Here is a 56,306-nt window from a genome sequence, read left to right on the forward strand (position 1 = left end):
ATGACTTACGAATTCCATGCCGGCGACAGCATCGCCAACGACGTACCCAACCCATTCAAGGTTGAAAACCTGTTCCTCGCCTTGTCGTCGATTGCGCTGGTAGCCGGCGCGATTTCCGTACTCCTGGCTGCGCGAGCATACTTCCAATCCAACGAAGTGAAACTGGCGGGCGTTACGGTCATGCTGGCCGTCGTGCTTTTCGGTGCTGCGACGAAGTTCTTGATCCAGGCCCTGTCACACATCCGCTTCTACATGGGCATCAAGCAGCCCCGCGGCCTCGCCCAGGAGCTTAAGCCCACCACGTTCGGGCTCGGCAACGGCGCGCGGGGACTTATCTCGACGCTCCGTGACGGCGCGATCGAGTTTCCGGAACCGAAGGGTGCATTGAACGGGCTGCTTTACACCCTAATCAAGCCGCTGATTACATCCCCACCTCCAATTCAGGTCGCGGCCGTACAGCACTTCCATTCGCTGGTTGCCATGTCCGCGATCCTGATTTCGATGATTGTGTCGTATGTGTGTGTCGCGGGCTCCTCTTACGAGGGTGTCGTGTCCTGGTTCTACCTGCCAATGACCGGGCTGTCGATCCTAACCCCCTTTCTGAAACAGGATGTTGAAGACGTCAGTGCGAGCAAGGTTGGAGACTCCAACAAGATGGTGGTCACCCTTTTCGGCCTAGTGGTCTTCTCGGTGATTGGGCCAGTGGCGATCCCACACTACATGCCGGCGTACCCAATCCCGCCTATGTGGATTGCGCCGACATTGATGCTGGTGGCTTCGATGGTCGCATCCGCCATGTTCCTTGCGTCGTTGTTCTCCCAGCTGGACAATGTCGAGCAGACCAGCGTGTCTTGCGAGCAGACGACCATTTCTATGAACTGCCATCCTGCGCAACTTTGGACCAAGGTGAGCCGTGACTTCCAAAGCCAGTGGGTTCGCAACACGCCAAATCGTGCTTACGCCAATGTCCCACCGGGCGCAACAGAAAGTGATCGCGGTAGCTTCCAGGGCTACATTCTGGAAGAAACTCAGCCGACACCCTTTAACAATATGGCGATCGGCAGCCTCTCAGAAGCTTTCGGAGCGCGCCACGTCCGATGGCTCACTGCCCTTAACGTGTGGGGGCTGCTGGTGAGCGTGGCCAGCGCTCTCACCGCGGCGGCGTACGCTCCGCAGCTGGGATCGATGGCGAAGATGGATATCACGCGGGCGGTGCTGGTCACCGTTGCCTTGACTGCCGCAGCGGCGCTCGCTTTCCGCATCAGCCATCTGCTTTGGTCCCGCATGTACTTCAAGTCTCGCCTGGTGTGCATCGTGGTCGACGGCACATTCCAGGATGCAGAGCTGAGCATCGGCAACCAGTTCACCGGCAGCGTTCAGTCCCGCTCCACTCTCACCCGTGTCGAAGACGCGACGCTTCGGGTATGGGTGACAGACATCGTCTCTGTCGCATTCGGTAAGGAGGCAAAGCGCTTCATCATGGCCATGGCGCCGGCAGATAGCGTAGCCAAGTCGACAACCGACGGCCTCAAAGAATTTGCTCTGTCGCAAAGCTCGGTAACAGTGCCGACGAATCATAGGGACATCGAGCGAGCTAAGGCGGTGGTCGCGTTGGACAAGGCGATCAGCGGCGCTGATGCGTCCGCGCTGGATGCTTTCGCCATAAAGCAGTCTATCTCTATGCAGCGGGGCTGAGCATGACTGCTCCGATCGACAAGAAGTTGGCGCCGAAGCTGACGGGAACGTGCAAGTTCTACGACCCAGGAAAGCAGTTTGGCTTTATCGCCGGCGATGATGGTCACGATCGCTTTTTCAACGCCAACCACATTCTTCCGGAACAAGTGCTTTGTTCAGGGGCCCGGGTTGAGTTTATAGCTGGGTCAAACCGGCGAGGGCTGCTGGCAGATCGGGTGGCGGCCGTACAGGTGCGGCAATGAAAAATGGCGCCCGAGGGCGCCATTTGGTTTGAAGGAGGTTGTCGAGCGGTCTCCTCTCGACGGTTAGATACTGCACATTGGACACGGTGTTGACCGAACGGCTTCTTCGAGGTCTAGCTCCTTGACGCGCTCAATTGCCCTGTACCACATCGATGCGACAACGCGGCCGGTGGCATGCTGAACGCGCTTGAGCGCGTTCTTGGATTCTTCTGCCCATTCGTACTCTACCGACAACGGTGAGGCCTCGATGCTTGCGACCTGCTGCATACCTTCGGCCTGAAGGGCGCGCGTCGCCCATTGGATAATGTGTCGAAGCTGCCGGTATGATTCTCCTTTCTGCCAAGTGTAGCTTTCACCGGTTGGTGGGTCTGGATCGAACACGTCGGCAGGCAGCTCCACGTACCAAATGGCGAATCGCACGTCATGGCGAACCTGATCGGGCGTCATATCGTGGACTTCGCTTGTGGCGAGTAGGTGCTGAAAGCGCTCGTTCAGCTGGTCCTTGATTCCGGCAAGGGTCGGCGAATAGGTGAGTATCCGCTTTGCCCAGACAAATTCATTAAGTCCTAAAAACGAGTCAAAGAAGAACTCGCCGCCGATGTAGATTCCCCGATCACCGAAAATAGACGTGCCCCTCTTAAGGCGGTTCTTGAACTTTCGGGCGTCCGACGTTGGTAAAGGCAACCGCTGCCAGTTCTCCGAAATTCCAGAATCGCGCCATAATGGTGGAGCCTCCTTGTGCCGCGCCGAATCTTCCAGTCCGAGTTTCTCGTACTTGGCGCCGCGGTTGAAGATAATTGGCTGCTCCTGCATGAGGCCTACCTTTTCAGTGCGACGTTGGTAGAAGCAATCGGAGCAACCGGACCTGGTACGCCTTGCGTAGTACCGAGGAATCCCGATGGTCTCGCGAAGCATTTGAAAAACATGCTCGCGCTTCAGTCCCATGTCGATGAACGGGAAGTGTGTTTCCACATCGTCGATCGCGAACGCTAACCGATCCTGCTCATCCGCTCGTATGCCAATGAACATGTGGCGTTGGCGGTACTGCCCTTGACTTTCTAGCCATGGCTTGAAGTTCTCAAGCTTGAGGATCCGGGTGCACCAGCGCGCGCTGTGACTTGGAAGGAAGCCGCCCTGCGCTTCGATCAGTTCGAACAGTCCCAATTCGGGAGTGAGACGAGTAATAGATCGGCCGAGAAAGGCCTCGAGATCATCCAAGGTTACATAGATACCAGGTTCCTCAGCTACGGTGTCGGTAAACACCAAGACGAACCGGACACCCGGATAGAGCAGGTGCATCAGGATGGCGATCAGTGAGGAATCAGCTCCACCGGACACTGGGATGATGTACTGATCCGTCTCCGGGTTGCCGGGCAGCTGGTAGTTGAGCTGAATTCCGACGAGCGTACGAAGGTACGCCAGCCAGTTGCTTGGGTCGGCGATGCGCGCCGGTACTTGTTGTGGAATGTTTGCGAGCATGTTGTCTCCAATTGAGGATGCCGGAAGCCGGCGGTCGAAAATCTGGAGGGGGCCAACGTGCGCACCGAAGACTGCGAGTGCGGATTACGACAGGCGCCATTCAGAGCGGCATTGATTCGCTCTGAATGTCGGGAGGTTGGTTCGGGATAGTTGGAGACGCCAGTTGGGACGTCAAGGCCTTCGAGTTGGAGACAAGGGCGTTTCGTCAACGGCGAGCCGTGACGATGATTACCGTACGAAGAATTTCTTGACCAGGCGAGCGATATACATCATGGGCGCCCAGAAGGTAGCCCAACCCTCGGCCAGACCTTGGTTAAAACTTGCGTGCAGACTTTTCATCATTTCTCCTTCGCTCAGCTGATGAACGCTTACAAGTTAGCAAGTTTCCGACCGTCTGTCAAACGACCAGGTTAAGCGTCGTGGGAGACTGCCCAGTCCAGAGTCTGGGCAGTCCTATTGCCTTACTATTGCGCGGCCTGTTCGGTGCGACGCATTGTTACGATACCTTTTGCCATCTTGAAAAAGCCTGAAAGTGGCGACCAGTACATCTGCCAGCCATCACTGCAGCCTTGTTTGAACTCGGCGATGATATCCATGTTGATGTCCTTTTTGTGGGATTACTTCTTCTTCTCGAACAATTTGGTCTCAGCGACCACCATTCGGATTGCACCGACTAAGAAGGAAACGAACCAAATCACAAAACCGGAGTAGAACATGATGGACTCACCCACTTCAAACAACTCGGCCTGGTGGTGCGAGCCGAACCTGAAAATGAAGGGTAAGAGCCGAGCGATGGCGACTTCGGCAGCGCACCAGACGCCATATGCCAGAGCGGAACTCAAGGTGTGTCCAAGCATGCGAGCGATTGGTTTAAGAACTTCTTCGGCGAACGATTCAGTTTCGATTTTTGGATGAGTGGATTTGAGTTCCTCCTGTTTGGGTGGGATGACTTTGAGGCGGGCGGCCTGGCGAGCTGCCAGCACGAGCTTTTGTTTCTTCTTCATTCGGATTCCATGTTGTAGTTGTTATGCGCGGAGTGCAGCCAGTGAACCGCGGCCACGCCGATCTGGTGTGGATTGGATTTGGAAGAGACTTGAATGCCCATCGCCGGCGGAGGCGTTGAACAGCAGGCCCCGAGGTTGATGGTGATGTTGTTGAACATTTTTTACTCCGATGACTTATGCCGAGAGATCGGCAGTTGAAAATTCGGAGTGGAGCTATGAGTCGATACCAGTCAAAGCGGTTTCGAGCACGCTTTGAATGGTGTGAAATCTGAAGTGAGAAGGTACTGCAGACATGCAGTCTTGATGCCGGTGACCGACAATGAATACTAGCATAGGCATTTGTTTGCAGTCGACAGCGATCTCGGCCCGTGGGCCGAGATCGTGTCTTCACTTCATGCTGCTTTAAGTGCTTGTACTTCCGTTGGCTGTGGCGCAACATATCCCATGCGGCGCCATACCTCGGTATCAAGTTTAATTGGCACAGCGGTCCCAGCTTCCAGATTGATGAACTTACCTGAGTAAGATAGCCGTCCGTTGCGGAACAGCATCCAAAGCAGATTGAACACTTCGTTGGCCATCGTGTTGTTGATGACCAGGCTCTGCTTCTGCAGGGCTTCGGCAACGGAGCAGCTCGGCTTGTCGTCTTTCGCATCCAGCTTAGCGTCGATCATGTCCGGGAACAGGTCAGCGACGTGTGGTAAGCGGACCGCCTTTCGAGGACCTTCGCACAATTCGCCTATTACTACCTGACCGGAGTTCTCTGCGTTTCCGCTGTCGATGTAGTAGCAGTGATAGCTGCTGATCGCTGAGATGATAGCCGCCCGGCCTTTCCGAGAGTCGACACACCCGATAACGATGTCTGCATTGATGCGATCAGACTTCTTTACCTTCTTCGGGACTGCAGTCCATTTTGTGCCCCAACATTGATTGAGTCGGTTGATGATCAACGTCGCCTTGTACTGGCCGACGTCTTGCGGGAAGAAGCATTGACGTCCAATGTTCGCCGGCGACACGATATCGTCGTCGTACAAGGTGACCTGCAATCCATAAGGATGCCCGAGTTCGAGCATGGCGAAATGCAGCTGCATGAGCCGCGGAAGAAGCGCCGAACCGGTCCCTCCGGCGCCGACGACTACTACTTTCACTGTCTCGCGCAGCAGCGGCGCATGGATGTTGTGCTCTACTTTCACTTTCAAATACTCCAGGTTTGATTTTTAAAAGCCCCGCGCACACAAAGCCGAGTTGCGAACGATGGATTGTTGGTATTGCAGTGGCCGACAACGAACGCGTACTTCACGGCGTGCATGTCGTCTTGATCGTCTACGCCCGAAAAGTACGCAGCGTGATGGCTATGGGAGTGGCAGTCCACGATGATGTGAACGCCCTCTTCCAAAGTGGGTAGCTCATACTCGAGCGAACCTGATGTCGCATGGTTCGACTTTGATCGCATAAGCGCGTATTCGCCAGTGTGCTCATTCCAGGTAATGATGCCGCCAATTTCGACTTCGCTATCACGCTGGGCCCACGCTACAAATTCCCTTAGCAGCGCCCGTGGAATCCGTCCGGCCGTCAATTCAAAAGACTCGTGAATGACACCGAAAGGAACCTTTGCGGTGAGCGCCGGACCGACCTGAGTAACGATGCGCGCCCAGGGGCGACGCACTTCGAGGAAGGTTCCGTTGGCCGCTAGGACGATGCGCTCGCCATTACGCTCCAATGGAGTGAACGGAGAGAACAAGGGCGTACTGATCACAGGGCAGGACGATTGCAGGGCTACATCACGCTTGTCCATTAGTTTGTCCCTTCCAAATTTTTGCGAATGTCCATCATGAGCGAACCAAGCGTTTGGTTTGCCTTCACCAGGTATTCCGACGGGAAGGTCTGATAAACACCGTCCAGAAGTTCCTTCCACAATGCGTATTCGCCTCGCGGATGACTGGCCTTCTTCTTTTGGCCATTGATGTGTGTGAACTCGCTCTCAAAGAACGCTGCTTCCCACTGCGGAATGGCGTTCGAAGCGATTCCTTTTGGGGTCGCTGCGGAGCCTGTGCAGATGGCACCGTTGTCGTAGACGTTGAAGTAGGGCGCGTGGTGCAGCGCTGTGTCCACTTTAGGCCGTTCGTTATCAGCGAGCGAGAATATGGACCATGACCCTTTCACGACCACGAACAGAAGTGGTGGATGGGGAACTTTAGCGGAGCGCGTGCCAAGCTCCTTATTCTTGAAAAACACACCGCGCTCACAGGCTGGCGTCCACCAAACCATGTGGTCGGCGGAGATGCTCAGTACGTTCTCCGGCAAGAGATCGACGGTCAAGGTCAGCTTCTTTGCCAGGTTTCCGAACATTTTGACCACAGCCTCCTTGGTAACAGCTCTACCCGCTGCGATTTGAAAACTTGGACGTGCTTCGGTACCAAAATTTTCGACATCATGCACGGTGGCGTATGTGATGTTCTGGTGTCCGCCGCCAAGATGGCCGCGCTTCTGAACTGCGTAAAGCAAGATGGCCTTCGCCAGCACGAGAGTGCTTTCTCCGGTTTGCATACTGAAATTGTTCATTGGTTTGTTCATTGTTTACTCCGTGTCATTGGAATACGAAATTGCTGGAATCAACGCGTCAATCTGAGCAATCAGATCAAACAGTGCGTCGAGCTTTTGAAAATATTTCTTGAGTTGCGTCGCCGTCTTTGGTAGTTGTTCTGCGGCGTGAAGATCAGTGCCCTCTCCGCTTTCGAATAGATACTGCCCCTCTTGATCTTGGAACTGAGAACAACGATCATCGGCGTTAAACAAGAGAATGCAGCCTACGTAGAGAGATCTGCCTTCGAAGCCTTCAGGCAACTTCAAGCGGGCCTTTAGGTCGACCACTCGTTTAAATGCTTGTCGGAGAGAGAGGAGTCTTGTTGCGACGGAAGCGACTTCATTGTCGCTTGATCGAGCAAGGTCACTCAGTTTTTGATCTGAGAACTCTGGCAGCTTTTTAGGACGTCTGCTTTCTCTGCAAATGTCGAAGCAGAAGCCGTTTCCGTATGCCTCGAGGATTGCATCGGGCATGAAGATTTCAATGTTGACGTCCTCCTCGTCGCCGTATCGCTCGATCAGCTGTTCACGGGCCTCTTCATCTGTTACCGACCAGATATCGTCTCCCCACAGCGAATAGCTCGTTTCGCCTTCCAGGATGCGCTCTGGATGTTGGATTTCTATGGACTTGTAACTGGCTGCGACGAGCTCGCTAAAAGCGGTCAGGAAGAGTCCAGGCACCTTTGCCTCCAATCTTCGAGCTATATCTTCGACATATCGGAGTTCTGCCCCAGAGCCTGTGATAGTGAGTACCGCGCTTTCGAACGTCAAGTCGCTCGAAACATGGCCGTCAAATAGGTTGCTGGCGCATTCGGCATCAAGAATTTCGATGTCGAAGCGCATGTGTTGAAGTCCATTGATTCGGCGATTGAACCAGGCACCTACTCCTTCGCCTACGATTTGTGCGGGGGTCGATGCGGTAGTTGGAATATCTTCGGGATCGATGACACCGGCTTTGAGAAGTTGCCGTGCTAGATCCGTGAAGTCAGTCTGATATCGCAACTGGGTTGCGTGACGCGGAACAGACGCGTGAATGCTCGGTACCTGAAAAAGAGTTGGGAGGGATTGTTGAGGAATTGCGCCTTGGAGCAGGCGCATTTCGGTTTCGTTGAGTTGCATTGCTACTCCTTGAAATTGTTCCGCATGGCGGCAAAAAAGGAGTGAGCCTTGAAGGGCTTTCTTTTGCGTTTCCGCAGAAGAAAGCCCCCAGTTGGGGGCTGAAGCGCCTAGAAGATAGGCGGAAGTTGCGATGGTTCCAAAGCCAATGGCCGTGTTGAAGAGACTTTGTCGCAGAGACGTGAAAGCACGCCAGCGCAATGCATCATTCGGTCGTCAGGAATTACTAGTGGCCTCGCGGCCACCGACTTTCCCTTCAACGTGACAGCCTGGCCGGAGAGAATTGCTTCTACGCGGGCCCGGTCCATTTTCAGCCCTTCGTCCCGACGTTGCGGGAGAAACTGTAGGTTGCAACGTCGCCGTCAATTGCCGGATCGTTGACGATCGCGGTGGCCAGATCAGGGTACTGGTTGCTGTAAATGTCACGTACTTCGTCCGGCGTGAAGCTTGCTCCTGGGTCGGGAAGGTCTACGCCATTGAAGTTAAATTTGCGGGACAGTTTGGATACTTCGATTGCCATGCAGTTCTCCTTTTAGCTCAACAGATCGAGCAGGTCGTCGTTGGTGTTTTTCGGTGCGGCTGTTGCGGCCGGCGAGCTTGACGAAGCTTTGTCTTTTACTTCGTCATCGTCTTCCAGAACACTGTCGCCATCCTCAGCCGCGGCTTCGCTTGGCGATGACGCGGAAGGGGACTGCTTCGACTTGGACTGGAGGGCCTTGGAAGCCTTGCCCGCTTCGGTTTGCTTTGCTGCCGCCATTATGGTGGTGGTCACCTGTACCTGTTCTTTCAGCGAGGTTCGTTCAACGCCGTAGGTTGCCAAGGACTCGATAAAGCCGGCCTCGAGTTCTTCCGGGGTTGCGACCAACGCGAGCGGTTGGGCCAGCGCGATGTTGCCACCCTTTGCCAACTGCGGCTTGATTACAACCTTCATTTGCCGGTCCTTTCCTACGCCCGTGATTTCGAGGCTGATCTTCTCTTGGTCCCCCAAAATGGACGCGATTGCTGTAAACATGTGAGTTCCTTAGTTGAAGTTTTATGTAAGAGCGCCGAACGGTCGGCGCATTGTCGAATGAGATTATTTGTACATGAGTACAGGCGGGATCACTGCTGAATAGTCGAAACCTGCTACACCGAGAAGACTCTCGATGAGAGGTTCTTTCTTGTCGTTGAAGAGCTTGGCGAAGCCATCACCAATTGCCTTGTCCAGTTTCACGGACTTGGCAATCACCTGGATCTCGCTTTTGGTGAAAAGATTCAGGAAGGTAGCGTCCATTTTCCAATGCTTGGTCAGGTCAAGCCCGATGTGCTTCGCCAGACACTTGAGTTCATGTTCCGGCAAATCTGTCATTGCCGAAACAGCCATCATTTTGATGGTCGTGTCGAGATGATCCGAAGTCAGCTTCTGTGCCTGGTCAGCGACCTTGTTCAGATCGGTCGCCTTCTTTTCGCCCAGAAGCCTTTCGAAGACCTGCGTCATACCAGTCGAACTGACGTGCCGGATATTCCCGCTCACTGCCAGCGCGATCAAGTATTGCGCCGATACCTGATAGTCCTTTGCGACTTCCTTCTTCATGGCTGAACGCCACAAGTCACGCCGGTATTCTTTGACTTTGTCGCCTTCGCTCACCGAAGTTTTCACTTCGTTGACCTTCGGCTTACTTGTGCTCGCGGACGAACCTTTCTGCGCGTCTTTGGCCTTGGTCTGGTCGGGCGTCGTCGCTTTCGCGGCTTCTGCCTTTTCCTGTTGCTTTGCCCGAATGTTCTCTGCGATTTTCTGCTGATTGCATACTGGGTTAAAGCATTGATTTTTGAATGTACGCCCCAGGTGTTCAGGGATCGCACTGATCGCGGCGCCGAAGTCGGAGCAACCTTGGCAGGCTTCGGCTTGCGCCGTTCCCACTCCAGTTGGCCCTTCAGCCTTGATGACTACCTGAGCAAAGTTGTCCCCCACTCGGACAATGCGGATCACTGGATACTCCTCTTTGAGCGATTCCTTCATCGTTTCCAGGTGAGCTTCGGTTTTTGCCGTGTAGCACGCGCGATTGGTACATCCGCCATCGGTGATGCAGGCTTCGAACATGGTGCCCTGGACACTGGAGTTGTACTGGCAGCCAGCGCAGTCAGTCTTGTCGAAGATTGCGGCCGACAACTTCGCGGCAGCCTTTTCGATCAGACGTTTGAGGTCGGCTATGTCGACTCCACGCTCGAGAACGGCCGCGAGCATCTTATCCTGATTTTCTTTGGACAGCGCCGCCAGCAACTCGGCATGTCCCAGTTTGATTTTGCGCTCGTTAAGGGCTGTTCGGACCAATTCCGAGCAGTTCATCAACGCGAGGCGCGAGTCCAGCGTAGAACGAGACCAGCTAAGCAGACGGGCTGCCTCGTCGCGGTCACCTTTGACGTCAGCCAGGGTCCGGGCGGCACTTGCGGCCTCTTCGGTTGGTGACATATCGGCGCGAATCGTATTCTCGATGTTCGCGAGAGCATGCGCTTCTTGGTCGCTGCACTCGCGGATCAAGACCGGCATGTCGTATTCATCGCCATGCGCGACTTTGGCTGCTCGGTAACGACGCTCGCCGGCGATGATCTGGAACGTGCCGTCTGTGAGTGGCCGTACCAGGATAGCTTGAGTGACCCCGTACATGCGTACGGACGCAATCAAGTCGTCCATTTCCTTCGGATCAAAATAGGTTCGCGGATTATTGCCAGGAACGATGCTTTTGAGCTTCAGGACGCTAGGGAAACCTTTCGGTACTAGCGCGGCGTTGCGCTGCTCCGCAGGGGCAGCAACTGGCTTCTCCGGTGCTTCATCGACCAGCTGAAAATTGCCGTTGACTACCGGGTCTGAAACTGACGTTGAATTGATTGGAACGTACGCGCGGTGCGCGTCATTGTGCGAAGAAGTGATTTGCACGATAGATCTCCGAATTATGCCGCAGGGCGGCGTTGAAAATTCGGGTAAGGGAGACAGCTTATTGGGGAGCGAAGCAAGCCAATAAGAGGGAAAGCGAGGGCAGTGATAGCCGGAGAAGGTGTGCCGACAGAAGCGACGTGGACAAGCTTAACAGATTTCCTTGCAAATTGGAAAGGGCTAACCACCCCAGATTACTGGGATGGTTTCGCGACTTAATGGTTTGCTGGGATCAGGTCCTCGTTTTGCCATTGAAGGCATTCGTCGCACTTGGCGTCTTCAACGTAGGCGACGAATCGGACGTTGTTTGAGCTGCATGCTTTGCACGCGCACTCCCCTGGCTTGAATTCGAGTTCGAATTCGCCGGAGCGCGCAGATAAGAATTGGTACGGTTGTTTCGATTTTGGCTTGTGATTGATTGCTGTGTACATTCGAAAACTGCTCCAGTTTGACCGCAGTGCGGGATAAAAAGAGATCTAGCTGGTTAGGCTTCCAGAATCGCGGATCTGGAAGCCCACGAATGGGCGGTTGCGGTGCTTAGGCCCAAGCCCACACACCACGTTCACTGGAGGTGTACTCTCCGGTGGAATTGAGGATCTGTCGTACCTTTGCTTTCCAGTTAGGGTTCTCTTTTACCTTCTCTGGGCAGCCCGATGCGACCTGGTCGTAGATGGCGTCCAGCCGCGCGGCGCCGCCGAGCGCGATCATCACGTTGCGAATGACTGCGCGCCAGGTGCCGCGCAAGCGCGCAGCTTGTTCGTTTGCCAGTACGCCGAGCAGGTGGAAGATCGGGCTGGCCTTCTTTCGCCACAGGAGGATATATTCGTGTAGGATGAATGGCATTTGCATCTTCGCGTACTGCTGCCGCCCCGACGTGGTGTTGTGCTGCTGCTTGATCAGAACTGCGAGCAGTTCATCACTTGGCATGCGAGTGATCGCCTCGGCCTGGTAAGAGGTGTAAATACCGTTTCGGCGGTAGTCACCGATTATGGTCCCGTACACGCCCCCGCCTTTGGTTGCTTCGCGTTGATTGATCAAAGCGATCTGCAGCTTCTCGTGGAAGTCTGCATCATCTTTGCAGCGTGAGAGATCGTCAGGATGTGGTTCACCGTAGACTTTTCCCGAATACTGAATCATATCGGCGTAAGGGGGGTGTGATACGACCAAGTCCGCTTGTTTTCCAACCCGACCGACGATGGAGTCGCGCAGGATGTTGAAACCCTGGTGAAGGTCGAGGCCGTACGCTTCGATACTCATTTCCTTTGCGACCTCGATGCTGGTGCCCGATCCCATCATCGGATCGATGAACACAGCAGGCTTGAGTCGGTTGAATAGTTCCACGTACACATGTCCAGTGCAATTGCCACGCCAGGAGCTCTGACCCCAGGGGCCGCGGTCAGGGAACGAAAAGATGCTCATAGAATTTTCCTTTCTTTTGCCGGAGGCCGGCGATGATGAAAGGTGTCGCACAAGGGCTTTCGCATCAAGGATGTGAAAGCCCCTCAATGAGGGACTGACAGCGATTAAGCTGATTGAGATGCCTGGGCAAGTTGCAAGCGGATTTCTGCTGCAGCCACTCCAGGGCCAAAGTCTTGCAGTTCGTCGAGGTGTTGGCGAAGTGCCAGCAGACAGTCTACTTTGCTGGTAAAGCCGCGGCCATATTTTGCAGCCGCATAATTGAGGAAGTCTGGTTGGGGAATACCAAGATCATGGACCTGGTTCGAGATCTGGATCAGGTGGCCGGCGCAAACGTTGCCGACCCTCGACAGATCGCATAGCAGTTTCACGCCGCTTAGAATTTTGGCTTCGGTATCGATCCAGTCCAAACCCAACTTCAGATCAAGGTAGCAGCCGACATCCTCTTCGTCCAACTCCATGAGTTCCATTGCCTGTTGGAGCTGATCGTGCGGATCGAGGCTGGCGTTGATTTGGACAACTCCAGGTAGTTGACGTGGGGATTCGGCGTTGGTCGTGCCAGGCAGAACCTGCGCCTCTGGCATTCCCTTTGGCGGGGAGAGCCAGGCTACCGGTGTCGTTGCCAAGCCCAATTGCGGGGAGACACCCTTCGTCAACAAAGTACCGATGTCGATGTCAGCTTGCAGCTTCGGAACCCACTGGAGTCCGACCTGTTTCTTGCCGTGCTCGTCAAAGAATGTACGCTGTTCGAGTAACTTCGTTATGTAGAAGATGAACGCACCGGGCTTGTTTGGATTGGACTTTGGCAAGTAGCCAAAAGCTCGATGAATTCTCTCCAAGTCAGCCCAGATCGTTTCCGCCGCATATTCCGATGTGGTCTCCATCGCGAGGAGGCCCGTCGTGGGGATCCCAGGAATGTAGAAGTGCAGCCGGCCGCGAAAGCGACATTGACCTTGAAGGTACTCATTGCAGCTACCAGGGTCGCATTTGCCGCGGATTACATGTTCTCGGCGCGGTGCCCGCTTGTGTCGCTTGGCTTTTTGCTCGGCCAACTGCTCCGATGTCACCGCCGGCAGATAGCGGCAATACCGTTCACCGTCTTCCCCGTAATGCGATTCGTACCCAGGATCACCGCCGAATCGCTTGAGGCGGTTCGGGTAGATGTCGTGCAGGTCGTCGGAATGGAAAACGACAGGAAAGCGGTAAAGCTGCTTCACGTCGGACTGTTCCGGGCGAATATCACCGTACATTTCTACGATCTTTGTCGCGATCTCTGGCATGCCGAAGTCGGATGCAGAAACATTGAAGAAGGCCGTATTTCGGGGATACATCGGATGTTCGATTCCGGTCGCATCCTGAATCTGCTTCTCGATTTCGCTGTACTTTAACCGGCGAGCAACGCCGTCGGAATAGAGCTGTACTGCTCTCGCATTCGCCTCTGCTTTGCGGGTCAGTACTTTGATGCCAGGGCGGATTTTTCCGCCAAGTGTGACTTGGTGATCTGCCTGCGCGGTGCGGGCGGATAAGATTGATATTTTCATGATTGCGGCTCCCTTGTCGGCGTTCGCCTTGGGTTCAATCGCCGGCGGCTGCCGGCGAATCTTCGTTTTGCCTTGTACAAGGCGCGTGTGAAGACCGCGTGCTCGGAAACAGCGCAGGTATTTTGAGTACCGGGGCAGTTGGGGCGAGACTTTCTCATGCGCATGCATAAGAAAACCCCGGGGGATTTTCTGGCTGCCTTTTCTCAGCCTATTGTTAAACCTCGGCGAGGATGTTGACTGCAATTTCTTTGAGGTTGGCACCTTCACCGAGCCAGGCTCGGGCCAGGCGGCTGTCCTGGTTCTTTGCCCTGACATGGAAGTCGGTGTATTCGGTAATCGCGTTGACGATACCCCATCCAGTTCCAGCCACGCCATCGAGACGGGATCCCTTGCCTACGCCATTAAAAAGCTGCATCACCGTGCGGAAGCCTTTGGTCTCGCGAATCGAGCCCTTTGCTCCGCCTTGAGCGAAGATCTCTTCAATGAGGCGTTCGGATTGGGCGCCGCTGACGGAAACGTTTGCGAAGCCTTTCATCTTCATGAGGAATTCGTCAAACACTTCGCCGGCATTCAGGCCCAGGTTGGCTTGAACAGTCTTGGCACAGAACTTCCTGCTGTGGTGAACCTTCACCAAGTTCGAATGCATGCCAGCGCGCGCAGAGAGCTGCAGCGTGTTATTGCACACAGTTCGAACGGAGGTGAAGTAGGACTTGGTTGCCAGGCCCTTGTCGCAGCTGGTGATGATGAGCAAGTACATGCGCACCGGGTCACGCTCTACCACTTCAGCGTCAAAGCCTGTTCGGGCGAGGGCCCAGATCTTCCGGCCGCCCTGCAGCGTGCCGGCGGTTTCGATCTTGAAGCCATTTTCGTTGACCAGGTTGTTGAAGAAATCGAGGCATTCCCGCGGTTGAACGATGTGGTAACTGTTCGAAACGATCGACAGCGGTTCGTTGGTATCGCTACGGTACAGCACCTCTTGCGCTTTCCACTGGTGCATTCTCCCGTTCATGAACTGGACGGGAGAACGCTCGATGCTCCAATCCATCCCTGCGGCTACACACCACTGATCGATCGATGCATCTTCCTGCAGTTGCTGGCCCAGGCCATGCCAAGGTGTTTGTCCGACGAAGGCCATTTCGGCCTGGCCGGACGTCCGGATCGTGAGTTCGTGCGCCATGCTTACTGCACCTTATGAGGGAACAGGATCATCGCGTGGCGAGCCACTTCTTTCTGGTTGCGGAGAACTTCCACAGGATACTTCTCGGCCACTTTCGCCAAGAAAATCGCCAGTGCATCGTCCTGGTTGAAGCCCTTCTTGCCTTTGATGACTTCTGGGACCGTGGTGTAGGGCTGCAGTTGCGCTTCCTCGAGGAAGTACACATCCGACTTGCCCTCGCGGGTGCCCACCAACAGGCGGACCTCGGTGGCGCCGGAAACCGCGCGCGCAATGGCGATTGGCTTCTTCATGTCGACCACGGTGAGATCTTCTGCCAGCTTGCGAGCCTTGAATGCCTTTGCTGCTTTCGGTGCTACTGGGGCCACTTCGTTCACACCTGGTTCATCGAAATCGAAGAACGAAGGAGGGATGTCGACGTGTTGTTCAATGATGGATTGATTGTTCATTTTCGTATCCTGAATTGATTAGTGAGAGAGCTTGATTGCCACGGAGCGTGGCGTGCAAATTGCGCGAATGAGCTTGAGCAGAATGGGTTTTCGCTTAGCATGCTGATTGGATTCAACACAGTAGTCGATCAGGTTGTGCTGGTCGTCAGTGATGAACATCCCGAAGACGAAAGGGCCGCCCGAGGTTGTCACGGTCTCGAACTGGTACACCCGGCATTCGCTGGAGTTGAACCGATCGGAGAACCGAGAGAAGGCCGTGGCCAGGAACTGCGGGTAGGCAAAAAGGCCCATCGCAGTCTTCATATCCAGCCGTTGAAGTTCGCCTTCCTGGTAGACCGCCCCGAGACCATCTTGCGTGCAACTGCGCGCGCGGATGAACTTGGAGATTTGCCCGGGCTTTTCGACGTCGCCCAGCGTGATTTCAGTGAGGGATTTTTCGAATAGTCGGTGCCCGACAGGCGGGCACGTGAGTACGAGTGAGTGCATGCCAGTTCCTTGCCGCGTAGCGGCTGTTAAAAACAGGCAGGACCGTTCAGGCGGCCACGTCAGTGAAAGTCACTGAAGAGGCGGGAATAAATGGAAGCGCGAAGGCTAATTGGGAACATCGAGGAATGCCGCAGGTGCGACAACTGAACTCTACCGAAAATCGAGCAGCTTGCCAACCATTTTATAGCCCGGCTTGCCATACACTTGCTTGGCGTTATATTCGGCCAAAGTGCATACTACCGTGCTGTGCGCTTCATTGATCAATCGCCCTACCAAGCCCATGAATACGAAGAAAGTTAAAAAGGCCACCTACGACGATGTCGGCATGTTGGCGACAAAAGTTCGGCAGCTCACACCGGCTGGAAAGCAGTCGCTCTCGACAGAAATGATCGTCTCGGCAAGCGAGCAGACGGGCTATACGGTGTCCGCCCAGTTAGTTTCGGCAATTCGCCGCGAGGTGAAGCGGCAGAAAGCCGCGTATGTAGTGGAACTCTCGACATCGCTCGCCTACATGCTGCGAAAAAATCCCTCTCTTCCCAAGGTGAAAGAAGCGCTGGTAAAACAGGGGATCCGGCTGAGCGACGTTGAGGCGAGGGAGCTCCACAAACTGCTGAAGGCGAATCCGGCCCTGCAGCAAGAGGAGGATTCAACGCGCATCACAGTCACCCTCTCCTCCTCCGTCGATTCAGATATTTTGAACCAGCTGATGGCGGCTACAGGGCTGAACGCCACCCAGAGCATCTGCTTGGCATTGCGCGCCTTCGTCCAGAGCTATTCGCTCTACAACGTAAATCTTCTCGACCTGGTTCGTTCCGCACACCAAATGGGGGACCTCGAGCTGGCACCTCATTTGAAGCTGCTGGAGCAGTTCAACCTTCGCGGTGCGATTCGCTGAAATTCAGGATTGGAACACGTTACCTCTCACATCGGATTGCGCGGATCGGTGGCAAATAATACGTATTTTTCACTCGAGGGAGCTCCGATGGCCAAACATAAAGTAATTCGTGCCCTGCAGTACTTGAACGACCACCATATGGCGCGGATCATCGTTCTAGCCGGTCCTGGCGTCGTGCTCAACAAGCTAACCCAATCGATTGGGGCTCCGCAGTCCGTGCAGCTGGTATCGTCGCTGATTCTGGGGATTGGGATTGTGTTGTACGTTGCATGGAACTTCTTCTACAAGCGCGCTGTTGGCGTGGAAGAAGTCAGTGAGGTTGACAGCGAGACCAGCCACGTTGAAGGTGAAGCGGTTCATATTCCCGGCCAGGTACATGTGGCGCTAATGCGCGAGCTGATTGAGATGTGCGGTGGCGATGCTGCAAAGGCCCTGCAACTGGTTGAAACCGAAGTCCGCGTGAATCCGAACGTTTCCTATTTGGCGGCGATTGAGTTGGCTCATCGCCGCCTAGAATTATCCGCTTAAGCGCCAGTCTGGAAGTTGGCGGCCGTCACCCACATTGCAGCGGCCATTGCGAGGATGATACCGAACAACGCAATGGCCGACAGCGTGACCGGAGCCAGAGGTAGGAAGAAGAACAATCCCAGCGCCATGGTTGCGATGTGCGCGGAAGAGTAGAAGAACACCGCATTCGAAGTCTCAAACAGATACTTTTTCTTTGCCCTCACCGCGAGTCCGTCGACCACCGCCGGCACGCACAGCGCGATGACCGGCACCACAAAGATCCACAGCAGCGCATTCCATCGCCAGATCATTTTGTAGACCATCAGCCAAACACCGCGGATCCACTTGGCAGCGAATGTGCCTTGAACCTTGCCCGCCGGCCCGGACACTTTGGGAGCGAAAAAGGACTCAGTCGTTCCCATAAATCCGGTCGCAATAAACATCGAGGAGAACGTATTGCTGGTCTTCTCCTGAAGCTGCCCCACGTCCACGTTGAAGGCCTGAACCATCTGCACTTCTTTTGGGTCGATGTCCTGCTCCGGTAATACCATGGGGAGCAGGATCAGCGACAGTAGCGGCAGGAATAGCACCCAGAACAGAAAGTGTCCGAAGTGACTATTGCTGACGCTGGAAGGATGGATAGCCATTAGCCAACTACCTTGTGTTCGCCCAGCAGCTCGGCCAGCGAATCGTTGTCCAGCATCTCCGACGGAATAATTTTGATCATCATAAAGGCGCTGGCGATCTCATTCGAGATTCTCGACGCTTCCCAGGTGCAGGTGACCTTAGCATCGTCTGGAAATTTCGCCAGAAACTCGTCGGCGCCGCAGACAAACTGCATCCAGCCGTGATCGCCTTTCGGTGTCTCGACTACAAGACGCTGGGAGAAGATTTCGACGCTGTACGAGATCAACGACTGCGCGAACGCACGAACTGCTGCCGTGTCGCCCTCCTCGTCCATAGCCTTTTTGTACTTTATGAAGGCGTCTTTCAAGCATTGCTGCACAAGCGACTTGCCTGCCTGAGTAACCGCGTAAGGGCCCGCGTAGCCAGCGAACTTGCAGGCCATCTCTTCCAGCAGCGGATGGACTACCCAAACCACTTTTGCTTGCGCCAACAGGCCTGCTGCTTTAATGGCGTCGACTAGAATTTTCTTATCGTTCATATATGAGGTCTTCGATTGGTGGAGCTTGATTCTTCATCCGCATATCTTTTAACACGATATACCAATGCCAACGTTGTTTCAATTCATTTAATTTAATAGCGGCAGCCTGCCCTTGTACAAAGTGCTGCCGGCGAGGAATGCAAAGAACTGCAATCCAGGTAATCGGGTCAGTAAGTGTGGTGAAACAAATGGTATGTCCTTCTCCTGCATCGACGTGGACGTAGACCCTCTGAATTCCGTGACGCTCTTAGAGGATTCTGACCCTGTTGTGTGCGACACGTTAATGCTGCGTGCGGAGGTTTCGCCAAACGATTCGGCAATCCAGTTTGCCGTATCCATATCTTTGACACGAAGGCAAATAACGTTGTTGAGGTTGCCAAGCGCCTGGTTCGTTTTCGCGCGTGAGCCAAACACTGCGTCGAAGTCTGAAATTGTTTGCGTCGCAATCATTGCGTTGAAGCCGGCGCCACCGCCCTTGTTCAGAATCTGGATTGTTTGCTCGTTCACTACCTCCGCGGCCTCGTCGATCATCAGGTAGATGGATTTCTTTTGGCCGAAATTATAGATGCGACCGGCTACAGATGCGATGTCAGCAAGAAGAATCGAACCGATCGCAGAGCCAATGATTTTGTTCGACAAAGAGTCTAGGCCGACGTACAGGACGGCGCCTTCTTCGATGATCTTGTTGGTGTCGTAGATTGGGCGCGTGTCAGTGAGATCGAGCGGATCCGGTGACAACATGGCGCCGATCTCATCAGAGCCCAGCATCTCCAGAATTGGCTCGAGCACCTGGATCATCTTCGAGTAGTGTTCCTTGGAATGGTTCACCATCGCGATGAGCGACTCCACCGCTTCGTCGCGCAAGTGCATGTCTTCGTATTTCTTGATCATGCAGCGCAGGCGTTCCGACTTCACCGCTGGTACTTTGCCCTTCTCTGGTTCGACTTTGAACGACATAAGGTTGGCGTCCCACTTCGCTCCTTCCAGCGCATACAGCTGCTTCTGTATGAGACGTTCCAGCAGCGGCTCAACGCCGTTCTGCACGTACTCTTTCGCAGTGCGGATGTTCGGCATAGAGCCGTCCGCCACCTGGGCGCGCATGATCCGGAACAGCGTCTTCCAGGCAAACGCAGCGAAGGTGCCTTCGGCATCGATCAACTGGCCGATGCGGGTGGCTGGCTCGGACGTCGTGTTCCAGTTTGCGAGCGGGTTGATACGAATCGACTTCGACGGGTGTGCAGGATGGAAGTAGAGGAACTTTCGACCCGCTCGTTTGCATTCTGCACGCACACGGTTTTCCCAGTCCTTATCGCCTTTCGGATCGATGATGATGAGAATATCGCCTTTGTGTACGACCTGACTGGATATCAGCTCGTACAGGCGCGTCTTGCCCGCCCTAGTGGTGCCAGCGATCAGGGTGTGACCTACCAACGCTTCGATCGGCAGGCCAAGTTCATATTCGTCCGGATTGAGGCCATGGATCCACGGTACGCCGATTGCATCCTCCTTCAGCGGGACGAAGTCAGGCGGTTGGATTGCCTTCAATAAGGGTTTGGGCAGCCAGCTGGGAGGGCCTTCGATTTCGTCGACGTCGCGCTTGACCAGGTTCGTCGCCAGCTCGGCGTGCTTCTGCGTCCACTTGAAGCCCTTCCCAAGCCAAAGCCGATTTTTCTTCCAATGCTCGCGCGAGACCGCAATCGCGGTTGCGATCGGGATCTTCTCCACGCGAAGCGCAGAAATGGATGCTCTGAAGCGGTACAAATCGAATGCTTGCTTGCCACGATAGTAGGCGAGCCCGAGGGCGCCGACAGACAGTACTGGCCACAGCGGCGCCTGCAGGGCGGCCATGGCCAGGCCGGAGGCGCCCCAGGTGAGCGATGCCGGTGCTTCGTGCGCCGGCCGGAACATGTCTTGGTAGGTGCGGGTCATTGAGGCACGCTGTCAAAGAAGAGAGGCGCGAGGCCAGGCTGCAAAATGATGCCTCGACTGTCTTCGGTTCGGTCCACAATTAGCTCAGCATCTTGGAGCATCTTGCGCACGATTGCGCCATTAACACCGAACTTGCCAAGGATGTTGATGGGCAGTTCAATGCCACGTTCATTCTTTGTGATGTGCTGTTTGAGGTCATCGAACTTGTCGTGCGCCTTCACGGCTTTGAACCATTCCACGAGAGCCGGGTGTGCTTTGTCGAGCATCTGGTTTGCGCTTTCCGCGCTGGTGCCGATGTTGGTTTCAGACCCATGCGCTTGGCCTTCGGCGCCCACAGGTGCTAGTGCCGTCACCGGCGCGCCTGGCGCGGGTTGTGCAGTCGGGATGGCACTTACGGTTGGCCCGGTCGTTGCCGGTCGTTGCATTCCATGGCTGGAACCGAGGTAGGTCTTGCGATCGAGGTCCTGCTGGTGCTCGATCACCCTGGTCACGGTTAGCCGAACCACACGGCTTAAAGTCGACTCAAGACCATTCGATGCCAGCTGCGGAGCGATCGAGCCGAATATCATGAGCGAAACGCGGAGGTCGAAGTTGTTCAGCAACCCGGCAGGTATGAATCGCGCGGCAATGGCGGCGGCCTCAGGGCTGGTCAATGGCGCTGCGGTGGTGCGCCATTCGATTGTGGAGTCCGGATTGTAGGTCAGCCACTTCTGCAGTGTGACCGGCGTCACCAACGGGTGGTAATCGCTATTGCCGTCACTGGAGCGAACACTTACGTTTTGCGCGACCATGGCCACTGCCGTTGAAAGCGAAGCTGCAAATGCAGCAAAGTGGCACTGTGGTTCGAGCACGCGACGTTCTTCCGACTTAGCCTCTGGACTGAAAACCTGCGTGCTGGCGAGTTGTAAGGCAACCCTCGCGCATACCAGGCCGAAATCCAGGGCGCCGTTCTCAGAAGCGAAGACCTCCGGCGATAGCGGCAAGCGCTGAACGTTTTCGGCGAATGCCGTCAGCAGCGGCATGAAGAATGCGCTCCAAATTTCGGGGCGCGCTCCAGATGCCTGCTTAATCAGATCGACTTTTTCATCCGCGAGCGAAAGAAGCATCTCTGCGGGGGTAGGGATGAGAACTTTTTGCATTCTCGAATTATGGCGACGGCTTGTCCATGACTCTCCGCCGAGTTCAAACGAGATTGCAGAACCTTTTGTCTTGCCAGAAACATTAGTTAGCGCTATTGCAGTGTCACTGATGTTCAGGCCTGCTTAGCCCTAAGTCTTTGAACTAACTGGTGAAATTTATATCCTTCATCTGGCTTTTGTGCGCTGAATCCGCGCGAATTAGGGGAATGCGTTAAATTGGGAGCCGAACCGGATGACGGAGGTTCCCAAAATATCGGCATCCATGCAAAGGTTCGCTGCGGTCAACAGCCCCATCCGATATGCCAGGACGGCCGTCGCGAGGATGCTTCTTTTTTCGAATTTCTCGCAGAGTGTTCGTTGCATATGGCGGGTGGCGTAAACGGTAAGGTCCAAGATATCGGCGATCTCCCCGGCCGTTTTCCCATCCAGCACCCACTGAAGACACTGGGTTTCGGTTGGGGTGATCTCGAGCAATGATTGCGGCATGTGCTTAGGAACAAGACACCCTGTCATCGACATCGCCAGATAATCTGCCAGGACGCGAATGTTGTATTGCGTTTCGGTCGAAGGGAACTCGTCTCCTTCTGCAAGGCCAACAAAGGAGGTAGTGCCTGCAAGTCCAGGTATAGCTTCGAGCCATACGAACTTGTGCCCGTGCTCTTGCGCCTCACGAACGAAATCCTCCTTTCGCCAATGCGGTGAATCGTCTTCGAACAGGCCTGGCGTGCGCTTTCCTAACGCGGATTTAGCTCCCAGTTTCAGAGTTTCGACTGCGCTAAATCGAGACCTCCAATCTGGCTGGAAATTTGCGAAGTAGCAGAAATCGGGTCTTGCAATTGAGTTGGGAAATTCGAGACCGTACGCCACCTTTGTGTAACCAAGTTCGGCAGCCAGGTCCACAAACTTGGCGAACATTTCGAACTCGCTTTTTTGCTGGAGGCCGTATAAGCATCGAGATCGCCACTCGCCTATCCCGGCGAATTGCTTGTTTTTTTCGCTAGGCACGGATGCTTCCTCTATGAATTGTTCAATTTTTTCGGCACTTATCATAGAACCAAATCATCGTCTACTCAAACTTTAGAGTTGCCGGACGGAAAATTGCAGCGTAAAGTTATCAAAAGGTAAGGTTAGTTGATTTGGTTGCATTGACATCTAGGAACTATCCATTGCATTCCAAGCATCTGGATAGTGATTGGTCGCGGACCATCTTAGCGCGTATCCGTGACTATTGTCACGGAACACCGCGTTTTGGATTGTTCTGAGCGTTCGCTCCCGCTTCGCATTCCTCGACGTTTGATGACCGATTCTCCGTAGAGAATTCGGTCTTTTCACCTATTCACGCACTTCCTGATGCGGTCCTGGCCGAAGCGACTTTGCGCGCTGTCGGAGATCGGCTTGACAGCAAATTGCTCAACTTGCGGCGGAGAATTCGCATGTGACAATTTGAATCCGCTTGAAATTTATTGATTTTTTGCAGGATTTCCATTGGGCAAATCGCGCATACTTTTTTGCGAGATTAGCATTTTTGTTGATAAAGGCATAACTATGATGCATGCGCTTCAAACGACCAGTTTCCCGTTTCAGTCCTTTCCGAAGCCTTCGCTCGAAGGGCTGAACCTCACGCCGGAGCAGCAAGGGGAGCTCCAGTTCCTGATTTCTGAATTCCGTTCGTCGCAAAACCGGCTCGCCAACGAATTTGTGATCATGAGCGCCAAACTGGCGATGATGAAGGGCATCCTTGGCGACAAGTTCATGCCCTTCGTTGAACGCGAGTTCCAGCTTTCGGCGCGAAGCGTTAAGCGCTACCTGCAACTGCACGAGGTGATGGTCAAGCGCCTGTCCACCGACGGTCGTATCGACGTTGAGGAAGTCAAGCAGTTCACCCAAGGTGCGCTGCGTATGTTGGCGCCGGAGACTGACGAAGACATCATTAATGAAGTGCGAAGCATCGCGCAGGCGGGGAAGCCGGTCAACGAAGAAGTGATCAACCAGATTATTGCAGCCCGCAATACAGAGTACGAAGGCAGGCTCCAACTGGCTGAGTCGGAAGCCGCAGAAGCCGTCCGCAAATTGGAAGCCGAGCGCCAGCGAAGTCAGATCGACTATGCGCAAAGCAAAGAAAAGATGGACCGGCTCGAGGAAATCAATCGTCGCGCGCAGGCCCAAATCGCTGCGCTCGAGGAAGATATCCAAACCATGGAGAAGAAGGCCAACCAGGTAGTTGAGATTGACAAGGTCGTCCCTCCGGAAGGCTTTGCTACCATCGAAGAAGCCATCGCCGACGCAAAGGCCCGGCTGATCGAGGCGGAGGCGCGCCAGCGCGAAGCTGAAGGCCAGGCGGAGGCGGCGGAAAAGATTGCTGAAGGACTGCAACAGAAACTCACCTCATTCCACGAGGAGACTCGTGACTTCATCCGCGTCAAGGATATGGTCGAGGAGGTTATGAAATCCCTTCCACAAGCACAACTGCAATCGCTAGCCACCAAAGACCCGGCTGTGAAGAAGGCGTTGACCACCATGGGCGATGCGTTGCAACAGTTCGGAAAATCGTTGCTGACTACTGCGGCAGCTGCCTAAACCTAACGCCCCCTCTTCCACTATGATGCATACGTTCTCTCAAGAATTGCCTGAGTCCCAGTTGACCATGGACTTGGGGTTGTCGGTGCGCTCCAAGTTTGAGCACGCAAACCGCGCGGTCTTTGAAGCGGTGATGGTCCTGGCAGAATTTGACGACCCGATGGGCCCGTATCTGTTCGGTACCGACCGTGAGTCGCTTCGCCTCTTAGTACAGCACTCAAAGAACAAAAAGATGCCTGTCCTCACCACTGGCATCCCGATCTTTACGCTGCGCTTGGCCACCGCTGAATTCAAGTCCGTCATCGAGAACAATGCCGGCAGTGATGCTAGGGTAAAAAGCCTCCTGAACACTTTCGAAGGGCCAATTCCGTTGAGCTCGCTGACCGGAATGCCTGCTACGCAGGACGTGCCGGCGTCGCAGCTGACCTTGGACATGGGCCTATCGGTTCGTTCGAAGTTTGAACAAGCAAACCGAGCGGTGTTCGACGTGGTCACTGCCCTGGCTGAATACGATGACCCTATGGCCCCAAATCTGTTCGGCGCTGAACGTGAGACGCTGCGCCTTCTCGCCCGCCAGTCAAAAGGCAAAATGATGCCGATTCTGACTACTGGGATCCCAATTTTCAAGCTCCGCGTGAACGCATCGGACTTCTACTCGGGGGCCGAGGAAGTCGAAGGCAGTAGCGCCGGCGTGGCTGCCCTCCTGCGCAGCTTCAACTCGCAGATTCAACCGAGCGTTTTCGCTTAAACGGAACGTCAACATGACACACATAAGCAAAAGCTACGCGAACAAGCTTGCCATCGCCGGCGAGTTGGCGCGATTAGGTGCAAGAGCCGTCACCATCTCTTCCGTGGCGCGCACGAAGCCAGCAGACTCAAGGGCGAAATACCAGCAGCTGCAGGGCAAGCAATCGCGCTCAGGCCAAACCCCCACGGATCATCAGTGGTTCCTGTTCAACCAAGAACGCCGGCAGCACGGCGCCCTCCTTCTGCTCATATATCACAAGTATAGGGACTGGCTCGATTCCAACCCAGATGCGCACGGCTTGGCCTTCCTTCTGACGTACCGAGTGTATTTGGACGCCGTGAAAGTAGACTCGGCCGGCGCTGAAGCGCTCGTAAGCCTGGAGCGGTTTAATCTGCTCGTATCCAAGGGATTTCCACAGGGCTGGCGTGGGATTATCAAAGAAGGTCATACCAAGTTCTTCTCCGATAATGTCAAGGTCACGATCTGCAAGAAATGCCGTGTACACCATTTGGCAGAATGCCACTACGTGAACTACATCTGCCCTTCCTGCCAATCGAAATGAACATTGACACCGCCCAAATTGCGGATCCACACGGTGTAATCAATTCGCTCCAGGCGCGAATCCGGCAGCTGGAGGCGCAGGTGGACCGGGAACGAGCACACCACATTGAAGACGTCACGCTGATCATCGGCGAGGTCATTAAGAGCCTGCGCGCACACGGGATCATCCTCCTACACGTCGGGCGTCAGGGAATGGAGGTGCTCAATAACGAACTCGCGACCCGACCAATCCTGGGTGACCTGGTCGACCAGGTGTGGCCACTATCGCAAGCGCCGGTCTCCCCTTCGGTTAAGGATGCCCTGCGGGCAGCTTCGAACTTCGGTAACGATCGATGGATCTAAATGCCGGCGAAGTCCCATTGCTCTCCCACTTTACGACAAGAGTAGATTAGCGATGGCAGTCTATAGAATCCCGGCGGTTCCCGGGAAGTTCAAAAAAGGGCAGAGCGCTGAGCGAAAGAAGCTGGCTGGTGTTACCGAACGGATCAATGCGATCAAAGCCCGCCGCGCTGCGACCGCACAGGACAATAATGAGCAAGGAAAGGGGAAGCGGTGAGCAAGAAGATAGCCCAAGAAGTACTTAAACATCAGACTGGCGCCGTCAATGACTCGGTTGCCGAGGTCATTCGATTGGCCGGGTTGTCGGACATGGTTGCTCAGCTCAACGAGAAGGCAATTTCCGCTGCGCTCGAAGCGAGCATAACGGAAGAACGCTCCGCAACAAAGTTTCCAACTACGGTGCGTGTGCCACTCGACGTACACACCTTCTACCGCGTTTGGGGCGAGGCGATGGGAGTTTCGTCGCAGCAGATCGTCGAGACTGTTCTGCGAGGTTACTACGACAATCTATTAGCGAATCGAAACAGGTAAATCGAGAAGACCAGGTCATGTATGTCCCATCGATCGCCGAGATCGTCCGGATGAACGACGAGTACTTCCACGCAATGCGACCCGCTTGACGGGGCAATGATATGGTCAATATTTTGACATCGCGTCAGCAGTTCTTGCCGTCTTCTCCGCGGCAACGTTCCCCAAACAGGATGGCAAACTGATTGGCGGCCATCTTCCAGGTCCGCTGTGGTGTGGCATCTTCCAATCTTTTTCGATATTGCGCAAGGCCAGGTAAGGTCCCGCATATGGATGCGGGCCAATCCGCACCGCAGCTGATCTGGCAGCGTCTGTCAGATCAAGTTTGAGCTACTACAGGTAAGGCAACCTGCAAAGGCGTTCCATTGGCCACACCGCTGGTTTTGTCGAACTATGTTGTCCAGCGCTAGCAAGTCCTGATGTTGTGCAAATCGTTCGCCTTCTTGCGTAGTGGTCATAGAAATGAAAAAAGCGCCCAGGCCGGTTAACCGGCTGGGCGCTTCGTTTTTTGTTCGAGCAGTTTATGTAGCGCTCATTTAGAAGGTAAGGTCGCGTGCACGTGCAAGGTTCGGACTGCCCTTGAAGATATCTGGTGTCGGAAGGCCGTTCCCTTGGAAGAGAGATTCAAACTCGGGCTCTGTTTCGTTGTCTACTTCCTGCACGGTCTTTCCTTTACCACGCAGTTTGTCCCATGCTTTCTTGGCCACCCATTTGAGCATTGGCCACAGCACTTTAGTCAGCAGAAGTCCCCCAGTCACCAGGATCGCTGCAATCAGCAGGCCTGCAACAAAAGTAAAGAGGTCGCTGTTTTGGTTCTTCTTCATGATGAATGCTCCTGGTTGTTGTTGGCCAGATGGCCGGATTGATGAGTGTGTGCAGAACTGTTGCCGCGAAAGCGACTTACGGAAATTTGGCGTTCGGATCGTCCATTTGGGATGGGAGATCGGGAAGCACGCCCTAACGGGCGTGCGGAGTCTTACAGAATGTCGACTTTGTACTCGTTGCGAGTCCGGTCTTGTGGTTTGCCATTCACCATCACCTGAAAATGCCGCTTGCCAAGCTGATGGAGGCGAATTGCTTGGCCGATCTGGAGTTGGTGCGTGTCAACGAGTTCTGCGAGCTGCTCGCCGATGAATTCGCGGTCACCGATACGCGAGTGCCGGACTGTCATGAAGTACGTTTCAAAGTCAGGCTCGCCCTTGCGCCCAGGTCGCGTAGTTGTGCCAAACCCTACGATCTCTCCTTCATACGGTTGCCGCGACGGTGCTTTTGTCGCCTGCACGGAGGGTTGAGTGCGAGACACGTTCACTGCCGGCTGTGTGTGCCGAGGTTGCGGGACGGTCGACTTTGGTGCTGCCGCAGTTGTGATGGGCTTGATTTGCTCAGCGACTGACTTCTTTTCAAAGCCATGTCGATGAATCCATACAACAGCACTCTCGATGACAAAGGGAAGTGACATGCTGTTCGCATCCTCGCGAGTGAAAATGACTTCTTTGAGGAAGCCGTTCACACGAGTAGTTGCCTTGATCTGACCGGCGGTTCGGTACTCGTAGAAGCAAACCTTATTTCCTCGAATAGATTCGCTATGGACGCGATTCGCGGCTTCGAAACGTTGATTGTGAATCACCTTCGGTTCAGGCGCCGCAGGCAGCGGAGCTGCTTTTGGCGTAGCGTTCGGCTTGACCTGCGGTTCCTTAGGTCGATTGAGAAAGGACTGCGCCAAATTCCCTCCCTGTGCGAGGGCGAGATATGGCAGCGTGATGAGGAATGCGCCGAACTTGGTCATTCCAGATTGGTGGGGCTGATTGTTTGCGTTCATGATCTCTCCTGGTTCGTGCCGGGTGCCGGCGATGAAAAATGAGAGGAGCGCAGAGCTTACCGATTGCGCCAATGGGTAAGCGGGGACAACGAACGACCAGCGCACCCTTTCGGGATGCGACTGGTCGTCGTTAGGTGATCCGCCGGCAATGACCGGTGGATCAGCGTGGATTTACCGAAACCGATACCGTCACGCGCAGCTCGGTGTTGCCACCTTCGCTGGGATCGTATGGCAGCATGCTTTGGTATTTACGACCGCCGAATTCGTAGGTCACCAAGTAACCGACTGTGCGCGGCACAATGGTGGACACCAGACGGCAGCTTTGTTGTTGGACAGAAGCGATGTTTGGCTGGCGATTGTCGATGCGGTCGCCGGCAACGGCGCCGATGATGGCGCCTACAGCGGTTGCGGCCAGACGACCGTTACCGTTGCCTGCATGGCTACCGACAACAGCACCAGTGATGCCGCCGAGGATCGAGCCGGCAGTGCTACGGTCCTGTTCAACTTGGCCAACAAAGCCGGTTGGGCTGCAGACCTGTTGTTGCTGGATTTGTTCGCCCTGGACAGGGTTAACTTTGGTGATAGTTGCGATGTCAGCCATAGCTGCGGTGGACATCATCATCATGATTGCTGCGAACACGGTTGCGATGGACTTCTTCATTTTTTGATCTCCTGCGCGAATGCACAAAGTGTTGGATAACCAGGCGCTTTAGTCGCCTGGTAAGTTTCGGATTGACTGCGGGCCGAACGGTTCTTAGTGCATGGTTGCTGGGGCTGGTTGGTCGTCGGCGAACGTACCGGTGACTTCACCGTTCACTTCGAAGTAAGCGCCGTCGAAGGGGCTCAGATCGTAGTCGTTGACCATTGCGAGAAAGTCTTGCATTTCCATTTTGAGGCTCCTGATTTTTGCCGCGAAAGCGACGTTGAAAAAAAGGAGTTGCCGTGAAGGCTTACCAGCGTGGACGTTGGTAAGCAATGAGGAGTGGAGAGCCCCATCCTGTTCGGAGGGGCCGGTATTACAGGATGATAAAGATCTTCGTCAGGCTTAGCACGCATGTCGCCATGCTCAAACCCAGGAAGAGTGATTGCGCAGCCGGCCGAAGATACGTGAATCCGAGTAGCGGGCCAACGGACATACTGAAGACCGTACACAGCATTATCCAGTTGATGGACGGTCGGTCGGCATAGTCGCTCAATAGAGACGCGAAGATGCACGCTGTCAGCGAAAACGTCAAACTGCAGATAACGCCGATAGCCGCGTTGGTTGCATCGAAAACGCTGCGTGGAAGCACAACGGATTTCATGAGATGACTCCTTAGTTTTACCGCGATGCGGCTGGAAGAAAGGAGTAGCTGATTAGCTTTCCGGGGCGTGCATGGAAAACTAGAAGGTGGGGAATGTGCCGAAGATCGACGGTGTAATCATACACGAATGCGTCGATAAGGCAACCGATCGGTTGAAAAGATATCGACACCCCAATGTAACTGGGGCGTCGATGTTTGCTTTGTTGGTCATGCGTGAGCCAGTCCGCGAGCCTGAAGCGTTGGCGCAGGACGCTTTGCAATCGAGGTGAGCGTCTCCGCCACTCTCTTACAAATCTCGTTCCATACGTCAGCGTAGTCCTGTCCCTCAATTTCAGGGAATCTAACTTCAACCTCAAAGCCTTCGGCTTCAAGCTTTGCCTTGGCCATCATTGCGTGATGTTTACCCGGACGGTGTCCGTCCTTGCAGCATTGGCATTCGTACTTCACCTTCGTTTGAACAACACGATCGTGATCGGCAAAAATGATGACTTTGTCGAATCGGTCGCGTGGGACATCAGCGATCGCCAGGTTTCCTGCGTTGACGAAAGACCATACGTTCACGCGGTTTTGGTAACCGGTGAGAACTGCTACGCCGGTTTCGATTCCCTCGACAGCCGCCAGCACTCGGGATTCGGGCACTGCGTTCAGTCGAATGGCTGCACCGCGAAGTTTGCGCACTCCTCCCATCATCTTCTTTGGCATATCCACTGGTGCTTTGAATCCGTCCTTGGTGAGAAACGTCCGGTGCAGATTGACCGGGGTCCCTTTACCATCAACGATCCGAGCCAGCATGACCCAAAACTTGCCTTTGCAAACCGCCTTATCGTCCACGAACTCGTAATACTTCATCCCAGGGTGAACGCGGATCGAATTGCTCAGGTGTTGGCTGTCGAATTTTGGAACGCGGTTCCCAAGGTACCTGGTCACTGGATCCTGGCCCGTTCGAGCTCTTGCTGTCGACCAAGCCCAGTCCAACTTTGGCTTGTTCTTCGCTATCTCCTCTTCGGTCAGTTCGACGTCGGCCAATTGAATGGGCCTGCCGACGATAGGTTCCTTGATTACGGCAGTGGGATCGAATTCTTCCAGCTCTCGCAACACTGTGAAGCTCGATTTACCGGTTACCTTTTGAATTAATGAATAGCCGTTACCTGGGCCACAATGCTGGCAATACCAGGTACCTGCCCCTTGTTTTTCATCGAATCTGAAGCGGTCTTTGCCCCCACAAATCGGGCACGGTCCAGCCTTCTTGCGCAGAAAATCTTCGGGAACGCCCAGAGCAACGAGCGCCTTGGGCCATTCAATTTTAGAGAAATCAAGCATTTTTGCCTCCTTGCCGAAAGTCGGCGTTAGAAATGGGCAAAGCGCTCGGTATGAGGCTTTCTTGAGCTCTGCTCAAGGAAACCGGTGTGAATCCTTGTGCTGCCCAGGCGGGCAGCATTTGGATTGATTAGTACTCGTTGTAGTAGTTGAGAGAATCTGCGCCGGCCCTAAAAAGGGATGTCGAAATCGTCATCCATGCCGGCGTATTGCTGCGATGGACGAGGTCCTGGGTTCGGCGGAGGCCCACCAGCACCGCCTCCTTGCGATCGTGCTGGTGGAGTTGGTTGCGCTGCTGGACGTGGAGCTGATGCAGGTCGTGGCGCAGGACGAGCTTGTGGCGTGTCATAACCTGCGTCTTCGCCGGCGTCATTGGCACCGCCTTCGTTGCCGCGCCCGCCAAGCATTTGCAAGTTCTCCGCAATGATATCAGTGGCGTATTTCTCGATGCCGTCCTTGTCCGTATATTTTCGAGTTTGCAGGCGCCCTTCCACGTAGACCGAAGATCCTTTCTTCAGGTATTGGCTTACGATCTCAGCCAGGCGGCCGAAGAACGAGATCCGATGCCACTCGGTGAGCTCCTTCTGCTCGCCGGTGTTGCGATCCTTCGAACGGTAGCTGGTGGCCACTGCAATGTTGGCGATGGCGTCGCCGCTTGGCATATAGCGGACCTCGGGATCGCGGCCCAAATTCCCTACGATGATTACTTTGTTGACTGAAGCCATGCTGATTCCTTTCGGGTGATGAACTGCAGGTGGTCAAATCGCTCGGCGCTGAGAGCGTCGAACACGGTGAACCCTGCAGAAGAGGATGAGAATGATTTGCCGCGGAACGGCAAGGAGGAATCAAGAGCTTGGGCCAAGCTTTCCGAATTCGTTATCGGGAAGCTAAGGGAGTAAGGCGGGGATTGTAGATGCCGGTGTACCGACACCCCGATCATAGCGGAAGTCAATCTGTTTGTGAAGCCGGTACAAATAGATCATGGGGCTGCCGATCAATTGCAGGACGCGGCGCGGGGATTATGGAAAAGGCTTCACTACCCGACGCTCGCGCGCCAGGTAGTGAATTGTCGAAAGGTCAGAGTTTGCCAACATCGATTACGTGATCCGCAAACTCCCAAAGCTCCGGTGTTTGTGAGATGAAGTACTCCCGGCCGTAGCCTCCTTTCCCGAGGACCGCTCTTTTCATTTGCATGAATTGCCGCTTTCGCTCTGGATCGAGCGCACCGTCAGCTTCGTCCGTGAACAAGGTGTGATACTGCATACCATTGGACTGACTGACATGCAGCGCAATCGCTCTCGTCAAGCATTCGTTGACCCAAACCTGTTCACCACCAGACATGTCGTCGAGGGACGTTGGTTCGCCACCGCGACTATCGAATACTTTGATTGCGAACGTTTCACGCGTGTCGCCGGCGAGGGTTTCACGTTGAGTGTCCAGTCGGACTGTGAATCGGTTATCGAAGTCCGACTGCAGCAGATCGTTGCAAAGACTTGAGATCTCCGGGCCGGCGTCATCGATCGACAAGGCAATGAGTCCATCGTTGCCCAGGCCCTTTTCCAGCAGCTTGAACTTGGCGATTTCGTCAGACAGCAGATTGGCCATCATTTCGATTTCTCTTGTTCGCATCAAGGTGTCGGTATGGACCTCGATCTTGGCGAGCAACGTCACTTTGGTTGACCCGATTGCCGCCATTTGCTTTTCGCAGTTCTCAAGCTGTTTCGATGCACTGTTGATGGCTTCAACTGCCGCCTTGAACTCGCCTTCGGAAATGCCATGAGAAAGCTTGTTAAGGCGATCCTGCAAAGTCTGGCTTCGGGAGCAGTACTCAACCTCGGTGACACGTAAGACTTCGTCCGCTTGAGTCTTTGCATTGGCCGTTTCGTGTTTCAAATGCTGACGGCGTTCTTCAATTTCGCGCAAGCGAAGCTGCAACTGTTCAAGCTCCTTTCCGATTTCTGGAATGCGTGCTTTTGCTTGTACGATCAGCTCCTGCCTGGAGGCAGTGAGAGCGAGCTTCTCGATGCCTTCAGCCAGCGTTTTGCGCTGAATTGTAAGCTGTTCGATCACTTTCTCTACGTTGCCTGCCGAAGCAAGTTGCTGCTCCAGTGCCTGAACCTGCTGGTTCAAGGACCCGTAACCCTTGCGGAGTTCAGAGATCTCCAACTCTTCGGTTACCAGTTGCGCTCCTGCCCGCCTGGCGTGCTCGAGTAAGGGACAGGATCGCTGCATTTCTGACCCGTGGCAAGGAACCGCATTCACCAAGGAGTGTGTCTCCTGCAGCGACTTGATGGTAATTGCCTTGGCTTGGCCACTGGTTTGAAGCGTCGCGCGGTGGGTTACCAATTGCCGCAGTTCATTGTGAACCGGGCGCATGGCTGCCACTTGTGCGTGACTTGCCGCGATTTGCGACTCGATTGCGCTGAGTGCGACGCGCTGCTCTGGCAGAGCAGCTATCGCACGTAAAACTGTCGATTCGTCGTCGACCATGGTGGCTGCTCGATCGCGCTCCTGGGCCAACTGCTCGAGCCGGCGGTTGATACGTTTCGACTCATCATCCAACCGAACTAGTTCGGCTTGATGCGAGCAGGTCGTTTCGTTGAGCAGCTGCTGATGTTTCGCGACGAAACGGCGATGGTCTGCCGAAGCCTGCTCCATCTGGCGCTGAAGAAATGTGCGCTCTTCGACTTCCTTGACGAGCGATTCGTTCCGAGCATCTAACGTGGCTTTGACCAAATTGGCAGCATGCAGATCCTGTTCGATAGCGATCCGACGCGCCCGTTCTTGCTGTGCTTGAACCTCAAGCGCAGTCATCGACTCCTTGGCGGAAGTGATGGACTCCTTTGCAAGGCGCCCAAGGGCTAACTGCTCTTGCAGCCCTTCAAGTTCCGACTGAAACAATTTCCCCACCTTGTTCGCGTTGGCGGCCAAAGTCCTATACTGCCCCAGGTTGAGGATCGAGGCCAACAGCGCCTTGATTTCAGATGTGCCGTACTCGACTAGAGCCCGACGACGCTGCGCAGAAAACTGTGATGTAAAGAAGCGCTCCGGGACACCGAGAATCGCATCCAAACAGCGATCATAAGTGTCTGCCTTGCCATCTGACAAAGTTCCTTCGACGGTCTGGACAGGCTCCCATTCACCGTTCCCGTTTTGCTTCTGGAACAGGTAGTAGTCCGCCTTCTTTGTGGTGCCGCGGAGTTTAAAGCTGAACTCCGAACGGTAGTGCGCGCCGGCGTGCTCCCAATCGAGGATCTTCTCTGCATTGGGTGAGCACAGGTGGTCCCAGTACGAGAACCCGCCTGGGCCTAGCGTGGTCGACCGAGATGGCATGAGTCGGTACGGGTGCATGTTGTCCAGGATCGTGGTCTTCCCCTTCCCGTTGATACCGACGATGGCCACCAGCTGGTGCTCGTCGGGGATTGAGCTGAAGTCGAACGTGAACGTGTCACGACCGAGTCCTTTTTTTATGCCAACAAAACCTGTCAGCGTAATCTTGATTGGTTTCATATGAACTCCATTCCGCATCGCGGTGATTGAATGGAGTAGCCGATTGGTCGGCTTTCTGATGCCAGTGCATGAGAAAGCGAGAGGTGGGATTTGCCGAGAGATCGACAGTCCGATGATACCGGACTTATGTGGACCCGCCAAGAAGCTTCACGCGCTCTTGACCTGTTGTGTCGAAGAGCGCGTGAGTTGTTTAGTAGCGCGGTTGGAAGGTAGTGCCCAAGTTCCAACGCGACTGCCAGTGTTCGAGATACTTTGCGGCGACCGAAGGCGAGTGCCAGCAGACATTGGCATTTTCGGAGTTTTTAGTGGCTGCGGCCGCACTGAAGTTGTACGAACCGAACTCGACGTGTTGCCCGTCTACCAAAATTGCTTTGTCGTGGTGGATGGCGAACTTGTCGATCGTGCGAACAGAGGCGCCTGCCGACGACAGGGCCGACAGCGCTGCCACGCTATATCGACTAGAAAGGTTGCTCGCATCGGCGACGATGGCGACGTTGACGTTGCGGCGCCGCGCATCGATCAGTTCTTTCACAACCTCTTTGGCGGTGAAGCTATAAGCCAGGATTTTGATATCCTGCCTTGCGCTCCTGATCGTTTTCAGCACCAATGCCTCAGCACTGCCTTCTGGCGAAAAGCCTACTTCAAAGTTAGGGCACGTGGTCGGTGCAGCTGCTGCAGCCTGGCCGGCGGCCAGGGCAAACAGTACGGATACGATGGTGATCTGAACGACTTTCATAAGTTTCCTTGTAAAGAATTGCCCTATACCGGATGGCATAGGGCGTGGTTGGTCAAATGGCCATACTGGCCAGGCTTTGTTTCGGCGCCGTTGGCAACGATTGATCCTTCGCCTGTGCCGTCAATGCACCGAGGCGCCTACGGAATGCCGTCACGATGTCGACGGGATCTTGTGAGCGCAAAGTGGCCAAGCGATCGAGGAGACCCTCGATCGGAGTCTGCGTATGCTCTGCCCATTTCACGAAACGCTCTTCCAAGGCCGGCAATGCCGATATGCCGGCGCAACGTTGTCGTTGAATAGGCAGGACATTGCCCTCGATCTTCAGCTCTGCTGCACGCTGGAGAAGGTCCTTGATACCGTTACGATCAACGGTCTTGGCATACTCCTCGTCGACCGAGTAGCGCACCCGCACGTAGGCGCCTTCGCATTGCTCGATGACTTCCGCCAGCTGCGCGAGATCTGGGGCTCCGTCAAACGCAATATCGATCATCCGTCGGGACGGAGTTGCGATTGGTTCGATGGATGCGGTCGAAGCTTCAACATCCCAGAGCAGGAAGTACTTTTCCCCAATTTCGCCATAGTGAAAACGCCCAACGGACCCCGGATAGGCAGCCCGCTGCTCCACGTTATGGTGATTGCGTTCCCACGCCTGGTGCTTGTGGATGTGGCCAAGCATGACGGCCGACGTGCCAGCTGAAAACAGAGAGCCGGCGGTGAACTCATGGTCTTGGCCAACCATCGGCACCCCTGCTTCAGTCATTGAGCCGTCAATCGTACCGTGCGTGACAAGTACCGTCGGCACGCCCTGGGCGCGCAGGCGATCATTGGCGGGGCCGAACGACGCCAACAAAACAGCGAGATGTTCTCCCATCGCCTCATTGGCATTCTCCGCGCCAACTTGCAGCGCCAGGTCGGCCTTGTTCACCGTGGGGACGCAGGTGACGACCAGGTCGTATCCCGTGTTGTGCGGATCGAAAGTACCCCATTGCCCATGCTGCAGGCCGATCATCTCGATGCGGTCCGAAACGACGATCGGGTGCTTGGCGCCGATCATGCCCAAGATGTGCAGCATGCCGGCCGGCTCATGGAAAAACGTCCCTTGGATCAGGAGGACCGGGCAATGGTCTGCCAGCTGCTTCAGCCTCTTGGCCAAGGCCAGAAATGCCGGTGAATGGGCTTCCAGACGATGATCCGTGCTGTCGCCAGAGATAATTGCTGCTTCAACGTTGCGCCTGATGCCCTCTTCTACAGCAAAGCCGAAGCAACGGTCTGCTTCGACCAGGTTGGTTGGTGAATAGTGGAGGTCTGATGCGTGCATGATTTTCATGGTGGTTCACTCCTTTGCCGCGGTGCGGCGTATGAAATGGAGGAGCCAAGCTCTGTGCTGCGGCGGCAGGACAGAACGTGAAGGGTCAGGAAGGAAAGGGCCCACACTCGAAAGTGTGGGGCTCTTTAGAAGGCTAGTCGAAAGACCAGCCGGTGACGTTGACGAAATCCGAGACTTTATCTAAGTACACCTGGCCGGAAGCCTTGTTGTCCTGGAACAGGAGCTGTATGGTCTTCTTGATCATGTCGCGACAGTTCCGAGCGACGATACTGCGGACGACGTGGATGTCGATTTCCATCATGTCGCAAACCCATTCGCTGCTGATCTGAACTTCCTGCGGGTGCAGAGAGTACATCCAGATGATGGCGTTGACCATGTCCAGCGTGCGCATCACCTTGCGCCGCTGCTCTGGGACTGCTTTCCGGAACAACTGCACCTTCGTTGGAAGTGTGACGCCGGCGAATCCCTTGTAGCCAATGTCGTAGACGAAGCGGTTGAACATCAACTTGGCCAACTTGAGGTCCAGTTCATCTTCGTTTTGCAGGTCCACAGCGGGAAAAGGTCCGGCATCAACAGCCTCGTCGACGTCCGGTTCGGCGTCTAACTCATATTCAGGTTCTGGCGCCACAGGAACAGGTTCGGGCACAAAGACGCCTTTGCGGAAGTCCTTTGGGTGTGGCCAGCGCACCGGCACGCCATTGACTGGACGGCCAGATGGCCACAGGTCCATTTGATCCTGTTTGGAGTAGATCCGTCGGGGTTTGCGGAGTGGAGGGGGGGCTGGCGTGGGTTTGGCCAGGCGGAAGGCAAGTTCGTTGTAGCAGGGAGGAGTGTATTGTTGTTGGTCCTGATTTGCGAGTTGTTCGATGCTGCTTGTTGAGTGAATTCCAGGCAGATCGTACTGCCTTGAGTCGATCTGTATTCGGAAAGTTGCGGGTGGCATAACACCTCCATTTTTTTGCCGCGGAGCGGCGGAAGAAATGGGGGCCCGTAAAGAGGGATAGTGCTTCGATCAGCGAAGGACTATCCAGGTAGGAAATAACTTGCAGCCTGACTTTCGGTGCTTACAATCGCCCTATTCTCAACTTGAAAGGCATCAATGCGTAGCAAGGATCAAAACGACTGGGCAGAGAACGAATACTCCGCCTGGCTGCAGCAAGTGGGTGGTGTGCATGGCATGCCGGCAGCGAGCGACGAGCAAGTGGTCGCAGTAGTGAGTGACGCAATAAGGGAGCAGAATCCACGCGTTAAGGCGGAACTGTGGGTCGAGGGTGCGAACCTCTGCATGGCGATGGCCGACAAGACTCTGGGGGCCCAGGGTCTTGTCACCACCAGTCTAGCGCTGACGAAGCACTGACTTTAGTTCAGCAAAGCCATCTTTGCCATCGAGCGGGCCGTGCGCACGTTGCGGAACACGCGCTCGTTCTCGATGCAAGGTTCGGCCTCGATGTTTTCCAGTTCATTCAGCACTTGCTGTGCTGACTTCGTGTTTTGAGCCGCCTTGAACACGGTTTCCCAGAACTCGGCCGCGTGGACCGGATACTGCGAATAACTTTGCGTGCCATTCGGTTGCTTCAGGATTGCCGTGTGAGCAGCTGTTGCTGCTTTGGTCAGGATTGCGTTGCTTGCGTTTTTCATGAGGAGCTCCAGATTTTTCCGCGATGCGGGTTGAGAAATCTGAGCTGCGGGCGGCGCCGCTAACCAGGTGTGCTGGTTAAAGGCCGAGTGTGGAAAGCGTAGGATTGCCGAAGGTTCGACAGGCGTAATGTACCCCAGCTGGTTGGGGTTGTCTAGCGGCATCGATATTATCGCAACTGGTTGCGTGATATCGGTGCGCCAATCCGATGGCGCTTCCCAAAACCCGTTTTCAAATCAACTGTGTGTCGTAGCTCGCATGCGGCTCTGTGCGTCGCCCTGGACGACCCATACGGCTCCTAGCGTTGTCCTCAGCAATGGCAAATATTGCGAATAATTCGTCGCCACTCTCGCCCTGGACGCGAGAGCCTTCACCCAAACTGGGCCCGCCTCCCGCAAATAACGCACTTGCCTGGTCAAAGATGGTTGCCACAATTATATATTGCAACAAACCACGATAGAAGGAATTGACAACATAGGCAAGCTCACCCGTCCCGGGCTACTCGACGACCGATGACCCTGGCCGCCCCGCCGGCGCGGTGCTAAGAGAGCTAAAAGAACATAAAGAGCAAAGAGAGAGCAGAGAGACCCCCTCCCCCGGGCCGGCCGGAGTCCGAGGCGGTCGAGTTTCCCCTTGGGGTCAACCGGCTATATTCGTCGTTTGTTGTAAAATGATATAATAGCAACTGTGTTTTTGAGGAGCGAAGATGTCGAAAATTGCTGAATGGGATAGCGACCCTGTTGCCGCTTTTGAGGTGTTCATCCGATCGCCAGAGTTCCTGGCCACCAGCAAACGCCCGCGGAAAGAAGATGCTGACCTCCCTCCCCTTTCCGACCAATCCGTCGCGGTGTATTCGTTCATGTTCCAAAAATTCGCGACCTGGTTGAAGAGCCGCGGTCTCACTATGTCGACCTTGGACGGCCAGGCATTGTATGCGTTTCTCGACAAGCGTGGGGACGAAGGCCAGTTTGAAATCAAGAGCCGTATCGCTCACCGGTACGTGCGCCTGATCGATCGATGTTTCGAGCATATCGGCATCCATCCCAACCCAGCCCAGATAGCGCTGCGCGATGACAGGGCCGGCGGGCATCGGCTAGGCAAAGACGGAGAGATGGATGCTTTGACCGAGGCCGAGCAGCAGAGGTTCGTCGACGCTTTGCCTGATCGCACCGGCACCTGGAAGGACCGACGCAATCGCGCCATGCAGCTGGTGATGCTCAACGCAGGCCTGAAGGTAGCGGAGGTCGTTGGCCTGCAGATGTCCGAGGTCGGCCGGCAGCGTGGACTCGATGGATCACTTCGCCTCGCCATCACTCCCCAGGGCAAGCACGACTCGAGCTATGCGCATGAGGCTTTCGTGCGCGCTGACGCCGTCGACGAGCTGCTCGAATGGATCGAGGAGCGTCGGCGCATGCCGCTCCTGGGAACGTTGGTCTTCCCGGCGAATTTCCGCGGCGACGCGATTGACCGCACCACGGTATACCGCCAGGTTCGAAAAACCTTTGAGCGCGCGGACCTGCCTGTGATCCGATCGGGCGGCCGCACCTTGCGCAACACGTTCGCAGTGGAAGAATACGACAAGGACACCGTCGCCGAATTGGTCGAGTATCTTGGCCTGGCTCTGCCTCGGTCGGTGGACGCGTACCGACTCAAACAGAAAGCCATGAAAAATGAACCTCGCTGACATCAATCGCGTGCTGGCCGCCGCCGCCCTTCCCTGCCTGGATCGCGGCCAGGTGCAGGCGCTGGTCGACGCCGGCGCCTTCCAACAGTTTGCCCAGGACCTGGCCCTGTTTAGCGACCTGCCAGGACAGAAGCTCGCGCTTGAGCTGGTGGTGCGAAGCCTGTCGCCGTCGGTGAGGTCGACGCTTGAGAGCGTTGGACTGGAGGCGCCGCTCAATATTCTTCTGCCGATCGCGCGGCGCGAACAACTGATGTTGTTCAAGGCCCTTCACGCCCTTCGGCTCAATTCGTCCCAAAAGAACGAGTCGGTGATTTATCTCCGGTCGCTCGGCCTCCCAGCCCTTCCCTGGCAGGCAGCACAGTCATCACGCGCGACAACGCCGGCCCCCCCGCCCTACTTTTCATTCAAAGTATTCGGGAAGTCGGCGGCCTTATGTTTTGCCGAAGGAACGACGCGACAGGACGGTCAACACACCATCAACATCGAGGGCGCGATTGCTCTCGGCTCGAACGGACAACGTACGTACGATTGGAAAAACAAGATCATCCTGCAGTTGATGCCTGGCGAGCTTTACCAGTTGCTTGCCTTCTTCGAAGGATCTGCACAAGACGTCAAGTTTGAAGGACACGGGGTAAAGCATGACAAGGCGTTGCACCTCGAGCGCCAGGCAAACAAGTCGTTTCTTGCCCGGCTCTTCCAAAAAGGACGCGGTGTCGTCCTGGTTCCGATTTCTGCCCACGATGCGGCCCGTATTCTTTCTTTAACCTATAAGCAGGTTCTCACCAATGAGCCTCATCAAACATTGGATGCCATCCGCAGCACCCTTGCTCACCTGGCATAGCCTTCGGCACCGCACTCACCTCTTTACTACTCGAACCCCAGTCCGAAACATTTTGGCTAAGTAGGTACTCACCCCTTCACTACATTTTTGGTGACCTTTTCGTTGGCCTGATTCTCGATCTGCTGCACGTTTGGCTTGGGCGTCACGAGGTTAGCAAACGCTGGGCCCACGCCCAGAGCTGCATTCTCTCTACGCTTGCAAAGCAAAGTCACCAAATTTGTAGGAGTCGTTTCGAATTCTCGACAGCATTCGTCGTCGAACCAAACCGACTACAATTTCAGTGACCTTTACACTGTTAGCGCGCCCAGCACCGGGCCAATCGCCTACAATTTCGGTGACCTTTCCCGCTGAAACGGCATGATTAAGTAGTGTATGAGGGAGCCGCCGACGGTCTTGCCTACAATTTTGGTGACCTTACAGAGCGTCAGACGCCAGAGTTTCTGCAAAATGAACGACATGACAACAGTTCAATCCACACTCGCCTACAAATTTGGTGACCTTTGCCAAATTGTTGAGCATATCCAGCCTGTGAATAACCTCACAAACTCAGTGACCTTGCCCTACACACTTGGTGACCATACGTATTCGCCGGGATTCCAGGATCTACAAAAACGGTGACCTTTACTGGCCTGGAAATGACCTTGTCCTACAATTCCGGTGACCTTGCTCAACCTAATTATGACTTTCTAACTGTAACGTGTTGATTTTAAAGGTTTTGGTGTATCGCTTAGTAAGTAGGTTTAGTTATATAAAACAACCTACTACCCACCCTCAAGCGGTGGATAACCGAACTCCAGCGCGTTCAAGGTCACCGAAATTGTTCTGCTCTGCAGCAATTCATCGATCAAGAGGATGGACGGAACGAATGATCTCCGCAATTTACAATTCCGGTGACCTTGAGATACATTTTTTGTGACCTTGCCACCCTCAGCCACAAACGTGCCTACAATTTTGGTGACCTTGAGATTCGTAATGCTGACTTTCCCCTACAAATTCGGTGACCTTGCCAAGCAGATTTAAGACCTTTCTTAGCTAACTCATTGAATTTTATAGGATCTCGATCCGCTTGTTAGTTAGCTTAGTTTTTAAAAGAAGACTTACTCGACCTCTCCAACTGGGGATAACGTCGCCGAGCACCTTCCGAAATCGAATCTCTAAGGTCACCAAAGTTGTTTTGACACGTTGACCTTTTCCGTGCAGTATGCTGCCATAACGCAAGGAGCAACGGACTTGGATGACTCACGACAACTAGCGCTGGTACTGTACGACACCCTCGCCCCTCAGGGACAAAGTGTCACTCAAGCACCCAATGCTTTGGGCTTTCGCCGCAGTAACGCGTTTGTTCGAATTGTCGACCTGAGTCTATCCGGCCGGCGCCTCGTCGACGTTGCCTATTTCCTGGTTGCTTCAGATCCGGCAATCAAGTCGGAGTATCGCGTGGACTTCGGCCTTTTCAAATGGCTCCTTGGCACGACAAGTGAAAACCGTAGTCACCTAAAGAAAATCATACGAGAGTCCCAGCGGGCGGCAATCGAGCTGACTGGTCCAGACGTTCAAGAGGATAGTTCAATTCCATGGGGTGCCGTCCCTCTCATGGGCCCGGCTTACATCGCCGGTGGAGAGTTCATTTTCGAGCTACCAGAAAGGCTTCAGAAGGCGATCAAAAATCCGGAGGCTACTCACTTCCTAAGCCTGAAGTACGACTTTAAGTCGCTTTACTCAAAGATCCTCTACGACCGTCTACAACCGTATATGGAAGACGGGATTACCCCGTGGTTTGAGGTCGATGCGCTACGAGTTTGGCTCGAGTGCGACAAGAAACAGACCTACAATTTGTTTAAGCACTTCCGCAACAAGGTGCTTGAAGTCGCTGTCACCGAAATTAGTGATGTAACTGGCTTGGACATTTCCATGCTCATGCAAAACGTCCCAGGCTCAAAGAAGGTAGGCAGTGTCCGATTCAAATGGAAGGGCGGCCAACACTCTGATGAACAAAAAACCGCCCTTGTCATCCTGCGAAACACTTATGAAACCCTTCGAAATGAATTCGCTCTGAATCAATCCGAGTTCGATGAGATCATCAAGAATCGGTTGACCTATACCGACGAACGAATTCAACAGGCGATCGAGTACACGCGGCACCAGGCCACAGCTGGCAAAGTGCGACTTCGCGCCGGAGGCTACTTCATGAAGGCTTTGCGGGAAGGATATCTGATTGGATCACTCGATCAACAGATAAGCCTACAACAGGCCGCGAAGACCGAGTTCTCGGCGATGACCGAACAGATAAAGGTTCGCCGAGAGAAAAGTGCCGAGAAGGAATTCACTGCCAAACAGAAGAAGGAATCGGCACTTGGCTGGGAAGCATATCGAGCATTCGATCCATCCATCCAAGAGAGACTTGTTTTCGAGTTCTGCAAGCTGCCGACCTCAAAACTGATCGCAAAGCGCATTGACGTGGCTATTGGCGATCTTCCGAATCACCTTGAAAACGAAGCTGTCTCCATTAGCTTTGGTTCGTTTGTCGCGTTGCAGGTTCATAAAGCATCGAAGGCGGCCGAAGGGGACGCAAGCCTGAACCTTTTCGGCGGCAAATAGATAGCCCCCTGCCCTCTTCGCGAATATTGCCTGGTGAGTGAAGTAGCTGGTGACGGGAGCTGGGGCCCAGCTCCTCGCTTGTGAATCAGTCGGCGAGCTTGAATCGAGCTTGCAACTCCGTGATCAACTCGTGTCGTTCGTTCGGATCCAACAGAGTCACTTCGAGTGATACCTTGCCCGAATCCCAGGTCTTCATCGAACCGATCGCCCTTCCCTCCTGCTGAATTTTGTAGATCCGAGACGTTTGCTTAGGCCTGCGACCTGGCTTCGGAACTTCAAGCTTTTTGCGGATCTCTGTAATTCCGTCCCGCGAAAGCCGGCCTTCGCGGCTACCGTTTGCAGCGTCAACGACAACTTCAATGTCCGCAACATCTTGCAGCAACACGAGTTCGTAAATGATGCTGATGCCAAAGTCGGCAGGATGTTCACGTACGATCGAGAGCACCTCCTCCTTCAGATTCAAAGTAGCCATCGTCTTATTGATCGATGGCAGCGAAATATTGGTTGCCGTGGCGAGATCGGTTTCTGACGTATATATGCCCCTGTCGAGCAGATCGCGCCAGGACAGAGCATTGTCCAGCGTCGTTTGATCTTCCCGTTCTTGATTCTCTCGATAGCTGATCTCGTAGAGTTGGCGATCAGTCAACCCCGGCTTGATAAGCAACAGCATTGGCTTGTTGATGCGGCTGAGCGCCTTAAAGCGATAGTGGCCTGCCGCCAGGACGTATTTTCCGTTCCGGATGGTTGCGATACCAGGGATGTCTTGACCATGAGTCCCGATACTCGCCGCAAGTTCTGCGATTCGAGTCGGCAGGTAGACCCTGCGTGCGTTGAATGGATTCTCAACGATCTGATCGAGATCCACTAATTTCAGCGAACCGTCCGTTTTTTCAGTGAAAGACACATGCGCCTGTGCCGGCGGGGTCGCTTCCGGGATCACCGGTATAGGGGCGACCACCTCGCGATCAACCGCCGCTGGGTTGTGTGGGGCATGAGCACGGGCATGGGCGAAGCGATCACTTAGCGCAGGTGTGGCCGCTGCCGCAGCCGCGGCTCGGCTTGCCATGTCTTTTTTCTTGATCGTCATTTTTTACCTTGTCCTTTCACATTCAGGGTCAGCCCAATTTGCTTTGCGAGCTCCTGCGCGACGGCGTTGATTTCAGTTGTAGCAACCGATGCACCGAACGCGCCTACCGAGCATCCGAACAATTGGCTTTCAGGATATGCATTCCGCATACCCACTTTCGATTTCAAAATAGGCAGTTGCGTACCCTTCACCAGCGTGTCGAGGCAAACATCGAATACTTTGCCCTTGCGGACGACGCTGAGAAGATACGCTGCGTTCAGTGGATCGATCAAACCGCTCTTCTCACGATCTGCCCGCGCCTGTAATACCATCTGTTCTGCTTGCTTTGAGGCCCACACGTTGTCCATTACTGGAATGACGGGAATGATTGCGAAGTCCGCGATCAGTAACGCCGACCATGGTACTTGCGATTCAATCGCTGGCGGGCAATCAATAATGATCACATCGAAGTTGTCCACCAAGGACTGAATTCGGTCCATGAATAGGCTGCCCAATGGGGCCAGTGAAACGACCTCTGCCGGGAATGGTGTCGATGGATCAGCCTGAAGCTCCCACAGCTTCGCAGTGTTTTGCGGGTCCATATCGACGATCAACACCCGCTTACCCATCAACCCCCACGTGCCCCCGATTTGCATCGAGGTCATGGTCTTGGCGCAACCGCCTTTTTGGTTAAACACTACAACGATCTTTGCGGCCATTGTTTCTCCTAACTTTCACCGGTGAAAACGTCACCTACGACGAGATTTTTTGCAATCATAATCTCAGTTTAAAATTGAATCAATATTTATATTAAATATTTGTTGAGAAGTCTCACACAAACACTCGTATTCGCAACTCAGTCTTTTGAAACGTACGTGCCCTTTTGTAGAGAGAGAGTCATGAATCCAGTCCTGTAGAGGTAAGTCCCAGACGCGGCGGACATCGGAGAGGTCTCAATTCGAAATAGCTGCCCCATGCGATCCGAATCCTTACTGCCGTGTGGAACTTGCAAGCGGGCGATCCATAATTGCTGCGCTCACTCATCCCCACGAGTGGCGAACCGCTCACTTTAGGAGGTCAGCTTTCACCGGTGAAAGTTCTCGAGACCGATTCTGCTATTAGGCTGATGAGCAGGATATGAGATTACCCAACCGCGTTTCATAGACAGTCCTAAAACGACTTTCACCGGTGAAAGTGCTACGCGTCCTAGACAGAGCTTTTGCTATGCATTTAGGAATGCTTTAGCTCTCACGCGCCAGGCGGTTTGTGAGAGCCACTTTCACCGGTGAAAGTGGAACGGGGCAATCAAACTCGAATGGTTTTGAGTCCGCGGTCCATAATTGGCATTGCCTGATTCGTTACTGGTAATCGAGGGTGCGGGGCGTACTTTCACCGGTGAAAGTTGCGACGGGTTGCCAAGGTTTTCGAGGGCGCGTCGCCAGTGGCGTTTGCTGTTGGTTCGCCCGTGCTAAGCCGATGTACTTTCACCGGTGAAAGTAAGATCCGTCCGACGTTAAGTGTTCGCTGAATGTCAGGAGTGCTGCACCTGTCCCGCACACCTGCAAATTCGTGGACGCCACTTTCACCGGTGAAAGTGGCGTGGGGCAATCCAATTCGAGGGTTTTGTGCCCGAAGTCGATAATTGTTGTTGTTTGATCGCTTAAGGCGGGTGTGCACTTTCACCGGTGAAAGTGCGTCTGACGCCGTGCTACGCAAACGCTTTGGCGGGAGCACACCTCTGCTATAATCGAGCCGTCGCTGCGCGGCATCCCGGTGATAATTTTATCGAGCCGGCTACCTATTCCTCTTGCTTCCGACTACGCACTTTACCTAAGTGCATAGTTGCGACTCCTGAATTCACCCACCAGTCTCTGGCACTAGTTTCAAATCCCCTCAACCTTGCGGATGCAGTTCCGCAAGGGAGTGCTCCGCATTCTAAGGAGCATCCAAATGCAACTTGCAGCCGCATTGGCGCGAATCCTCCCCACACAGCAAGAGCACGCGCAGCCTACAAATCAGCCCCAGCTTGTATCAGATCAAGCGTTGGAAGCCTGGTCTGAGCTTCAGTGTTTAGCGCACCGCCTCGACTATCAGGACCTTTTCGACTTCTATCCCGATACTGTCATATTCGATGGCGGAAAACTCTTTGATGCCATTGAGATTCATGGCATCAGTCCCGACGGCAACGGAGCACACAATATTGAAAACGGTGACCCGGTGTACTTCTCAATATTCGTTCGCGCAATCGAAGGTGGGATCGAGTGTGTGGGGGACTTTGGGCAACCTAAGCATGCAATCGAGCAAGCCAACCTATTGGCCGACCAATATGGATGGAAGATATTCAACCATCTAACAAATCGGCTAATGTAACGTCCGAGCAACTAATTGCTCGCCATTGTAATAACGGTAGCATCGGCATTTGCTCAGCGCCCCCAATGAAGAGAAGTCTTCGTTGGGGGCGCTTGGCAAGGCCCTGAAATAGAACTTTTCATTGGAATGCTTATGACCTTTTTGTTTGCCTTGATTGTGGCGACCTTTATTCCGATAGCGTTTTTGTTCAAGCGCATCCGCTCTGCGGTGGCACTCGAACAAAGACAAGATGCAGTGGATGTTGCTGGCGTACTGTGCCTCTTGCTGATTGACGCCGGTTTTATGTCCGCGATACTTGCGCGCTCCTGGAGCGACGGGGACACAAATTGGTCGCCTATCCTGATGGCTGTTGGCGGTGTAGGCATGTGTTTTGTCGGTGTTCACCACTTGTGGAGAACATACCGTGGCGTCGATGAGAAGGCATTGAGTGCCAACTGGTCGACCGCCTGGCTGCTCGTCAGCGTCTGCGGCCTCTATCTTGGCTGGACCGGCTTCGATCATTATTTGTTCTGGCAAGATCGCCTCAATGCAGGTATCGCTGCCGACGTGATCTATAAACAGTCAGACATCCAGTGCGACTACCCATATGTGCTGTTAAAGAGGGAAGGGGGCGAAATCACTTACCGCTGTCCTCATAACCTGTTTATGGGGCACCCGATTGGAGAGCCCTTTGTGCCCTGGCCTACCTATTCCACAGGTGTCAGTAAGAACATGCAGGCCGTTCAGGATCGCTTGATGGAAGAGGCGAAAAGACCCTCTGAGGATACTGCTGCCAATGCGCAATGATTAACTTGCGACCAGGCTCTAGCGAAGTACGATGAACATCGCCACTAGTGGCCGCAAGACCCCACTGAACATACGATAGGAGCTTGAGTTGAACGTCACGAATTATCTGGACCGCGCCGTCAAGGCGTTGCGCTCGATTGGATTGAACCTGGCAGAACGCGAACCTACGCCCGTGCTGCCGCTGTTGGACATGGTGCAGCAATACGACGCAACGCGCGTGATGTCGATTGCTGCGACGTTGCAGTACGCCTCGACATTCAATGCAGCGGTCCGGGAGCAGATTGGCGGAATGGATATCTCGGCGCGTTATGCTGACATCGCAGGTGGCTTTACCTCGATCCGCGAGGACGCGGCGCAGATGGCCGGTTGGATGGAAGACGGCAAGTTGGACATGGGCGAGAAGCTCCAGCTGGCGTGGATGAACTTCCGCCGGGGCTCCATTCCAGATCGTTTCGACACCATCAAGAGCGCCTATCTGGCGGTGGCAAAGGCCGCCGACGACCAGATCCAGCGCGAGTCGACGGTGCTGACTGCGTATCAAGATTTTCGCCTGGCGCTCAAGGCAGCGGAAGTCGATGCACAAGACGTACTCCTCATCGCGACTCAGGCATTGAATCAGCGTAAGGCAGCCTTGTCGGCGGCCAGTATGGAAGTGGAGAAGGAGGGGCTGGATGAGCCTACGCGTGTACGGCTGGAACTCGCGCGGGACGAAGCCGTCCGAGCCGTCCAGGTTGAAGACAAGGCCTATCAGATCGTCAAGGACCTGGCCGACGATTTGAAGACCTCATATAACAGCGCGGAGCTGGTGTTTGCCAGGCTGCAGCAGACCCATACTGTCAAGGAACGCCTGTACCAGCGCTCGGTCACGTTCTTCAACACGAATGAAGTCGTGTTCACTGGCCTGGCCGCTTCGTTCACATCGATGTCCGGCCTGGCAGAGTCAACCAATGCCATGAATGCGATGACCGATGGCATTAGCCAGGGCTTGGAGGCGCTGGCCAAGACTGGTGGGAAGCAACTGGAAGCCGGCATGCGCGCAGGTTACGGCCGCACTGTACGAGCGGAATCGGTGCGCGCTCTGGCTGACGCGGTCGTGGAGTTCCAATCCAGTTCGCAAAACCTGATCGAGCAGCTGCGCCAAGAATCCACCCTGGCTGCGCAGGAAATTGCAACGGCGACGGAGCAGGGCAAACAGCGATTTGCCGCCCTGGTCAACAAAGGCGCCACTCATGGGTAACGTCACGCTCACAGAACAGTTGATCGCGATGCAGTGTGTCGACGACATACGTCACGCGCAAATGGCCGTGGACGAACACTTGGACGTCCCAGCGCGTCGAACGGAAGTCGCTAAGCGCATCGCAGATTACTACGTTTCTCAGCAGGTCGAAGTCCCAGTTGATGTCGTTGAGAGCGGTGTGCGCACGTACTTTGACCGCCGGCTGACATTCGAGGCGCCGCGAGCGCCCCGGTTGGCAAACTGGCTGGCCTCGGTCTACGTCACGCGCGGGAATTGGCTCCGACCTCTGCTGACCAGCTCCGTTGTGTTGGCGGGGATCGGTGGTGTCGGCGCGTTCGTGTACAACGACTATGAGTCATTTGCGAATAAACGCGTCGCTGCCGGGATCGAGCACTTCAATGTCAAAACGCGCCACTTGGACGCGGAGCTGACACGCATTCAGACGAATGCGGGGCGCATCCGCACAGAACTCGCTGCCCTGGGCGGGGTGAACGCCACCGCGATTCTTGATCCACTGGACGCCGAGGCCGCCACGGCAGCAGCTGCGCTAAAAGGGGTGGGGCAACCTCTCGTTCCAGTCGACCGGAACAACCGCGATGCGATTGAAGCCCGTGTGGTGAGCGCACGTACTGAACTGGATACCATCGAGGTCTCGCTCGGTAGGGCAGACCGGTTGTTGTCCGACGCATCTGCGGTACTCGGCGCAAAGCGCCAGTTTGACAACCTGGCCGGAACGGATGATTTCCGAAGGTCAGGCCCCATGTCTTCCCACCTGAACACGCAGGCTGCGATCGTCAAGACCGAATTCTTATCGCTGGCGCCGGGCAAGGTTGACCAGGTCAAGAAAGATGTTCGGGCGCTGAGCGACCTCACGGCAGCCATCCCCCAATTGCAGACGGGACGCCAGGACCTAGAGAGGTTGGAACGGCAGTTCGGTCGCATCGGAATGGATGGGAATGACCGCCAGAAGGTCCTGGCGCTGCTGGCGAAAGGGCAGGGGGCGATGCAAGCGATGGACGCCGTCGCCCTTCGTGAAACCGTGAAGGAGCTGGAACAGTTGGCTGAATATGCAACGGTTCCATTGCAGATCAACGTCGTGGATCGCGCCGGTATGAAATCTGGCGTCGAGCGGAACTATAACGCTAGCGGCGGCAAGTCCTGGTACCTGATCGTGGAAGCGTTGGATCCTGCCGGTAATGTCGTCGCGGTCCCCGTTCGAAGCAGTGAAAAGGGCGGGTCGGTGCAATACCGCCCATATTTCGGTGTGCGCGTATCGCACGAGCAGTATGAACTGGTGAAGTCCGAAAAGAAGCAGACCGGACATGTTTCGCACAAGCGCATGGGGGAGAAGTTGGCCAATGCGTTGGTGATCAAATATGCGAACACCTTCTCGAGCGAACCCGAAACGATAATGGAGTGGTAACTTGAAATCCGAATACCTTTTATCCAAGCTGCAAGCGAACACCAGGGATTACGAACGCCCATACCGGCAACTGGAAGAGGAGTGTGCCGAAGCGACGTCCATCCGGCTGAAGCTGGAAGTGCAGCTCACGTCCAAGTTGAAGGAGCTAGCTGGCATCCAGTTGGAAGAGGGTGCCCAGGTTGGTGTCGACGTCGCCCGGCAACTGGAACTTCGCATCGCGGAAGAGCAGTCCATGCGAGACCAACTCGGCCGTGTCGAAGGCGATATCTCTACCGCCATGGCCGCGGCAAGTTCCCTTGCCGAACAATATGGGGCCGCCCAGAAGGTCGCTGAAACCATGTTGGCTGCCGATGGCGAATACATGCGGCGCCTACACGCGTACCAGGCCGACAACGCCGATCTAGAACGTCGTAAATCCCTGCAGGCCGAGGTGCAGGACGAATGCGCTCGTAAGCTGCCGGCATTCACCCAAAATCGGCTCTATGCGTACCTGAAGGAACGCCAGTACGGCACGCCCGATTACACCGGCGCCGGCGTCCTGCGCCTGGCGGACGCCTGGATCGCGCGGCAGTGCAACTTCCGGCAGAACCAAGGCAACGAGCAGATGCTGCTGGCCATGCGCACGGAAGCCGCGAAGAGGGCAGGGGAGGGCGTCCAGCGTCTTCAGGCCGAGCAAGCATGGTTGAATGACCAGGTGCGCTCTGTAGCGGTAACCTGCGGCGCCGTGGCGATCGAGCGGGAGTTGTTTGAACAGCGCGAGGCCGTCACTCAAGGCAAGAAGCGCGCGAACGACATCCATACGACGCTGGCGGAATATGCCGAGCGACGCGACGCGCGCTACGGCAAGGCACAGGCAATGTTGGTGCAGGAGCTGCAGGGGCATGACGTCAGCACCCTCATCGAATGCGCCCGACAGACCGCCAGCTCCGACGACGATGCGTTAGTGGAGGTGATCATTGACCTGCGCGACCGGCTCGCGAAGCACGATGCCAAGTATGCGGCGAAGCTAGAGCAGCGCGCTGCAGCCGAAGCCGACTATGACAAGGCCAAGGTCTTGGAGCGCGAAATGCGTCAGAGCAAGTTCGCCGGCAGTCGCTACCAGTATGGCTCGGGCCTGAATTTGGAGAGCTTGATCGTTGGCTATATGGCCGGGTCGATGAACAGCAGTGAAGTGGCCAAAGAGGTGAGGGCGCATCAGGAAATCGTCGATGATGCACCACTGATCCTCGGTTCCGGATTCTCCGAATCGTCCAGGACCTGGCCGAGCAGCAGCTGGACGAATAGTAGCAGCCCATCCCGATCCAGCAGTTCTTCGAACGATGACGATGACCGTCAGCGATCCTCATCGTCCTCTTCCTCCAGCTGGAGCAGCAGCAGTAGTAGCGACAGCAGCCCGTCGTACTCCACCAGCGGCGACAGCGGGGGATCGTCGTACTCAACGTCGGACAGTTTCTGAGTATACGGTGGCGGCTGGCGGTGGACGTTCCCCGAATGGGGAGCGGCTAGGGGACGCGAAGACCTCGGCATCAGGGCATTGGCAAGGTTGCGTAACAATGCTGTGTGGTCATACAGTATGGCGGCGCAACCAATGGAAAGGCAAAATTGCGCTATGAATAATCGAGGAGGACAGCTATGTGCGTGAATTACCGACCACCGGACCGGGACGTCCTCGACCAAGGTATGGGCCTGAAATTCGACGTCGACGCGACCTGGAAGCCTGAGATATGGAAGGACTATGTTGCCCCCATCGTGCGACGAGGCACCAACGGACGAGAAGGAATTTTGGCTTCATATGGAATGGTGCCTGCTCACAGATTGCCACCTGGCGTGCGCTTTGACAGCATGAATGCTCGCAGCGAGAGTGTCGGTGAGAAACGCACCTTCAAGAGCGCTTGGGCGAAGGCGCACCATTGCCTTGCACCGATGACAGCTTTCTATGAGCCCTGCTATGAATCCGGCAAGGCTGTGCGTTGGGGAATAGGAATGGCCGACGAGAGTATGTTCGCAGTCGCGGGCTTGTGGAAGGAATGGGACTCCGATGCGGGACCAGAGTATTCGTTCACGCAGTTGACCATCAACGCGGACGACCACCCGTTAATGAAACGCTTTCACAAGCCGGGCGATGAGAAGCGCGCCCTTGTGATTGTGCCACGCGATGCATGGGACGATTGGTTGGAATGCGACGACCCAGAGTTCGCGCGTGCTTTCTTGCAGCACTTCCCGGCGGAGCTCATGACTTCGTGGGCGTTTCCCGTGCCACCTAGAGCCAAGAAAACAAATCAACCTTCTGGTCAACTATTCGAAAGCTGAACTCGAGCGCGTACATGCCGGAGGCCGGCCCAACACCGATAGCAAGGTGAAACCGTTCCTGCGCAAGCTCACCTTTACTGCTGTTCTCGTTCCATTTCGAGTCGTCCAGGGTCAAGGCAAAAAGGCACCAAGCTTCACACTGCGCAGGCAGCCGGGCCGATCGCATTGGACAGCGACCAAGTAGGGGCGGGGGTGCACTTCTGTACGTCCCATAGTGCCCCCTCTCGACCGGACTGCCTCACTGTATGGGCTGGCAGACGGCCGGCATACTGCGATTGTTCAAGCTGTGCATGTTTCTTCGCCCGACTGGGGCGCTCCCGGGCCCTGAGATGTATCGGTCTCTTTTTCGTCAGCTTCTGACGGCGCCGTTGCCATCGCGTGGAACGCCTGCACGACAAGCCGCAGGATCAACCACCAGGCATAGACTGCCTGCGCCGATTCACACAGCGTGCTGTCGGCCTGGCCGTGCGCCACAGCATTGCGCAAGTTCGCTCCCTGTTGATGGCACATGAGAGCCGTGATTTCAAAGGTGACATCTTCCCCAAAGATCTCCAACATCTGCGGACGATCCACCAAGGATGACAGGCCGATTTCCATATCCACCCCATCGGTGTGGGTTGTGGTCAAGACACCGGCTTCGTTCAGCTGCATCCGCACCATATGTTCGAACTGCGGCAACAGGATGTGGGTGGCCTGGATAAAGTCCAGGCAGAAGCCGGCGTGCAATCCCTTGGCGACCAGGTCGACGCGGTCGCGCGGTACCAATGGCGAATGTTCGGCCAGGAACACGAAATCACTTGGCGGCATCGTAAACTGCTGCTGCATCTCAAGTAGCGCAGGGATCAGCATATGAGCGCCAACCAGCCGTGCCTGGCGGTCGAAGGCCTTGACCATCTCCGACAGAGTCTCGGCATCGCGCGGCGCCGCATTGAAGCTTCCGACATGCTTTTCGACCACACGCCCATCATCAGCAAGCGTATCCGATGAGAACAAGCGGGACAGCGCGGAGCTCAAGCGGTCGGTCGCATCCTCGCGGTACCCCGCAGCGCTGGGGGGCTTCGACATCGTGACAAAGGCGAACAGCGATTCGATCGGGCGCAGGCATTGGACGCGCTGCCGCGCATAAGCGATGAATTCGCCCACCTCGATGGCGGGGCCGCGCATGACCTGCATCTCCTCGATCGCCAGTTGCCCCGCCTGCAGCACCTTTTGTCGCACGCGATCGAGCGCGCCGGCACCGGCCAGCCGGTCGCGCTCCGCCGCCGACAGGTCGCGCAAGGCCTTCACCGCATTCTGGTAGAAGTGCAGCGCCGCGGCACCGGCGCCGACGGCATCGCCCTGAGCCTCCCAGCTGCGCGCCACTTCGTACAGCATCTCTACGCTCTTGTCGGGGTCGGCTGCGCGCTCATACCACTTGGCGGCAGTTTCGAAAAAGTCACGCGCGAGCCAAGGATTGCCTTTGGCCGTATGGCGTGTTCCTAAGCTGTTCATCTCGCCGGCGACAACGTCAGCGTCAACTCCAGGACACCGGCTCTCAAACAGTGCGTTCGCATACCAGAGCGGTGCGGCCAGTTCCTCCAAGTCCTGCGCGCACTTCAGGAACGCCTGCATCAGTTGCTTGCTGATCTCGTCGACGTAGATTTGGCCGGGTTTGCCGATCCTTTTCGCGATCTGGAGTGCCCTGCGCCATTCCATACCAAGGGAGAGCGCCCAATCTTCGGAATCAAGTGATCCCGCCATGTAGCTCTCAATGGCCAGGATAGCGAACTGAATGCCGTGCCGCTTGGCCTGTAACCAGATTAAGTCGGCCATGCGCGCGCGCAACGCCTGGTTCGGCACCTGCGGCGCCACCAGCGCCAGCCAGTCATAGACGTCCGGCGGCAGATCCTCAGGAATGGGGGATCGTCGTCCATCGGGGAACTGCATCAATGGCAGGAACGGCGTGGCGCTCGTTTGCGGTGACAGCATCATCGACGTGATGTCCACGAGGTGTCTGAACACTTTGGCACGCCGTTTCTCGCCGGCCGCGTCCGCCTCTTGCGTGCGGGAGATGAAGGCGTTCGACCATCCATAGTGCAGTCCGTCCGGATCGCTTTCGATGACCTCCAGGTATCCGCTGTGTTCGAGGTCGGCGAGCGTCAGCGGCGCAGTATCCAGGGGCTCAGTGATTTCTTGATCTTTTGGCATGGGTGGCTATCCTTTAAATCTGGTCGGGTCCAATGAGGACTGTATCGTGCGGTGGCGGTCCATTGTAGGGGCTGGTTCGCCAAAAGTTGGGATTTCGGCCCGGCGCCGATGGTCAGGCAGCCTGACCCACGTCAACTGGTGAGGAATAAGTGTGACGGATTCAGCGGCGGGAAAGCCGCGCTTTTGCAAGAAGTTGTTCCCGGCATTTGCGCGAATTTGTTCCCACTAGCCGATGTCACGGGCGTGCGGGTTCGTTGAAGCGAACGACGCCAGTTTGCAGAAAATTGTTCACGGACTTTGCAGAAAACTATTCACGGCGAATGCCGTATGGGCACTTAAACGTCAATTTGGAGGCCTGAGATCGGCGAAAACGGACTGCGAGTCAGTTTTACTGCTGAGTTTAAGTGCTTGATTTTCTTGGGGAAAAAGAAAAAATCGCTAGAAAAGCGATTTTTTTCGTCCATATTACTTAATTGGAGCTAAGTAAACTACATGCAATAACCGGTTCATTAAAGAATTTTTTGTACTATTTTATATACCTGCAATCTTGCTCCCGTGCTATGCTTGACGCGGCTGAGTTGCGGCACACCGCCGTGCCAGCGGCTGAACATCACGGACAAGCCATGCATGAACCCTCCCTTTCCCTTGCCGCGCCCGACGCGGCGCCGACAGCGACCCGCGGCCGACCGCGCCTCGCGCTGACCGACGACCAGGCGCGCAGCCTGGCGCAGCAGACTGACGCCCTGACCACGAAGCATGCCGGCAGCACCGGGGGCCACCGGCCGTTTGTGCACGATTTTCTACGCGCCGTATACCACGCCACCGGCGAGACCTACGGCGCCGCGCGCTACCGCCAACTGCTCGCCGCCTATGCACCTCAGTGTAGGCCGTCGACCAGCACAATTGAATTGGAAAAAAATCAACTGCTCGACGACTTGCGGCAGCGCGCCGTGCCGTCCCGCGCGGATGGCCTGGGACCGGCGTCGGTTCAGCTTGCCGAGGCGACCGTGCCGGCACCCGGCCAGCCGGGCACCGACTTGGCCCTACAGCAAGTCCTTTCCCTGTTGCACACGATGAGCGGCCAGGTGGCGCAGCTGGCAAGTGCGTCGGCGCCGGCCCAACTGCCCACCGGCATGCTGGCCCATAACGACTATCTCAGCGAGCGGCTGGCCAGCGTGGAGGTGGAACTGGCGGCGGCCCGGGCCACTGCCGCCCGCGCCGCCGCCGCCGCCCAGGCCGCGGAAGCGCTGGCCGCCGAGCGCGGCGCGGCGCTCGAATCGGCGCAGGCAGCGACCGCGGCAATGGCGGCGGCGCTGGACAAGCTCACCAAAGAACTCGAGGGACAGCGCGCCTTCGCACTGCGCGCGATGGATGAAGTGCGCGGCGAAACCCGGGCAGTGCGGGACGAACTGGCGTACGTAAAAGGGCGGTTCAAGGAGTGCGAACGTGAGTTGGATACGTACCGGCAGTTGATCCTGACCCGGGGCCAAGGCAGCAACGGAGGCATGCGATGAGCACCCTGCTCCCTGCCCCGGTGGTCGACGCCGACCTGGTGCTGCTTGGCCCCCAGCCCGGTCACTCCCTGGGCCCGGTGGCCGACGACTGGGCGGCGATCGAGGTCTGGCTGGCCGCCGTGGCCGACAACAGCTCCAGCCGCACCGGTGAAACTCTTAA

General features: G+C 55.4%; 56 protein-coding genes (1 of these 56 running past the window's edge). 21 read left to right on the forward strand and 35 right to left on the reverse strand.

Annotated elements, in window-relative coordinates:
* Both ACN9MW_RS31095 and ACN9MW_RS31100 read left to right on the forward strand, forming a co-directional pair.
* Window positions 1–1,695, forward strand: coding sequence for a hypothetical protein (locus ACN9MW_RS31095; protein ID WP_426172510.1), 1,695 nt, complete (start codon window positions 1–3; stop codon window positions 1,693–1,695).
* 2 nt (window positions 1,696–1,697) lie between these two features.
* Window positions 1,698–1,937 (forward strand): cold-shock protein, encoded by a 240-nt coding sequence (locus tag ACN9MW_RS31100; RefSeq protein WP_426172511.1) that lies wholly within the window; start codon window positions 1,698–1,700, stop codon window positions 1,935–1,937.
* Between the two features lie 63 nt (window positions 1,938–2,000).
* Here the strand turns inward: ACN9MW_RS31100 and ACN9MW_RS31105 are convergent, their stop codons facing one another.
* The 16 genes from ACN9MW_RS31105 to ACN9MW_RS31180 form a co-directional block, all read right to left on the reverse strand.
* Window positions 2,001–3,416: a phosphoadenosine phosphosulfate reductase family protein gene (locus ACN9MW_RS31105; protein ID WP_426172513.1), complete on the reverse strand. Its 1,416-nt coding sequence runs from the start codon at window positions 3,414–3,416 to the stop codon at window positions 2,001–2,003.
* A 464-nt stretch (window positions 3,417–3,880) separates the two neighbouring features.
* Complete coding sequence (locus tag ACN9MW_RS31110; protein WP_426172514.1) at window positions 3,881–4,012, reverse strand: hypothetical protein; 132 nt, start codon at window positions 4,010–4,012, stop codon at window positions 3,881–3,883.
* A gap of 21 nt (window positions 4,013–4,033) precedes the next feature.
* The gene (locus ACN9MW_RS31115; RefSeq protein ID WP_426172516.1) at window positions 4,034–4,420 is read right to left on the reverse strand and encodes a hypothetical protein; all 387 of its coding nucleotides are present in this window, start codon (window positions 4,418–4,420) and stop codon (window positions 4,034–4,036) included.
* Window positions 4,417–4,578, reverse strand: a complete 162-nt coding sequence (locus ACN9MW_RS31120; protein ID WP_426172517.1) for a hypothetical protein — start codon at window positions 4,576–4,578, stop codon at window positions 4,417–4,419. The genes ACN9MW_RS31115 and ACN9MW_RS31120 overlap by 4 nt, the downstream gene beginning before the upstream one ends.
* Before the next feature lie 234 nt (window positions 4,579–4,812).
* Window positions 4,813–5,610: a PRTRC system ThiF family protein gene (locus ACN9MW_RS31125; protein ID WP_426172638.1), complete on the reverse strand. Its 798-nt coding sequence runs from the start codon at window positions 5,608–5,610 to the stop codon at window positions 4,813–4,815.
* Window positions 5,611–5,612: 2 nt separating this feature from the next.
* Window positions 5,613–6,212, reverse strand: a complete 600-nt coding sequence (locus ACN9MW_RS31130) for a PRTRC system protein A (protein ID WP_426172519.1) — start codon at window positions 6,210–6,212, stop codon at window positions 5,613–5,615.
* On the reverse strand, window positions 6,212–6,991 hold the full coding sequence (locus ACN9MW_RS31135) for a PRTRC system protein B (RefSeq protein WP_426172520.1): 780 nt from the start codon (window positions 6,989–6,991) through the stop codon (window positions 6,212–6,214). The genes ACN9MW_RS31130 and ACN9MW_RS31135 overlap by 1 nt, the downstream gene beginning before the upstream one ends.
* Before the next feature lie 3 nt (window positions 6,992–6,994).
* The gene (locus ACN9MW_RS31140; RefSeq protein ID WP_426172522.1) at window positions 6,995–8,119 is read right to left on the reverse strand and encodes a PRTRC system protein F; all 1,125 of its coding nucleotides are present in this window, start codon (window positions 8,117–8,119) and stop codon (window positions 6,995–6,997) included.
* Between the two features lie 307 nt (window positions 8,120–8,426).
* Window positions 8,427–8,636: a PRTRC system protein C gene (locus ACN9MW_RS31145; RefSeq protein ID WP_426172523.1), complete on the reverse strand. Its 210-nt coding sequence runs from the start codon at window positions 8,634–8,636 to the stop codon at window positions 8,427–8,429.
* Window positions 8,637–8,648: 12 nt separating this feature from the next.
* A complete protein-coding gene (locus ACN9MW_RS31150; protein ID WP_426172524.1) occupies window positions 8,649–9,128 on the reverse strand; it encodes a PRTRC system protein E in 480 nt (159 codons plus the stop codon).
* Window positions 9,129–9,191: 63 nt separating this feature from the next.
* Window positions 9,192–11,030: a PRTRC system ParB family protein gene (locus tag ACN9MW_RS31155; protein ID WP_426172526.1), complete on the reverse strand. Its 1,839-nt coding sequence runs from the start codon at window positions 11,028–11,030 to the stop codon at window positions 9,192–9,194.
* 534 nt (window positions 11,031–11,564) lie between these two features.
* Window positions 11,565–12,446 (reverse strand): hypothetical protein, encoded by an 882-nt coding sequence (locus ACN9MW_RS31160; protein ID WP_426172527.1) that lies wholly within the window; start codon window positions 12,444–12,446, stop codon window positions 11,565–11,567.
* Window positions 12,447–12,550: 104 nt separating this feature from the next.
* Window positions 12,551–13,984, reverse strand: a complete 1,434-nt coding sequence (locus ACN9MW_RS31165) for a hypothetical protein (protein WP_426172529.1) — start codon at window positions 13,982–13,984, stop codon at window positions 12,551–12,553.
* Between the two features lie 214 nt (window positions 13,985–14,198).
* Complete coding sequence (locus ACN9MW_RS31170; protein WP_426172531.1) at window positions 14,199–15,161, reverse strand: DUF932 domain-containing protein; 963 nt, start codon at window positions 15,159–15,161, stop codon at window positions 14,199–14,201.
* A 2-nt stretch (window positions 15,162–15,163) separates the two neighbouring features.
* On the reverse strand, window positions 15,164–15,607 hold the full coding sequence (locus ACN9MW_RS31175; RefSeq protein WP_426172532.1) for a hypothetical protein: 444 nt from the start codon (window positions 15,605–15,607) through the stop codon (window positions 15,164–15,166).
* Between the two features lie 18 nt (window positions 15,608–15,625).
* Complete coding sequence (locus ACN9MW_RS31180; protein ID WP_426172533.1) at window positions 15,626–16,093, reverse strand: hypothetical protein; 468 nt, start codon at window positions 16,091–16,093, stop codon at window positions 15,626–15,628.
* A gap of 280 nt (window positions 16,094–16,373) precedes the next feature.
* Here ACN9MW_RS31180 and ACN9MW_RS31185 point away from each other — a divergent pair, with 280 nt between their 5' ends.
* Window positions 16,374–16,988 (forward strand): hypothetical protein, encoded by a 615-nt coding sequence (locus ACN9MW_RS31185; RefSeq protein WP_426172535.1) that lies wholly within the window; start codon window positions 16,374–16,376, stop codon window positions 16,986–16,988.
* Window positions 16,989–17,075: 87 nt separating this feature from the next.
* A complete protein-coding gene (locus ACN9MW_RS31190; RefSeq protein WP_426172536.1) occupies window positions 17,076–17,516 on the forward strand; it encodes a hypothetical protein in 441 nt (146 codons plus the stop codon).
* Here the strand turns inward: ACN9MW_RS31190 and ACN9MW_RS31195 are convergent.
* The 5 genes from ACN9MW_RS31195 to ACN9MW_RS31215 all read right to left on the reverse strand — a co-directional run bounded on the left by ACN9MW_RS31195 (window position 17,513) and on the right by ACN9MW_RS31215 (window position 22,778).
* The gene (locus ACN9MW_RS31195) at window positions 17,513–18,142 is read right to left on the reverse strand and encodes a DUF4400 domain-containing protein (RefSeq protein WP_426172538.1); all 630 of its coding nucleotides are present in this window, start codon (window positions 18,140–18,142) and stop codon (window positions 17,513–17,515) included. The two genes, ACN9MW_RS31190 and ACN9MW_RS31195, sit on opposite strands and share 4 nt — an antisense overlap.
* Complete coding sequence (locus tag ACN9MW_RS31200) at window positions 18,142–18,660, reverse strand: hypothetical protein (protein ID WP_426172540.1); 519 nt, start codon at window positions 18,658–18,660, stop codon at window positions 18,142–18,144. Before ACN9MW_RS31200 ends, ACN9MW_RS31195 begins: the two co-directional genes overlap by 1 nt.
* Before the next feature lie 87 nt (window positions 18,661–18,747).
* Window positions 18,748–20,589, reverse strand: coding sequence for a conjugative transfer system coupling protein TraD (traD, locus tag ACN9MW_RS31205; RefSeq protein ID WP_426172542.1), 1,842 nt, complete (start codon window positions 20,587–20,589; stop codon window positions 18,748–18,750).
* Window positions 20,586–21,728, reverse strand: a complete 1,143-nt coding sequence (locus ACN9MW_RS31210; protein ID WP_426172543.1) for a TraI domain-containing protein — start codon at window positions 21,726–21,728, stop codon at window positions 20,586–20,588. The genes traD and ACN9MW_RS31210 overlap by 4 nt, the downstream gene beginning before the upstream one ends.
* 198 nt (window positions 21,729–21,926) lie before the next feature.
* Window positions 21,927–22,778, reverse strand: coding sequence for an autoinducer binding domain-containing protein (locus ACN9MW_RS31215; protein WP_426172544.1), 852 nt, complete (start codon window positions 22,776–22,778; stop codon window positions 21,927–21,929).
* Between the two features lie 435 nt (window positions 22,779–23,213).
* On the opposite strand from ACN9MW_RS31215, the gene ACN9MW_RS31220 reads away from it, so the two are divergent.
* The 5 genes from ACN9MW_RS31220 to ACN9MW_RS31240 all read left to right on the forward strand — a co-directional run bounded on the left by ACN9MW_RS31220 (window position 23,214) and on the right by ACN9MW_RS31240 (window position 26,484).
* Window positions 23,214–24,305 carry a hypothetical protein gene (locus tag ACN9MW_RS31220; protein ID WP_426172546.1) on the forward strand — a complete coding sequence of 364 codons (1,092 nt, stop codon included), beginning with the start codon at window positions 23,214–23,216 and terminating at the stop codon, window positions 24,303–24,305.
* 22 nt (window positions 24,306–24,327) lie between these two features.
* A complete protein-coding gene (locus tag ACN9MW_RS31225) occupies window positions 24,328–25,053 on the forward strand; it encodes a hypothetical protein (RefSeq protein ID WP_426172548.1) in 726 nt (241 codons plus the stop codon).
* Window positions 25,054–25,066: 13 nt separating this feature from the next.
* On the forward strand, window positions 25,067–25,615 hold the full coding sequence (locus tag ACN9MW_RS31230; protein WP_426172550.1) for a FlhC family transcriptional regulator: 549 nt from the start codon (window positions 25,067–25,069) through the stop codon (window positions 25,613–25,615).
* Window positions 25,612–25,956 (forward strand): hypothetical protein, encoded by a 345-nt coding sequence (locus ACN9MW_RS31235; RefSeq protein ID WP_426172552.1) that lies wholly within the window; start codon window positions 25,612–25,614, stop codon window positions 25,954–25,956. Before ACN9MW_RS31230 ends, ACN9MW_RS31235 begins: the two co-directional genes overlap by 4 nt.
* 210 nt (window positions 25,957–26,166) lie before the next feature.
* The gene (locus tag ACN9MW_RS31240; RefSeq protein WP_426172553.1) at window positions 26,167–26,484 is read left to right on the forward strand and encodes a hypothetical protein; all 318 of its coding nucleotides are present in this window, start codon (window positions 26,167–26,169) and stop codon (window positions 26,482–26,484) included.
* Between the two features lie 533 nt (window positions 26,485–27,017).
* Here the strand turns inward: ACN9MW_RS31240 and ACN9MW_RS31245 are convergent.
* The 10 genes from ACN9MW_RS31245 to ACN9MW_RS31290 all read right to left on the reverse strand — a co-directional run bounded on the left by ACN9MW_RS31245 (window position 27,018) and on the right by ACN9MW_RS31290 (window position 37,437).
* Window positions 27,018–27,305 (reverse strand): hypothetical protein, encoded by a 288-nt coding sequence (locus ACN9MW_RS31245; RefSeq protein ID WP_426172555.1) that lies wholly within the window; start codon window positions 27,303–27,305, stop codon window positions 27,018–27,020.
* Window positions 27,306–27,457: 152 nt separating this feature from the next.
* Window positions 27,458–28,300: a hypothetical protein gene (locus ACN9MW_RS31250; protein ID WP_426172556.1), complete on the reverse strand. Its 843-nt coding sequence runs from the start codon at window positions 28,298–28,300 to the stop codon at window positions 27,458–27,460.
* 160 nt (window positions 28,301–28,460) lie between these two features.
* The gene (locus ACN9MW_RS31255; protein ID WP_426172558.1) at window positions 28,461–28,961 is read right to left on the reverse strand and encodes a glycine zipper 2TM domain-containing protein; all 501 of its coding nucleotides are present in this window, start codon (window positions 28,959–28,961) and stop codon (window positions 28,461–28,463) included.
* Between the two features lie 93 nt (window positions 28,962–29,054).
* Entirely contained in the window at window positions 29,055–29,183 is a 129-nt protein-coding gene (locus ACN9MW_RS31260) for a hypothetical protein (protein WP_426172560.1), read from the reverse strand.
* A 628-nt stretch (window positions 29,184–29,811) separates the two neighbouring features.
* Entirely contained in the window at window positions 29,812–30,924 is a 1,113-nt protein-coding gene (locus ACN9MW_RS31265; RefSeq protein WP_426172561.1) for a DUF7146 domain-containing protein, read from the reverse strand.
* A 167-nt stretch (window positions 30,925–31,091) separates the two neighbouring features.
* Entirely contained in the window at window positions 31,092–31,646 is a 555-nt protein-coding gene (gene ssb, locus ACN9MW_RS31270) for a single-stranded DNA-binding protein (protein WP_426172563.1), read from the reverse strand.
* Window positions 31,647–31,998: 352 nt separating this feature from the next.
* The gene (locus ACN9MW_RS31275; RefSeq protein WP_426172564.1) at window positions 31,999–34,431 is read right to left on the reverse strand and encodes a hypothetical protein; all 2,433 of its coding nucleotides are present in this window, start codon (window positions 34,429–34,431) and stop codon (window positions 31,999–32,001) included.
* A 190-nt stretch (window positions 34,432–34,621) separates the two neighbouring features.
* Complete coding sequence (locus tag ACN9MW_RS31280; protein WP_426172565.1) at window positions 34,622–35,167, reverse strand: phospholipase D family protein; 546 nt, start codon at window positions 35,165–35,167, stop codon at window positions 34,622–34,624.
* Window positions 35,168–35,219: 52 nt separating this feature from the next.
* Window positions 35,220–36,494: a metallophosphoesterase family protein gene (locus ACN9MW_RS31285; protein WP_426172566.1), complete on the reverse strand. Its 1,275-nt coding sequence runs from the start codon at window positions 36,492–36,494 to the stop codon at window positions 35,220–35,222.
* Between the two features lie 133 nt (window positions 36,495–36,627).
* A complete protein-coding gene (locus tag ACN9MW_RS31290; protein WP_426172568.1) occupies window positions 36,628–37,437 on the reverse strand; it encodes a hypothetical protein in 810 nt (269 codons plus the stop codon).
* A gap of 156 nt (window positions 37,438–37,593) precedes the next feature.
* Between ACN9MW_RS31290 and ACN9MW_RS31295 the strand changes: the two genes are divergently transcribed.
* On the forward strand, window positions 37,594–37,851 hold the full coding sequence (locus ACN9MW_RS31295) for a hypothetical protein (RefSeq protein ID WP_426172569.1): 258 nt from the start codon (window positions 37,594–37,596) through the stop codon (window positions 37,849–37,851).
* 2 nt (window positions 37,852–37,853) lie between these two features.
* Here the strand turns inward: ACN9MW_RS31295 and ACN9MW_RS31300 are convergent, their stop codons facing one another.
* Window positions 37,854–38,294 carry a hypothetical protein gene (locus ACN9MW_RS31300; RefSeq protein ID WP_426172570.1) on the reverse strand — a complete coding sequence of 147 codons (441 nt, stop codon included), beginning with the start codon at window positions 38,292–38,294 and terminating at the stop codon, window positions 37,854–37,856.
* A gap of 542 nt (window positions 38,295–38,836) precedes the next feature.
* On the opposite strand from ACN9MW_RS31300, the gene ACN9MW_RS31305 reads away from it, so the two are divergent.
* The 3 genes from ACN9MW_RS31305 to ACN9MW_RS31315 all read left to right on the forward strand — a co-directional run bounded on the left by ACN9MW_RS31305 (window position 38,837) and on the right by ACN9MW_RS31315 (window position 43,253).
* Complete coding sequence (locus ACN9MW_RS31305; protein ID WP_426172572.1) at window positions 38,837–39,814, forward strand: tyrosine-type recombinase/integrase; 978 nt, start codon at window positions 38,837–38,839, stop codon at window positions 39,812–39,814.
* The gene (locus ACN9MW_RS31310; protein WP_426172574.1) at window positions 39,801–40,655 is read left to right on the forward strand and encodes a hypothetical protein; all 855 of its coding nucleotides are present in this window, start codon (window positions 39,801–39,803) and stop codon (window positions 40,653–40,655) included. The genes ACN9MW_RS31305 and ACN9MW_RS31310 overlap by 14 nt, the downstream gene beginning before the upstream one ends.
* A 1,230-nt stretch (window positions 40,656–41,885) precedes the next feature.
* A complete protein-coding gene (locus ACN9MW_RS31315; protein WP_426172575.1) occupies window positions 41,886–43,253 on the forward strand; it encodes a replication initiation protein in 1,368 nt (455 codons plus the stop codon).
* 85 nt (window positions 43,254–43,338) lie between these two features.
* Here ACN9MW_RS31315 and ACN9MW_RS31320 read toward each other — a convergent pair whose 3' ends face one another.
* Both ACN9MW_RS31320 and ACN9MW_RS31325 read right to left on the reverse strand, forming a co-directional pair.
* Entirely contained in the window at window positions 43,339–44,340 is a 1,002-nt protein-coding gene (locus ACN9MW_RS31320; RefSeq protein ID WP_426172576.1) for a ParB/RepB/Spo0J family partition protein, read from the reverse strand.
* Complete coding sequence (locus ACN9MW_RS31325; protein ID WP_426172577.1) at window positions 44,337–45,038, reverse strand: AAA family ATPase; 702 nt, start codon at window positions 45,036–45,038, stop codon at window positions 44,337–44,339. The genes ACN9MW_RS31320 and ACN9MW_RS31325 overlap by 4 nt, the downstream gene beginning before the upstream one ends.
* A 1,231-nt stretch (window positions 45,039–46,269) precedes the next feature.
* Here ACN9MW_RS31325 and ACN9MW_RS31330 point away from each other — a divergent pair.
* From ACN9MW_RS31330 to ACN9MW_RS31355, 6 genes are all read left to right on the forward strand, one after another.
* On the forward strand, window positions 46,270–46,689 hold the full coding sequence (locus ACN9MW_RS31330) for a hypothetical protein (protein WP_426172578.1): 420 nt from the start codon (window positions 46,270–46,272) through the stop codon (window positions 46,687–46,689).
* Between the two features lie 132 nt (window positions 46,690–46,821).
* Window positions 46,822–47,475 (forward strand): hypothetical protein, encoded by a 654-nt coding sequence (locus tag ACN9MW_RS31335; protein ID WP_426172579.1) that lies wholly within the window; start codon window positions 46,822–46,824, stop codon window positions 47,473–47,475.
* Between the two features lie 88 nt (window positions 47,476–47,563).
* Window positions 47,564–48,712 (forward strand): merozoite surface protein 3b, encoded by a 1,149-nt coding sequence (locus ACN9MW_RS31340; protein WP_426172580.1) that lies wholly within the window; start codon window positions 47,564–47,566, stop codon window positions 48,710–48,712.
* Entirely contained in the window at window positions 48,705–50,135 is a 1,431-nt protein-coding gene (locus ACN9MW_RS31345; protein ID WP_426172581.1) for a DUF6384 family protein, read from the forward strand. Before ACN9MW_RS31340 ends, ACN9MW_RS31345 begins: the two co-directional genes overlap by 8 nt.
* A 1-nt stretch (window position 50,136) precedes the next feature.
* A complete protein-coding gene (locus ACN9MW_RS31350) occupies window positions 50,137–51,591 on the forward strand; it encodes a hypothetical protein (protein WP_426172582.1) in 1,455 nt (484 codons plus the stop codon).
* A 176-nt stretch (window positions 51,592–51,767) separates the two neighbouring features.
* Window positions 51,768–52,445, forward strand: a complete 678-nt coding sequence (locus ACN9MW_RS31355; RefSeq protein WP_426172583.1) for an SOS response-associated peptidase — start codon at window positions 51,768–51,770, stop codon at window positions 52,443–52,445.
* A 279-nt stretch (window positions 52,446–52,724) separates the two neighbouring features.
* Here ACN9MW_RS31355 and ACN9MW_RS31360 read toward each other — a convergent pair whose 3' ends face one another.
* Window positions 52,725–54,632: a DUF4209 domain-containing protein gene (locus tag ACN9MW_RS31360; RefSeq protein WP_426172585.1), complete on the reverse strand. Its 1,908-nt coding sequence runs from the start codon at window positions 54,630–54,632 to the stop codon at window positions 52,725–52,727.
* Between the two features lie 623 nt (window positions 54,633–55,255).
* Here ACN9MW_RS31360 and ACN9MW_RS31365 point away from each other — a divergent pair.
* Window positions 55,256–56,146, forward strand: a complete 891-nt coding sequence (locus ACN9MW_RS31365) for a hypothetical protein (RefSeq protein WP_426172586.1) — start codon at window positions 55,256–55,258, stop codon at window positions 56,144–56,146.
* Window positions 56,143–56,306: the 5' end (the start) of a tyrosine-type recombinase/integrase gene (locus tag ACN9MW_RS31370; RefSeq protein WP_426172587.1), read on the forward strand. 1,114 nt of this gene lie beyond the right edge of the window; the window shows 164 of its 1,278 coding nt (coding positions 1–164); the start codon lies at window positions 56,143–56,145; the stop codon falls past the right edge of the window. The genes ACN9MW_RS31365 and ACN9MW_RS31370 overlap by 4 nt, the downstream gene beginning before the upstream one ends.

Source organism: Pseudoduganella sp. R-34 (assembly GCF_049904655.1).
GTDB lineage: Bacteria > Pseudomonadota > Gammaproteobacteria > Burkholderiales > Burkholderiaceae_D > Rugamonas.

What these genes read in the sequence shown, in the direction of transcription:
- ACN9MW_RS31355 (WP_426172583.1), top strand. Translation starts at nt 51,768, where the DNA reads ATGTGCGTGAATTACCGACCACCGGACCGGGACGTCCTCGACCAAGGT.
- ACN9MW_RS31245 (WP_426172555.1), bottom strand. Translation starts at nt 27,305, where the DNA reads ATGAAGAAGAACCAAAACAGCGACCTCTTTACTTTTGTTGCAGGCCTG.
- ACN9MW_RS31295 (WP_426172569.1), top strand. Translation starts at nt 37,594, where the DNA reads ATGCGTAGCAAGGATCAAAACGACTGGGCAGAGAACGAATACTCCGCC.
- ACN9MW_RS31185 (WP_426172535.1), top strand. Translation starts at nt 16,374, where the DNA reads ATGAATACGAAGAAAGTTAAAAAGGCCACCTACGACGATGTCGGCATG.
- ACN9MW_RS31320 (WP_426172576.1), bottom strand. Translation starts at nt 44,340, where the DNA reads ATGACGATCAAGAAAAAAGACATGGCAAGCCGAGCCGCGGCTGCGGCA.
- ACN9MW_RS31225 (WP_426172548.1), top strand. Translation starts at nt 24,328, where the DNA reads ATGATGCATACGTTCTCTCAAGAATTGCCTGAGTCCCAGTTGACCATG.
- ACN9MW_RS31170 (WP_426172531.1), bottom strand. Translation starts at nt 15,161, where the DNA reads ATGGCGCACGAACTCACGATCCGGACGTCCGGCCAGGCCGAAATGGCC.
- ACN9MW_RS31345 (WP_426172581.1), top strand. Translation starts at nt 48,705, where the DNA reads ATGGGTAACGTCACGCTCACAGAACAGTTGATCGCGATGCAGTGTGTC.
- ACN9MW_RS31100 (WP_426172511.1), top strand. Translation starts at nt 1,698, where the DNA reads ATGACTGCTCCGATCGACAAGAAGTTGGCGCCGAAGCTGACGGGAACG.
- ACN9MW_RS31275 (WP_426172564.1), bottom strand. Translation starts at nt 34,431, where the DNA reads ATGAAACCAATCAAGATTACGCTGACAGGTTTTGTTGGCATAAAAAAA.
- ACN9MW_RS31300 (WP_426172570.1), bottom strand. Translation starts at nt 38,294, where the DNA reads ATGCCGCTAGACAACCCCAACCAGCTGGGGTACATTACGCCTGTCGAA.
- ACN9MW_RS31160 (WP_426172527.1), bottom strand. Translation starts at nt 12,446, where the DNA reads ATGAGCATCTTTTCGTTCCCTGACCGCGGCCCCTGGGGTCAGAGCTCC.
- ACN9MW_RS31285 (WP_426172566.1), bottom strand. Translation starts at nt 36,494, where the DNA reads ATGAAAATCATGCACGCATCAGACCTCCACTATTCACCAACCAACCTG.
- ACN9MW_RS31360 (WP_426172585.1), bottom strand. Translation starts at nt 54,632, where the DNA reads ATGCCAAAAGATCAAGAAATCACTGAGCCCCTGGATACTGCGCCGCTG.
- ACN9MW_RS31175 (WP_426172532.1), bottom strand. Translation starts at nt 15,607, where the DNA reads ATGAACAATCAATCCATCATTGAACAACACGTCGACATCCCTCCTTCG.
- ACN9MW_RS31180 (WP_426172533.1), bottom strand. Translation starts at nt 16,093, where the DNA reads ATGCACTCACTCGTACTCACGTGCCCGCCTGTCGGGCACCGACTATTC.
- ACN9MW_RS31250 (WP_426172556.1), bottom strand. Translation starts at nt 28,300, where the DNA reads ATGAACGCAAACAATCAGCCCCACCAATCTGGAATGACCAAGTTCGGC.
- ACN9MW_RS31190 (WP_426172536.1), top strand. Translation starts at nt 17,076, where the DNA reads ATGGCCAAACATAAAGTAATTCGTGCCCTGCAGTACTTGAACGACCAC.
- ACN9MW_RS31165 (WP_426172529.1), bottom strand. Translation starts at nt 13,984, where the DNA reads ATGAAAATATCAATCTTATCCGCCCGCACCGCGCAGGCAGATCACCAA.
- ACN9MW_RS31210 (WP_426172543.1), bottom strand. Translation starts at nt 21,728, where the DNA reads ATGCAAAAAGTTCTCATCCCTACCCCCGCAGAGATGCTTCTTTCGCTC.
- ssb (WP_426172563.1), bottom strand. Translation starts at nt 31,646, where the DNA reads ATGGCTTCAGTCAACAAAGTAATCATCGTAGGGAATTTGGGCCGCGAT.
- ACN9MW_RS31145 (WP_426172523.1), bottom strand. Translation starts at nt 8,636, where the DNA reads ATGGCAATCGAAGTATCCAAACTGTCCCGCAAATTTAACTTCAATGGC.
- ACN9MW_RS31135 (WP_426172520.1), bottom strand. Translation starts at nt 6,991, where the DNA reads ATGAACAAACCAATGAACAATTTCAGTATGCAAACCGGAGAAAGCACT.
- ACN9MW_RS31200 (WP_426172540.1), bottom strand. Translation starts at nt 18,660, where the DNA reads ATGAACGATAAGAAAATTCTAGTCGACGCCATTAAAGCAGCAGGCCTG.
- ACN9MW_RS31150 (WP_426172524.1), bottom strand. Translation starts at nt 9,128, where the DNA reads ATGTTTACAGCAATCGCGTCCATTTTGGGGGACCAAGAGAAGATCAGC.
- ACN9MW_RS31195 (WP_426172538.1), bottom strand. Translation starts at nt 18,142, where the DNA reads ATGGCTATCCATCCTTCCAGCGTCAGCAATAGTCACTTCGGACACTTT.
- ACN9MW_RS31365 (WP_426172586.1), top strand. Translation starts at nt 55,256, where the DNA reads ATGCATGAACCCTCCCTTTCCCTTGCCGCGCCCGACGCGGCGCCGACA.
- ACN9MW_RS31305 (WP_426172572.1), top strand. Translation starts at nt 38,837, where the DNA reads ATGTCGAAAATTGCTGAATGGGATAGCGACCCTGTTGCCGCTTTTGAG.
- ACN9MW_RS31215 (WP_426172544.1), bottom strand. Translation starts at nt 22,778, where the DNA reads ATGATAAGTGCCGAAAAAATTGAACAATTCATAGAGGAAGCATCCGTG.
- ACN9MW_RS31115 (WP_426172516.1), bottom strand. Translation starts at nt 4,420, where the DNA reads ATGAAGAAGAAACAAAAGCTCGTGCTGGCAGCTCGCCAGGCCGCCCGC.
- ACN9MW_RS31230 (WP_426172550.1), top strand. Translation starts at nt 25,067, where the DNA reads ATGACACACATAAGCAAAAGCTACGCGAACAAGCTTGCCATCGCCGGC.
- ACN9MW_RS31105 (WP_426172513.1), bottom strand. Translation starts at nt 3,416, where the DNA reads ATGCTCGCAAACATTCCACAACAAGTACCGGCGCGCATCGCCGACCCA.
- ACN9MW_RS31120 (WP_426172517.1), bottom strand. Translation starts at nt 4,578, where the DNA reads ATGTTCAACAACATCACCATCAACCTCGGGGCCTGCTGTTCAACGCCT.
- ACN9MW_RS31330 (WP_426172578.1), top strand. Translation starts at nt 46,270, where the DNA reads ATGCAACTTGCAGCCGCATTGGCGCGAATCCTCCCCACACAGCAAGAG.
- ACN9MW_RS31235 (WP_426172552.1), top strand. Translation starts at nt 25,612, where the DNA reads ATGAACATTGACACCGCCCAAATTGCGGATCCACACGGTGTAATCAAT.
- ACN9MW_RS31260 (WP_426172560.1), bottom strand. Translation starts at nt 29,183, where the DNA reads ATGCAAGACTTTCTCGCAATGGTCAACGACTACGATCTGAGCCCCTTC.
- ACN9MW_RS31335 (WP_426172579.1), top strand. Translation starts at nt 46,822, where the DNA reads ATGACCTTTTTGTTTGCCTTGATTGTGGCGACCTTTATTCCGATAGCG.
- traD (WP_426172542.1), bottom strand. Translation starts at nt 20,589, where the DNA reads ATGACCCGCACCTACCAAGACATGTTCCGGCCGGCGCACGAAGCACCG.
- ACN9MW_RS31255 (WP_426172558.1), bottom strand. Translation starts at nt 28,961, where the DNA reads ATGAAGAAGTCCATCGCAACCGTGTTCGCAGCAATCATGATGATGATG.
- ACN9MW_RS31265 (WP_426172561.1), bottom strand. Translation starts at nt 30,924, where the DNA reads ATGCTTGATTTCTCTAAAATTGAATGGCCCAAGGCGCTCGTTGCTCTG.
- ACN9MW_RS31140 (WP_426172522.1), bottom strand. Translation starts at nt 8,119, where the DNA reads ATGCAACTCAACGAAACCGAAATGCGCCTGCTCCAAGGCGCAATTCCT.
- ACN9MW_RS31325 (WP_426172577.1), bottom strand. Translation starts at nt 45,038, where the DNA reads ATGGCCGCAAAGATCGTTGTAGTGTTTAACCAAAAAGGCGGTTGCGCC.
- ACN9MW_RS31130 (WP_426172519.1), bottom strand. Translation starts at nt 6,212, where the DNA reads ATGGACAAGCGTGATGTAGCCCTGCAATCGTCCTGCCCTGTGATCAGT.
- ACN9MW_RS31310 (WP_426172574.1), top strand. Translation starts at nt 39,801, where the DNA reads ATGAACCTCGCTGACATCAATCGCGTGCTGGCCGCCGCCGCCCTTCCC.
- ACN9MW_RS31110 (WP_426172514.1), bottom strand. Translation starts at nt 4,012, where the DNA reads ATGGATATCATCGCCGAGTTCAAACAAGGCTGCAGTGATGGCTGGCAG.
- ACN9MW_RS31095 (WP_426172510.1), top strand. Translation starts at nt 1, where the DNA reads ATGACTTACGAATTCCATGCCGGCGACAGCATCGCCAACGACGTACCC.
- ACN9MW_RS31290 (WP_426172568.1), bottom strand. Translation starts at nt 37,437, where the DNA reads ATGCCACCCGCAACTTTCCGAATACAGATCGACTCAAGGCAGTACGAT.
- ACN9MW_RS31280 (WP_426172565.1), bottom strand. Translation starts at nt 35,167, where the DNA reads ATGAAAGTCGTTCAGATCACCATCGTATCCGTACTGTTTGCCCTGGCC.